45 protein-coding genes and 1 rRNA gene (1 of these 46 running past the window's edge) are annotated in these 45791 nt (G+C 70.8%); 15 read left to right on the forward strand and 31 right to left on the reverse strand.

The genetic code is table 11. The features are described from left to right. From LUZ64_RS21325 to LUZ64_RS21340, 4 genes are all read right to left on the reverse strand, one after another. A protein-coding gene (locus LUZ64_RS21325; protein ID WP_095581176.1) for a dicarboxylate/amino acid:cation symporter crosses the window boundary here: on the reverse strand, window positions 1-1063 show its 5' portion. It extends 251 nt beyond the left edge of the window; 1063 of the gene's 1314 nt are visible here — the first part of the coding sequence; its start codon is at window positions 1061-1063; the stop codon falls past the left edge of the window. A 397-nt stretch (window positions 1064-1460) separates the two neighbouring features. Then, window positions 1461-1748: a DUF4229 domain-containing protein gene (locus tag LUZ64_RS21330; protein WP_095581177.1), complete on the reverse strand. Its 288-nt coding sequence runs from the start codon at window positions 1746-1748 to the stop codon at window positions 1461-1463. Between the two features lie 69 nt (window positions 1749-1817). Beyond that, on the reverse strand, window positions 1818-2981 hold the full coding sequence (gene mqnE / locus LUZ64_RS21335; RefSeq protein ID WP_087927491.1) for an aminofutalosine synthase MqnE: 1164 nt from the start codon (window positions 2979-2981) through the stop codon (window positions 1818-1820). 90 nt (window positions 2982-3071) lie between these two features. Further along, the gene (locus LUZ64_RS21340) at window positions 3072-3527 is read right to left on the reverse strand and encodes an Lrp/AsnC family transcriptional regulator (RefSeq protein ID WP_087927490.1); all 456 of its coding nucleotides are present in this window, start codon (window positions 3525-3527) and stop codon (window positions 3072-3074) included. A 122-nt stretch (window positions 3528-3649) separates the two neighbouring features. Between LUZ64_RS21340 and LUZ64_RS21345 the strand changes: the two genes are divergently transcribed. Continuing rightward, complete coding sequence (locus LUZ64_RS21345; protein ID WP_170116734.1) at window positions 3650-3805, forward strand: hypothetical protein; 156 nt, start codon at window positions 3650-3652, stop codon at window positions 3803-3805. A gap of 3 nt (window positions 3806-3808) precedes the next feature. On the opposite strand, the gene LUZ64_RS21350 is transcribed toward LUZ64_RS21345, so the two are convergent. Beyond that, a complete protein-coding gene (locus LUZ64_RS21350) occupies window positions 3809-4513 on the reverse strand; it encodes a UbiX family flavin prenyltransferase (RefSeq protein WP_504953719.1) in 705 nt (234 codons plus the stop codon). Window positions 4514-4703: 190 nt separating this feature from the next. Between LUZ64_RS21350 and LUZ64_RS21355 the strand changes: the two genes are divergently transcribed. Then, the gene (locus tag LUZ64_RS21355; RefSeq protein ID WP_095581179.1) at window positions 4704-5768 is read left to right on the forward strand and encodes a hypothetical protein; all 1065 of its coding nucleotides are present in this window, start codon (window positions 4704-4706) and stop codon (window positions 5766-5768) included. Window positions 5769-5852: 84 nt separating this feature from the next. Here LUZ64_RS21355 and mqnP read toward each other — a convergent pair whose 3' ends face one another. Together mqnP and LUZ64_RS21365 are read right to left on the reverse strand one after the other, a co-directional pair. Continuing rightward, complete coding sequence (gene mqnP / locus LUZ64_RS21360) at window positions 5853-6773, reverse strand: menaquinone biosynthesis prenyltransferase MqnP (protein ID WP_095581180.1); 921 nt, start codon at window positions 6771-6773, stop codon at window positions 5853-5855. 76 nt (window positions 6774-6849) lie between these two features. After that, entirely contained in the window at window positions 6850-8307 is a 1458-nt protein-coding gene (locus tag LUZ64_RS21365; RefSeq protein ID WP_095581181.1) for a menaquinone biosynthesis decarboxylase, read from the reverse strand. A gap of 86 nt (window positions 8308-8393) precedes the next feature. Between LUZ64_RS21365 and LUZ64_RS21370 the strand changes: the two genes are divergently transcribed. Both LUZ64_RS21370 and LUZ64_RS21375 read left to right on the forward strand, forming a co-directional pair. Then, window positions 8394-8717: a PLD nuclease N-terminal domain-containing protein gene (locus LUZ64_RS21370; RefSeq protein WP_095581182.1), complete on the forward strand. Its 324-nt coding sequence runs from the start codon at window positions 8394-8396 to the stop codon at window positions 8715-8717. Window positions 8718-9215: 498 nt separating this feature from the next. After that, complete coding sequence (locus tag LUZ64_RS21375) at window positions 9216-10643, forward strand: alkaline phosphatase family protein (RefSeq protein ID WP_095579508.1); 1428 nt, start codon at window positions 9216-9218, stop codon at window positions 10641-10643. Between the two features lie 41 nt (window positions 10644-10684). Here the strand turns inward: LUZ64_RS21375 and LUZ64_RS21380 are convergent, their stop codons facing one another. From LUZ64_RS21380 to hemL, 8 genes are all read right to left on the reverse strand, one after another. Continuing rightward, complete coding sequence (locus LUZ64_RS21380; RefSeq protein WP_095579507.1) at window positions 10685-11209, reverse strand: SRPBCC domain-containing protein; 525 nt, start codon at window positions 11207-11209, stop codon at window positions 10685-10687. 85 nt (window positions 11210-11294) lie between these two features. Continuing rightward, window positions 11295-12449, reverse strand: a complete 1155-nt coding sequence (gene ccsB, locus LUZ64_RS21385; RefSeq protein WP_095579512.1) for a c-type cytochrome biogenesis protein CcsB — start codon at window positions 12447-12449, stop codon at window positions 11295-11297. Continuing rightward, window positions 12449-14191, reverse strand: a complete 1743-nt coding sequence (resB, locus tag LUZ64_RS21390) for a cytochrome c biogenesis protein ResB (protein ID WP_095579506.1) — start codon at window positions 14189-14191, stop codon at window positions 12449-12451. The genes ccsB and resB overlap by 1 nt, the downstream gene beginning before the upstream one ends. A gap of 5 nt (window positions 14192-14196) precedes the next feature. Further along, window positions 14197-14934: a cytochrome c biogenesis CcdA family protein gene (locus LUZ64_RS21395; RefSeq protein WP_095579511.1), complete on the reverse strand. Its 738-nt coding sequence runs from the start codon at window positions 14932-14934 to the stop codon at window positions 14197-14199. Between the two features lie 44 nt (window positions 14935-14978). Continuing rightward, window positions 14979-15602 (reverse strand): TlpA family protein disulfide reductase, encoded by a 624-nt coding sequence (locus tag LUZ64_RS21400; protein ID WP_095579505.1) that lies wholly within the window; start codon window positions 15600-15602, stop codon window positions 14979-14981. Window positions 15603-15739: 137 nt separating this feature from the next. After that, window positions 15740-16939 (reverse strand): polysaccharide deacetylase family protein, encoded by a 1200-nt coding sequence (locus LUZ64_RS21405; protein ID WP_095579504.1) that lies wholly within the window; start codon window positions 16937-16939, stop codon window positions 15740-15742. Window positions 16940-17109: 170 nt separating this feature from the next. Then, a complete protein-coding gene (locus LUZ64_RS21410; RefSeq protein WP_095579510.1) occupies window positions 17110-17820 on the reverse strand; it encodes a histidine phosphatase family protein in 711 nt (236 codons plus the stop codon). An 8-nt stretch (window positions 17821-17828) separates the two neighbouring features. Further along, window positions 17829-19145: a glutamate-1-semialdehyde 2,1-aminomutase gene (gene hemL, locus LUZ64_RS21415; RefSeq protein WP_095579503.1), complete on the reverse strand. Its 1317-nt coding sequence runs from the start codon at window positions 19143-19145 to the stop codon at window positions 17829-17831. 127 nt (window positions 19146-19272) lie between these two features. Here hemL and LUZ64_RS21420 point away from each other — a divergent pair, with 127 nt between their 5' ends. The 4 genes from LUZ64_RS21420 (at window position 19273) to LUZ64_RS21435 (ending at window position 21759) form a co-directional block, all read left to right on the forward strand. Next, window positions 19273-19860, forward strand: a complete 588-nt coding sequence (locus tag LUZ64_RS21420; protein WP_095579502.1) for a hypothetical protein — start codon at window positions 19273-19275, stop codon at window positions 19858-19860. Window positions 19861-19901: 41 nt separating this feature from the next. Next, on the forward strand, window positions 19902-20237 hold the full coding sequence (locus tag LUZ64_RS21425) for a YnfA family protein (RefSeq protein ID WP_095579501.1): 336 nt from the start codon (window positions 19902-19904) through the stop codon (window positions 20235-20237). A 248-nt stretch (window positions 20238-20485) separates the two neighbouring features. Beyond that, on the forward strand, window positions 20486-21253 hold the full coding sequence (locus LUZ64_RS21430) for an SDR family oxidoreductase (protein ID WP_095579500.1): 768 nt from the start codon (window positions 20486-20488) through the stop codon (window positions 21251-21253). 125 nt (window positions 21254-21378) lie between these two features. After that, window positions 21379-21759, forward strand: a complete 381-nt coding sequence (locus LUZ64_RS21435; protein WP_095579499.1) for a VOC family protein — start codon at window positions 21379-21381, stop codon at window positions 21757-21759. 94 nt (window positions 21760-21853) lie between these two features. Here the strand turns inward: LUZ64_RS21435 and LUZ64_RS21440 are convergent, their stop codons facing one another. After that, a complete protein-coding gene (locus LUZ64_RS21440) occupies window positions 21854-23047 on the reverse strand; it encodes an RtcB family protein (protein WP_095579498.1) in 1194 nt (397 codons plus the stop codon). 164 nt (window positions 23048-23211) lie between these two features. Here LUZ64_RS21440 and LUZ64_RS21445 point away from each other — a divergent pair, with 164 nt between their 5' ends. Together LUZ64_RS21445 and LUZ64_RS21450 are read left to right on the forward strand one after the other, a co-directional pair. Next, entirely contained in the window at window positions 23212-24069 is an 858-nt protein-coding gene (locus LUZ64_RS21445; RefSeq protein WP_232390541.1) for a hypothetical protein, read from the forward strand. Window positions 24070-24180: 111 nt separating this feature from the next. Further along, window positions 24181-24897: a DUF3558 domain-containing protein gene (locus LUZ64_RS21450; protein ID WP_095585272.1), complete on the forward strand. Its 717-nt coding sequence runs from the start codon at window positions 24181-24183 to the stop codon at window positions 24895-24897. Between the two features lie 91 nt (window positions 24898-24988). On the opposite strand, the gene lysS is transcribed toward LUZ64_RS21450, so the two are convergent. Further along, window positions 24989-26749 (reverse strand): lysine--tRNA ligase, encoded by a 1761-nt coding sequence (gene lysS / locus LUZ64_RS21455; RefSeq protein WP_372472076.1) that lies wholly within the window; start codon window positions 26747-26749, stop codon window positions 24989-24991. A 144-nt stretch (window positions 26750-26893) separates the two neighbouring features. Between lysS and argS the strand changes: the two genes are divergently transcribed. Beyond that, window positions 26894-28648 carry an arginine--tRNA ligase gene (gene argS, locus LUZ64_RS21460; protein WP_095585274.1) on the forward strand — a complete coding sequence of 585 codons (1755 nt, stop codon included), beginning with the start codon at window positions 26894-26896 and terminating at the stop codon, window positions 28646-28648. A gap of 25 nt (window positions 28649-28673) precedes the next feature. On the opposite strand, the gene LUZ64_RS37560 is transcribed toward argS, so the two are convergent. The 6 genes from LUZ64_RS37560 to LUZ64_RS21490 form a co-directional block, all read right to left on the reverse strand. Beyond that, window positions 28674-29234: an ATP-binding protein gene (locus tag LUZ64_RS37560; RefSeq protein ID WP_095585275.1), complete on the reverse strand. Its 561-nt coding sequence runs from the start codon at window positions 29232-29234 to the stop codon at window positions 28674-28676. Between the two features lie 163 nt (window positions 29235-29397). Next, window positions 29398-30390: a porphobilinogen synthase gene (gene hemB, locus LUZ64_RS21470; RefSeq protein WP_095585276.1), complete on the reverse strand. Its 993-nt coding sequence runs from the start codon at window positions 30388-30390 to the stop codon at window positions 29398-29400. Next, the gene (locus tag LUZ64_RS21475) at window positions 30387-32048 is read right to left on the reverse strand and encodes a bifunctional uroporphyrinogen-III C-methyltransferase/uroporphyrinogen-III synthase (RefSeq protein WP_095585277.1); all 1662 of its coding nucleotides are present in this window, start codon (window positions 32046-32048) and stop codon (window positions 30387-30389) included. Before LUZ64_RS21475 ends, hemB begins: the two co-directional genes overlap by 4 nt. Continuing rightward, complete coding sequence (gene hemC / locus LUZ64_RS21480; RefSeq protein ID WP_095585278.1) at window positions 32045-33013, reverse strand: hydroxymethylbilane synthase; 969 nt, start codon at window positions 33011-33013, stop codon at window positions 32045-32047. The genes LUZ64_RS21475 and hemC overlap by 4 nt, the downstream gene beginning before the upstream one ends. Continuing rightward, window positions 33010-34446 carry a glutamyl-tRNA reductase gene (locus LUZ64_RS21485; RefSeq protein WP_095585279.1) on the reverse strand — a complete coding sequence of 479 codons (1437 nt, stop codon included), beginning with the start codon at window positions 34444-34446 and terminating at the stop codon, window positions 33010-33012. Before LUZ64_RS21485 ends, hemC begins: the two co-directional genes overlap by 4 nt. Continuing rightward, complete coding sequence (locus LUZ64_RS21490) at window positions 34443-35219, reverse strand: redox-sensing transcriptional repressor Rex (protein ID WP_095585280.1); 777 nt, start codon at window positions 35217-35219, stop codon at window positions 34443-34445. The genes LUZ64_RS21485 and LUZ64_RS21490 overlap by 4 nt, the downstream gene beginning before the upstream one ends. Before the next feature lie 351 nt (window positions 35220-35570). Here LUZ64_RS21490 and LUZ64_RS21495 point away from each other — a divergent pair, with 351 nt between their 5' ends. From LUZ64_RS21495 to LUZ64_RS21510, 4 genes are all read left to right on the forward strand, one after another. Next, window positions 35571-35849 (forward strand): glutaredoxin family protein, encoded by a 279-nt coding sequence (locus LUZ64_RS21495; RefSeq protein WP_095585289.1) that lies wholly within the window; start codon window positions 35571-35573, stop codon window positions 35847-35849. A 92-nt stretch (window positions 35850-35941) separates the two neighbouring features. Then, the gene (locus LUZ64_RS21500; protein ID WP_095585281.1) at window positions 35942-36898 is read left to right on the forward strand and encodes an HAD family hydrolase; all 957 of its coding nucleotides are present in this window, start codon (window positions 35942-35944) and stop codon (window positions 36896-36898) included. Between the two features lie 454 nt (window positions 36899-37352). Next, a complete protein-coding gene (locus tag LUZ64_RS21505; RefSeq protein WP_095585282.1) occupies window positions 37353-38159 on the forward strand; it encodes an ECF subfamily RNA polymerase sigma factor, BldN family in 807 nt (268 codons plus the stop codon). A 204-nt stretch (window positions 38160-38363) separates the two neighbouring features. Then, entirely contained in the window at window positions 38364-39569 is a 1206-nt protein-coding gene (locus tag LUZ64_RS21510) for a DUF5667 domain-containing protein (RefSeq protein WP_095585283.1), read from the forward strand. Window positions 39570-39678: 109 nt separating this feature from the next. Here LUZ64_RS21510 and LUZ64_RS21515 read toward each other — a convergent pair whose 3' ends face one another. From LUZ64_RS21515 to rrf, 8 genes are all read right to left on the reverse strand, one after another. Further along, the gene (locus tag LUZ64_RS21515) at window positions 39679-40740 is read right to left on the reverse strand and encodes a lysophospholipid acyltransferase family protein (protein ID WP_095585284.1); all 1062 of its coding nucleotides are present in this window, start codon (window positions 40738-40740) and stop codon (window positions 39679-39681) included. A 13-nt stretch (window positions 40741-40753) separates the two neighbouring features. Continuing rightward, entirely contained in the window at window positions 40754-41800 is a 1047-nt protein-coding gene (locus LUZ64_RS21520; protein WP_095585285.1) for an NAD-dependent epimerase/dehydratase family protein, read from the reverse strand. 241 nt (window positions 41801-42041) lie between these two features. Further along, entirely contained in the window at window positions 42042-42140 is a 99-nt protein-coding gene (locus LUZ64_RS21525) for a 30S ribosomal protein bS22 (protein WP_003948845.1), read from the reverse strand. A gap of 110 nt (window positions 42141-42250) precedes the next feature. Beyond that, complete coding sequence (locus tag LUZ64_RS21530) at window positions 42251-42460, reverse strand: helix-turn-helix domain-containing protein (RefSeq protein WP_067299677.1); 210 nt, start codon at window positions 42458-42460, stop codon at window positions 42251-42253. Window positions 42461-42588: 128 nt separating this feature from the next. After that, the gene (locus LUZ64_RS21535) at window positions 42589-43404 is read right to left on the reverse strand and encodes a phosphatase (RefSeq protein WP_095585286.1); all 816 of its coding nucleotides are present in this window, start codon (window positions 43402-43404) and stop codon (window positions 42589-42591) included. Window positions 43405-43773: 369 nt separating this feature from the next. Beyond that, window positions 43774-44946, reverse strand: coding sequence for an acetoin utilization protein AcuC (locus LUZ64_RS21540; protein WP_095585287.1), 1173 nt, complete (start codon window positions 44944-44946; stop codon window positions 43774-43776). Between the two features lie 61 nt (window positions 44947-45007). Further along, window positions 45008-45652: an HAD family hydrolase gene (locus tag LUZ64_RS21545; RefSeq protein WP_095585288.1), complete on the reverse strand. Its 645-nt coding sequence runs from the start codon at window positions 45650-45652 to the stop codon at window positions 45008-45010. Window positions 45653-45719: 67 nt separating this feature from the next. Next, window positions 45720-45791: ribosomal RNA gene (rrf, locus tag LUZ64_RS38095) — 5S ribosomal RNA — on the reverse strand; the annotation flags it as partial.

The raw sequence follows: 45791 nt of genomic DNA on the forward strand, positions 1-45791 counted from the left end.
CGGTGGCGGCGGAGCCGATGACCGAGACGAAGGCGATCAGGACGTAGTCCCGGATCTCCAGGTTCACGTCGAAGACCTGCGCGACGAAGATCGCGGCGATCGCGGGGTAGATCGAGGCGCAGCCGTCCATCTTGGTCGTGGAGCCGAAGGGCACCGCGAAGGACGCGTACTCCTTCGGGACGCCGAGGCGCTCGGTGACCTTCTGCGTCAGCGGCATCGTGCCGACGGAGGAGCGGGAGACGAAGGCCAGCTGAATGGCGGGCCAGGCGCCCTTGAAGAACTGGAGCGGGTTCACCTTGGCGACCGTGGACAGCAGCAGCGGGTAGACGCCGAACATCACGATGGCGCAGCCGACGTAGATGTCCGCGGTGAAGGTCGCGTACTTGCCGATCAGGTCCCAGCCGTAGGTGGCGATGGCCGTGCCGACCAGGCCCAGGCTGCCCAGCGGGGCGAGCCGGATGACCCACCACAGGACCTTCTGGAGCAGCTCCAGGGCGGCCTGGCTGAGGTCGAGGACGGGCTTGGCCTTGTCGCCGACCTGGAGGATGGCGATGCCGGCGGCGGCGGCCATGAAGACGATCTGGAGGACGTTCAGCTCGGTGAACGGCGTGATGACGTCGGTGGGGACGATCCCGGTCAGGAAGTCCAGCCACGAGCCGTGCTTCTTGGGCTCCTTGCCGTCGGCCGCGGTGAGGCCGGTGCCCGAACCCGGGTCGGTGAGCAGGCCGATGGCGAGACCGATGACCACCGCGATCAGCGAGGTGATCATGAACCACATCAGGGTGCGGGTGGCCAGTCGCGCGGCGTTGGAGACGTTCCGCAGGTTAGTGATCGACACCATGATGGCGAAGAAGACCAGCGGCGCGATCACGACCATCAGCAGCTGGACGAAGATGCTGCCGATCTTGTCGAGGGTGACCTCGAGCCAGTGGACGTCACCGCTCTTGGCGACCCAGCCGAGCAGGGCGCCGAGCACGAGGCCGAGCAGGATCTGGGCCCAGAACGGGACCTTGGGTATGCGCCCGCGCAGGGACGCCGGTGAGGACGTGGGCGTAGAGGACAACGAAGACTCCTGGGGGCACCGCCCAGCGTCAGCTGGGGGATCAAGTCAGAAAAGGGGCGTAACGCGCCAGGGAGGAGGTCCGTACTCCCCCGGCTCGCGCCGGGAGGTGCCCCCAAGGTTCTGGCCGCGGGCGACATGGGTCAGCGGCGGCAACAGGCCGCGGAGACGCAGCGGCAAAGATCGACGTGCAGGCGCGCCACGAGCACGGGGCTCGTGAGGGATCGCTGCGCTGCTGCTGTCTTCATGTCCAATACGTTAACACTCGAACTTTGAGGGACTCAAAGCTCTTCTTTGGGAAGTTGTGGACTCCTGGGGTCCGGTAAGCCCCGGGAAACGCCAACGCCCCGCCGTGGAGCGGGAGCTCCACGGCGGGGCGGGCAAAGCGGTGTGACGAGGGTTACACCCCGTCCTCCTGACCGGCGTTGGTGGCCATCCGGGCCTTCGCGCGGTCGACGCGCTCCACGATCTGCTCGGACATCGCGTCACGCTGCTTGCGCAGCAGGACCCAGCTGAGCGGCGCGGAGAGGATCAGCGCGAGCAGCACCATCCAGACGAGGTTCGAGCCGTTGGCGCCGAACGGGATGACGTGCCAGTAGCAGAGCACCCACACGACGGCGAAGCACGCGACGAGCAGGCCGACACGCGAGGCGGTGTAGCGGAGCGAGGCGAACTTCTGGCTACTCACGGACAGGACCTTCTTCTCAACGGCAACCGAAAGGGTCGCTTCCAGTCAAGCACGACCCGAGGGCACGGGTCACACCCGCATCGCCTGCGGCGATTCGCGCAGCGAGGCGTCCGGGCCCGGGTACTCGCGGATGATCTCGTAGCGGGTGTTGCGCTCGACCGGCCGGAAGCCCGCGTCGCGGATGAGTTCCAGCAGGTCGTCGCGGGTCAGCTTGTTGGGCGTGCCGTAGTTGTCCGCGTCGTGCGTGATCTTGTACTCGACGACCGAGCCGTCCATGTCGTCCGCGCCGTGCTGGAGGGCGAGCTGGGCGGTCTGCACACCGTGCATCACCCAGAAGACCTTGACGTGCGGGACGTTGTCGAAGAGCAGCCGGGAGACCGCGAAGGTCTTCAGCGCCTCGGCGCCGGTGGCCATGGAGGTCCGCGCCTGGAGGCGGTTGCGGACCTTGCCGTCCTTCATGTCCACGAAGTCGTGCTGGTAGCGCAGCGGGATGAAGACGTGGAAGCCACCGGTCTCGTCCTGGAGCTCGCGCAGGCGCAGCACGTGGTCCACGCGGTGGCGCGGCTCCTCGATGTGCCCGTAGAGCATGGTGCAGGGGCCCTTGAGGCCCTTGCTGTGCGCGAGGCGGTGGATGCGCGACCAGTCCTCCCAGTGGGTGTCGTGGTCGACGATGTGCTGCCGGACCTCCCAGTCGAAGATCTCCGCGCCGCCGCCGGTCAGGGACTCCAGACCGGCGTCGATCAGCTCGTCGAGGATCTCGTCGGCGGGCAGCCCGGAGATCTTCTCGAAGTGCTGGATCTCGGTGGCCGTGAACGCCTTCAGGGAGACGTTCGGCAGCGCCTCCTTGAGGGCCTTCAGCGAGCGCGGGTAGTAGCGCCACGGCAGGGTCGGGTGCAGGCCGTTGACGATGTGCAGCTCGGTGAGGTTCTCGTTCTCCATCGCCTTGGCGAGGCGGACGGCCTCCTCGATGCGCATCGTGTACGCGTCCTTCTCGCCCGGCTTGCGCTGGAACGAGCAGTAGGCGCACGACGCGGTGCACACGTTCGTCATGTTGAGGTGACGGTTGACGTTGAAGTGGACGACGTCACCGTTTTTCCGCGTGCGGACGTGGTGCGCGAGACCGCCCAGCCACGCCAGGTCGTCGGACTCGTAGAGGGCGATGCCGTCCTCACGGGTCAGCCGTTCCCCGGCGAAGACCTTGTCCTCCAGCTCACGCTTGAGCCCAGCGTCCATTGCGTCCGCCTCTCCCATACATCCGCTTCTGCAACCCTGTCGAGCCTACGCCTTGCCGCCCGGCCCGCCCCGCCAGGCCCCCCGTCCCGGTCAGACCTCCTCGGGCAGCTCCCCGACCCGGTTCTCCCACTTGGTCGACAGCACGATCGTCGTACGGGTCCGGCTCACGCCCTTGGTCCCCGACAGCCGGCGGATCGTCCGCTCCAGGCCGTCCACGTCACCGACGCGCACCTTGAGCATGTACGAGTCGTCGCCCGCGATGAACCAGCAGTCCTCGATCTCCTCGAGGTCGCGCAGCCGCCGCGCCACGTCCTCGTGGTCGGCCGCGTCGGAGAGCTGGATGCCGATGAGCGCCGTGACGCCGAGGCCGAGCGAGGCGGCGTTGACGGTCGCGCGGTAGCCGGTGATGACCCCGGCCGCCTCCAGGCGGTTGATCCGGTCCGTGACGCTCGGCCCGGAGAGGCCCACGAGCCGGCCCAGCTCCGCGTAGGAGGCCCGGCCGTTCTCCCGCAGGGCCTGGATGAGCTGCCTGTCCACCGCGTCCATAACCTGGCACCTTTCAAATAATCAGCGAACTCGCCGCTTTACATGTAGAATCTAAGGCATGCAGGGGTTCACGACCTGTGAATCTCTCTTCAGATCCCTAGATCAACGACGATCCTTCAGGAGTGATCTTCCCCGTGTACACGATCGAGATGGCCTACGCCCGTATGCGCGAGCTGCAGGACCTGGCCAACCGCTCGGGTGCCCACCAGCCCGCCACCGCCGAGCGCCAGGCCCCGAAGACCAAGGCGGACCGCACCGTCCGCGGCCGCAAGCGCTGACCCTCACCCCGGGGAGCGAGCTTCACCCAGCTCCCCTCTCCACCGGCGGTAGAGCTGGTGCGGCACACCCGCCGCGTCCAGCACCCGCCCGGCGACGAAGTCCACGAGGTCCTGGATGTGCGTCGCACCCGCGTAGAACGCCGGAGAGGCGGGCAGCACCACGGCGCCCGCCTCGTCCAGCGCCACCAGCTGCTTGAGCGTCTGGCCGCTCAGCGGGGTCTCCCGCACCGCGACCACCAGGGGGCGGCGCTCCTTGAGCGTCACGCTCGCCACCCGCTGGAGCAGGTCCTTCGACAGTCCCAGCGCCACCCCGGCCACACAGGCCGTGCTCGCCGGGACGATCAGCATCCCCTTGGCGGGGTACGAACCGGACGACGGGCCGGCCGCGAAATCGCCGGCCGCCCAGTACCGCACGTCCGCGAGGGCCGGGTCCGCCACCTCCGTTTCGAAGGTGTGCGGCTTGCCGTCGGCGCCCCGCTCCAGCCAGCTCCGCAGGTCGTCGCGCCAGTGGGCGTCCCGGAAGGAGATCCCGGTCTCGTCCAGCAGCGTGAGCCGCGAGGCCCGGCTGACCACCAGGTCCACGGCCTCGCCGGCGGCCAGCAGCCCCCGCACCACGGCCGCCGCGTAGGGCGTCCCGGACGCGCCGGAGACACCGACCACCCAAGGCCGGCGTTCCTGACGTTGCGTTACGTGTTCGTACGGCTCCACGGCTCCGAGCCTAGCCGCAGGTGCCGGGCGGTCCCCGCCGCAGTCCTGGGCCGGGAACCCGGCGGGAAAGTCCTTTGACATGATTAATCGGACTGGATTCAGTTGGTTTATCGGCCGCCCCACCGGGCGGCCCTCACACGGGGAGCTCATCATCAGCAGGAAGCGCAAGGTTCTCGCCGCAGTCGGCTGCGTGGCCGTTCTCACCGCCGGCACGGCGGCCTGCGACGGAGGCGACGCGAACCTCACCCCGGACGCCAAGGTCAAGCAGGCGTTCGACAAGCTCGGCCGGCAGAAGTCGCTGAGCGCGGAGATAGGTTTCAACGCGAGCGCCGACCAGATCTTCGCCGCGATGAAGGACCAGAAGGACTTCAAGCGCGAGCACGCCGACATGCTGGCGGACCTGCGCCTCACCTACTCCCTCAGCTACGACAAGCCGATCAAGGACGTCGACGCCGAGGACGAGAACGGCGAGGGGTCCTTCGCGCTGGGCGGCAAGGACGGCAAGCAGATGGTCGAGGTCCGTGCCTTCGGCGCGGACAAGGTCTACCTCCGCGCCGACCTCAAGCGGATCGGCGACCTGGCGGCCAAGGTCGACAAGAAGGGCCCGGGCAAGTCCTCCGACCGCCCGGACTTCGACGAGCTCGCCAAGAAGGCCGACACGCTCCCCTCCTCGATGGACTCCGTCAAGGGCGCCCTGAAGGGCGAGTGGGTCGCGATGGACATGAAGTCCTTCGAGGCCTTCAGCAAGGCCAACGGCGGGTCCGACGACAAGGGCAAGCTCGACCCGAAGGACCAGAAGCAGCTCTTCGACGCGCTGCAGAAGTCCCTCGACGGCAACGCGACCTACAAGGACGCGGGCAAGAAGAACGGCGCCGACCACGTCAAGGTCACCGTGCCGGCGAAGAAGTTCGCCGAGGACCTCAACAAGAGCCTCAAGCCGCTCCAGGACAAGCTGGGCAGCAAGGGCAAGTCCGACAAGGTCGACGGCGACCTGGACAAGCTCAAGAACAAGGACGTGACCCTCGACGTCGCCGTCCGCGACGGCATGGTCTCCGCCCTGACCGTCGACCTCGGGCAGCTCGACGACGAGGTCAAGGGCGAGCTGCCGCTGACGCTCGGCATCAAGGGCGGCGCGGGCAAGGTCCAGGCCCCCACGGGCGCCAAGGAGCTCAAGCCGCAGGACCTGATCGGCGCGGGCATGCTGCTCTTCAGCGACAAGATGGGCGGCGGCAAGGACTCGGACATGGGGATCTGATCCCCACCCGATCTCCTGTGACATACGCCGAAGGGCGGCCCACCTCGGAGGTGGGCCGCCCTTCGGCGTACATACGGCCGGGCGTCAGACCGTCAGGCCCCGCACCAGCAGGTCCAGCAGCGCGCACACGAAAAGGGCAATTCCGATGAAGCCGTTGACGCTGAAGAATGCCCGGTTCAGGCGGGACAGGTCGTGCGGCTTGACGATCGTGTGCTCGTAGACGAACGCCACCGCGACCACCGCCAGGCCCGCCCAGAAGAACACCCCGGCGTCCGTGGCCAGCGCGTACCAGACCAGCAGGGCCGTGGTGACGGCGTGGCAGGCGCGGGCGCCGTACAGGGCGGCCGGGACGCCGAAGCGGGCCGGCGTGGACTTCACCCCGTGCGCCCGGTCGGCCATCACGTCCTGGCAGGCGAAGATCAGGTCGAAGCCGCCGATCCACACGCCCACGGCGAGGCCCAGGATGACCGCGTCCCACGACCACGTGCCCGTGATCGCCAGCCACGCGCCGACCGGGCCCATCGCCTGGGCCAGGCCGAGGATCGCGTGCGGGAAGTTGGTGAACCGTTTCCCGTAGGGGTAGACGACCATCGGCACGACGGCGATCGGGGCCAGCGCCAGGCACAGCGGGTTCAGCAGCGCGGCCGCGCCCAGGAAGATCACGACGGCGATCAGCGCGCCGGTCCAGGCCGAGCGCACCGACACGGCGCCGGTGACCAGCTCGCGGCCTGCCGTCCGCGGGTTACGGGCGTCGATCTCCCGGTCGATGATGCGGTTGCAGGCCATCGCGAACGTCCGCAGGCCCACCATGGCCACGGTCACCAGGAGCAGCCGCAGCCAGTGTATGTCGCCGTACTCCTGGAACATCGCCGTGAACGAGGCGATGTAGGCGAAGGGCAGCGCGAAGATCGAGTGCTCGATCAGCACGAGGCGCAGGAAGGCGCGCACCCTGCCCCCGGCCGGCGCGGGCCCGGGTCCGACGACCCCTTCGGCGGCAGAGGTCACAGCCCGCACCCCGGTTCGCTCGGGCGGCTCCGGGGGAACCCCGGGGCCGCGCCCTCCACAGTCATCGGCCCACGGGTCACAGCCCGTACTCCTTCCAGCGCTTCGTCACCCGATCGGCGACTTCCGGATCCGACTCGACCATCCGCGGCCAGCCGCCGTCCCGGGTGTAGCCCTCCTCGGGCCACTTCGCCGTCGCGTCGATGCCCGCCTTGCCGCCCCAGAACTGCTGGTACGACGCGTGGTCGAGGTGGTCGACCGGACCCTCCACGACCGTGAGGTCGCGGGCGTAGTCCGTGTTGCCGAGGGCGCGCCAGGAGACCTCGTGCAGGTCGTGGACGTCGCAGTCGCTGTCCACCACGATGATCAGCTTGGTCAGCGACATCATGTGGGCGCCCCAGATGGCGTGCATGACCTTCTGGGCGTGCTTGGGGTACTTCTTGTCGATCGACACGATCGCGCAGTTGTGGAAGCCGCCGGACTCCGGCAGGTGGTAGTCCACGATGTCCGGCACGATGATCTTCAGCAGGGGCAGGAAGAAACGCTCCGTCGCCCGCCCGAGCGGCCCGTCCTCCGTCGGCGGCCGGCCGACCACGATCGACTGGAGCAGCGGGCGCCGCCGCATCGTCACACAGTCGATGCGCAGGGCCGGGAAGGGCTCCTGCGGGGTGTAGAAGCCCGTGTGGTCGCCGAAGGGACCCTCCGGGAGCATCTCGCCGGGCTCCAGCCAGCCCTCCAGGACGACCTCCGCGTTGGCGGGGACCTGGAGCGGCACCGTCTTGCAGTCGACCATCTCGATCCGCTTGCCGGAGACGAAGCCCGCGAAGAGGTACTCGTCGATGTCGCCGGGGAGCGGGGCGGTCGAGGCGTAGGTGACGGCCGGGGGGCAGCCGAAGGCGATCGCGACGGGCAGCTTCTCACCGCGCTTGGCGGCCACCTGGTAGTGGTTGCGGCTGTCCTTGTGGATCTGCCAGTGCATCCCGATGGTGCGCTTGTCGTGCCGCTGGAGGCGGTAGAGGCCGAGGTTGCGGACGCCGGTCTCGGGGTGCTTGGTGTGGGTGAGGCCGAGGTTGAAGAAGGAGCCGCCGTCCTCGGGCCAGGTGAAGAGCGCGGGCAGCTGGTCGAGGTCGACGTCGTCGCCGGTGAGGACCACGTCCTGGACCGGGGCGCTGTCGGACTTCACCTTCTTCGGCGGTACGTGCGCCACCGAGCCCAGCTTGCCGAAGGCCTCGCGGATGCCGACGAAGCCCTGCGGCAGCTCGGGCTTGAGCAGTCCGCCGATCTTCTCGCTGATCTCGTCGTAGGACTTCAGGCCGAGCGCCTTGAGCAGCCGGCGGTCGGTGCCGAAGACGTTCATGGCGAGCGGCATGGCCGCGCCCTTGACGTTCTCGAAGAGCAGCGCGGGGCCACCCGCTTTGTTCACTCTGTCGACGATCTCCCCGATTTCCAGGTACGGGTCGACTTCGGCCTTGATGCGCTTGAGGTCGCCGTCGCGTTCCAGCGCCCGGAGGAACGAGCGGAGATCGTCGTAAGCCATGCGTTCCAGTATCAAGCACGCACTACCCTGGACCGGTATCGGGGCCGCCCAGCGGCCCGTACCGCCGCACCGGGGAGTCCGCCACCATGCTCAGGTATCTGCCGTTCCTGCTGATCCTGGCGTTGTGGATCTATGCCTTCATCGACTGTCTGAACACCCCGGAGAAGGAGGTCCGCGGCCTGCCGAAGATCGCTTGGGTGTTTGTGATCCTGCTCTTCGGCGAGGTGCTGATCGGGCCGGTCGCCTGGCTGGTCGCGGGGCGGCCGCGGGCCGCGGCGGGCGGCCGGGGCGCGGCCGGCGGGCAGCGGTGGGTCGCGCCCGACGACAACCCCGAGTTCCTCCGGTCCCTCAAGCGGGACCAGGACGGCGACACGGGCGGCCCGCGGGGCGAGACCCCGCCGACCGTCTGAGCCCGGACCCCGGCGCGGCCTTGCCCCACGGCCCGACCCACGGCCCGGCGCGCGGCCCGGCACGCGGCAGGACGGCGGCGGAAGGGGGCGGGGCGGGGAGGGCTCCGGAGAGGGCGTAAAGCGTGATTTGCGGCGACTTTCGGGGTTCATCACTCCTGTGACAGGGGCCGTAAATCATGCAGCCCCGGAGGACCCTCCCCGCCCCGCCCCCGACCCCACCCCGTACCCCCCCCCCCTTGAGAACGGGCACGACCACCATCCGCCTGCCCACCGTCCGGGGGACGGCACCCGCGCCCGACCGGCCGTCCGGAGTAGCCGTGCATCGCCCGATCGGGTAGCTCCACGGCGGACACCGGGCGCACCCGCCCGTCAACTCCCCCGCCTCCACAGCCATTTGGTGCATCGTTCACGCATCTCCTCCTGTCCCGTGCACGGGCGTGACGGAAGAGTCCTGCGGGCAAGACTGAGGCCCACGCGACTCCAGGGAGAGGGGCACGCATGCCCGACATGACCCGACGCAGACTCCTCGGCACGGCGGCGGGCGCGGTCGGCGGCGCCGCGGCACTGTCGCTGCTGCCGCCGAGCGTGCGGCGGGCCGTCGCCGCGGGCCCGGCCCGCAGCGGCTCGCTGAACGACATCGAACACGTGGTCCTGCTGATGCAGGAGAACCGCTCCTTCGACCACTACTTCGGCACCCTCAAGGGCGTCCGGGGCTTCTCCGACCCGGACGCCCTGACCCTGCCGGACGGCCGCTCCGTCTTCCACCAGCCGGACGAGGCGAACCCGACGGGCTATCTGCTCCCGTTCCACCTCGACACCCGCCGCACCAGCGCCCAGGCCATCCCGTCCACCAGCCACGCCTGGTCGGTGCAGCACGAGGCGTGGAACGGCGGCCGGATGGACCGCTGGCTGCCCGCGCACCGCAAGGCCGACGGCGCGAACGGCCCGTACGTGATGGGCTACCACACCCGCGAGGACATCCCCTTCCAGTTCGCCCTCGCCGAGGCGTTCACCCTCTGCGACAACTACTTCTGCTCGGTCTTCGGCCCCACCTGGCCCAACCGGCTCTACTGGATGACCGGCACCATCGACCCCGGCGGCACCCGGGGCGGCCCCGTCGTCGACAACCTCGCCCCCAAGCCGTACCGCTGGACCACCTACGCCGAACGGCTCCAGGCCAAGGGCGTCAGCTGGCGCGTCTACCAGCAGCAGGACAACTACGGCTGCAACATGCTGGAGCAGTTCCAGGCCTTCAGGGAGGCCCGGCCGGGCGACCCGCTGTACGAGCGGGGCATGCGCCGGCTGCCCGAGGGCACCTTCGAGGACGACGCCCGGAACGACCGGCTCCCGGCCGTCTCCTGGATCATCCCGACCGCGGCCGAGTCCGAGCACCCGAGGCACCTGCCGGCGGCGGGAGCCGCGTTCGTCGCGAAGAAGATCGAGGCCATCGCCGACAACCCCGACGTCTGGCGGAAGACCGTCTTCATCCTGAACTACGACGAGAACGACGGCCTCTTCGACCACGTGCCACCGCCGGTGCCCCCGGCGGGCACGGCGAACGAGTTCGTCAAGGGGCTGCCGATCGGCGGCGGCTACCGGGTGCCCTGCCTGATCGTCTCGCCGTGGACGGTCGGCGGCTGGGCGGCCGGCGACCCCTTCGACCACACCTCCGTGCTCCGCTTCCTGGAGCGCTGGACCGGCGTCGAGGAGCCCAACATCAGCGACTGGCGGCGCTCCGCCTTCGGCGACCTGACCTCGGCCTTCGGCTTCTCCGGCACCCGGGCGGCGCCGCCGGCGCTGCCCCGGGACACGGGCCCCCGGCTGGAGCAGGCGCGGCGGGACGTCGCGAGCCTGCCCAAGCCGAAGCTGCCGGGGGCGGCGCAGGAGTTCCCCGTCCAGGAGGCCGGGACGCGCCCGAGGCGCTGAGACCGGCCGCCCGGGCCCGTAGGGAGCGGTTCCGCGACGGCCTACGAGCCCCTCAGCTCGTACTCCGCCCGCAGCTTGCGCCACCGCTCCAGCGTCCACCCCGACCAGTCCGCGGGCCGGCCCGCCAGCGCCTCCAGCAGGTACTCGAAGTGGTGGTGCCAGCCCGCGAGGCAGTCCAGGCGGACGCTCTCGGAGCAGGCCAGCTCGTTGGTGAAGTGCAGCAGCGTCCCGCCGACGCTCGACGGTGCGGGCTCCAGCTCGAAGCGGATCCGGCCGTGGATGTCGACGGTGTACTCGGCGACCCGCTCGGGCTGCCAGGCGGTCACCCGGCCGGGCGCGACCGTGGCGTGCCCCTCGGGGTCGGTGTTGAGCCAGCGCAGCGTGATGGCGCCGCCCTCGCGCTGCTCGAAGGGGTCGGCGGCGGCCAGCCAGGTGGGCAGGCCCTCGGGGGTCGCGACGGCGTGCCAGACCTCCGCCACGGGGAAGGGCGCCGACAGCTCGTAGCGGAGCAGGTGGTCGTCGACGCCCCGCTTCTCGGACCGGCCGTACAGGGAGGGGATCTCCATGGGTCCAGCTCTACCACCGAGGCCCGCCCCCCGCACGGCGGGGGACGGGCCTCGGTGGGCGCGGCGCGAGGGCCGTAAGGGTGGCTCAGACGCCGGCGTAGGAGTGCTTGCCGGTGACGAAGATGTTCACGCCGTAGTAGTTGAAGATGTACGTGGCGAAGGCGAACAGCGCGATGTAGGCGGCCTTGCGGCCCTTCCAGCCGGCGGTGGCCCGGGCGTGCAGGTAGGTGGCGTAGGCGACCCAGGTGATGAAGGACCAGACCTCCTTGGGGTCCCAGCCCCAGTAGCGGCCCCAGGCGGCCTCGGCCCAGATCGCGCCCGCGATGATCGTGAACGTCCACAGCGGGAAGACGGTCGCGTTGATGCGGTAGGCGAACTTGTCGAGGGTGGCCGCCGACGGCAGGCGCATCACGAAGGAGTCCGTGCCCTTGGCGAGCTTCGTCTTGAAGCGGACGTATCCGCGGCCCTTGGCCGGGAGCTCTGCCAGCAGGCGGTTCAGGCCGTCGGTGCCGACGTGGCCCCGCTCCAGGCGCTCCTCGTAGCCGTTGCGGAAGAGGTAGAAGAGCGTGGCGGCCGCGCCCACCCACAGGGACGCGCCCGAGATGATGGCGCAGGAGACGTGGATCCACAGCCAGTACGAGTGGAGGGCCGGCACCAGCTGGTCGCTGTCGGTGTAGAGCACCGAGACGGCCAGGCCCAGGTCGAGCAGGATGGTGGTGACCAGCGGCAGGCCGAGCCAGCGCACGTTCTTCTTGGCGACCAGCAGACCGAGGTAGACGGCGACCACGACCATGCCGAAGGTCGTGGAGAACTCGTACATGTTGCCCCACGGCGCCCGCTCCACGGAGAGCGCGCGGGTGAGCACGCCGCCCGCGTGGAGCAGGAAGCCGAGGACGGTCAGCGAGACCGCGATCCGGCCGTAGACGTCGCCCTTCTCGCTGGTGCCCGCGGCGCCCGGCCCGTCCGGGACGTCCCGGCCGCCGGCGACGGCGCGGGTGACGACCTTGGGGCGTTCCAGCACGGCGGTGCCGCCGCTCCCCTGGGCGCCCTGGGCGGCCGCGGAGGCGGCCTTCGCCTCGGTGGTGATCGCGGCGGCGGTCCGGGCGACCGCGCTGCGGCTGCCGAACACCCACTCCGCGATGTGCGCGAGGAAGGCCAGGGTGTAGACGGCCATGGCGGAGTACACCAGCACATTGCTGAGGTTCGCCATGTTCTCGTTGGCTGCGGCAGCGATGGGGATCACGCGCGCGCTCCTTCGGAGGGATCAGCGGAATCTGCGGGGTCGGGCGTGGTGACGGGCGGCGCGTCGGGGTACAGGGCGACGGCGAGGTCGGCGAGCTCCTCGGGGAGCCGCGCGGACTCGCTGCGGCCGAGCCCGGCGACCTCGACGACCGTCTGCCCGTCCTTGCCGGCCACGGCCCGCACCCAGACCCGGCGGCGCTGGATGAACAGCGAGCCGGCCACACCGACGAGCGCGGCGACGGCGCCGCCGAGCGCGGCTCCGTTGCCCGGCTGCTGGGAGACCTGGAAGGTGGCCCACGGCTTGATGCCGTCGAACTCCAGGGTGCCCGCGCCGTCCGGCAGGGTCATCTTGTCGCCGACCTTGAGGGCCTGCGCGAAGGGGCGGCCGTCCTTGGTCTTGAACTGCTTCATCTTGGCCACGTCGAGGCGGTAGACGCTCTGCGGCAGGCCCGAGTCCAGGCCGAGGCTGCCGCGGTAGGCGGTCAGCACCAGGTGCGGGTTGTCCAGGGCGGGGAACTGCGAGTTCATCGACTTGGTCGACAGGTCGAGGGTGGGCACGAAGGAGCCCTGGAAGCCCAGGTCGTCCGGCTTGCCGTCCTTGTCCCGGTAGTCCGGGACCTTGATGACCGTGGTCTCGGTGATGTTGCCGTCGAGCGGCAGCGAGGGCACCGCGCCCCGGAAGGCGATGTCGCCCTGGCCGTCCCTGACGGTGACGACCGGCGCGTAGCCGTGGCCGATGAGGAAGACCTTGGAGCCGGCCACCTCCAGCGGCTCGTTCACCTTGATCGTCTTCTTCCGCAGCGGGCCGCCCGGGGTCTCCCGGTAGCTGACGTGCGCCTCGTAGGTCCGGGGCGTGCCGCGCTGGGGGCCGGTGCGCTCGTACGTCGCCTCGAAGCCGTCCATCCAGAAGCTGAAGGGCTCCAGGTCGTCCGAGTCGAACAGCGAGCCGGACTTGAAGTCGTCGTACTGCGCCAGATTGTTCGAGAAGCCCTTGCCCTCGACGATCAGCGACTGGCCCTCGGACTTCCACAGCTGGCCGGAGGCGAAGGCCACCAGCATCACGATCAGGGAGATGTGGAAGAGGAGGTTGCCGGCCTCGCGCAGATAGCCCTTCTCGGAGCCGACCGCGTCACCGGCGCGCTGGACGCGGAAGCGCCGCCGCTTGAGCAGCTTCTCCGCGGCCGTGAGCACCTGCTCGGGATCGGCCTCGGTGCGCCAGGTGGTGTACGCGGGCAGCCGGGTCAGCCGGCGCGGCGCGCCCGGCGGGCGGCCGCGGAGCTGGCCGACGAACTGCCAGGTGCGCGGGACGATGCAGCCGATCAGGGAGGTGAACAGCAGGATGTAGATCGCCGAGAACCACACCGAGCTGTAGACGTGGAACAGCCCGAGCTTGTCGTAGACCGGCGCGAGGGTCTCGTGGGCCTTCCGCCAGTTCTCCGCCTTGACCGCGTCGATGCTGGTCTGCGGGATGAGCGAGCCGGGGATGGTGGCCAGCGACAGCAGGAAGAGCAGGATCAGCGCGACCCGCATCGAGGTCAGCTGCCGCCAGATCCAGCGCACCCAGCCGACGGCCTCGCGGCCCGACCAGGCGAGCCATCCCAGCGCGCCGGGCTTGCGGACGCCGCCGAAGGAGCCCGGCACCGCCTGCCCGGCCTCCTCGGCCGGGGCCGTGGACAGCTGGGAGCCCGCGGCGCCGACGTCCTTGTCCTCGGCGGGGGGCGTTGTCTCTGTCTTGGCCATGGTGATCAGACCTCGGGGACGAAGGAGTTGGACCACACCTGCATCTGGCCGATGATGTGGTCCCAGGCACCGGTGAGGAGCAGCACACCGACGGCGACGAGCATGACACCGCCGGCCCGCATGACCCACGCATAGTGCCGCTTGACCCAGCCGAAAGCGCCGAGAGCGCGCCGGAAGGCCACCGCGGCGAGTATGAACGGCACGCCGAGGCCGAGGCAGTAGGCGAACATCAGCAGCGCGCCGCGCCCGGCGCTGCCCTGGTTCATCGCCAGGAGGTTCACGGAGGCGAGCGTCGGTCCCACGCAGGGCGCCCAGCCGACGCCGAACATGGCGCCCAGCAGCGGTGCCCCGGCCAGGCCCATGGCGGGCTTGCGGTGGAAGCGGAACTCCCGCTGGCCGAAGCGGGAGAGCAGCCCCATGAAGGCGAGGCCCATCACGATGGTGAGCACGCCGAGGATCTTGCTGATGGTGTCCTGGTAGCGCTGGAGGTCGTTGCCGAAGTTGCCGAAGAGGGCACCGCCGGAGACGAAGACCGCACTGAAGCCGAGGACGAAGAGGGAGGCGCCGGCGACCATCCGGCCGCGCTTGGCCTCGGCGATGTCGGTGCCGCTGACACCGGTGACGTAGGAGAGGTAGCCGGGGACGAGCGGCAGGACGCACGGGGAGAAGAAGGAGACCAGCCCGCCCAGCACGGCGACCGGCAGGGCGAGCAGCAGCGCCCCGGTGAGGACGGTCTGGTTCATGTCCCCGGCGTTGGCCGCCAGCGTCGTCGCGAGGGGGGTCAAGGTCACTTCTCCGCGACCAGCGGGTCGAGCGTCTTGCGCAGCTCGTCCTCGCTCAGCGCCTTGACGGCACGCGCCGCGATCTTGCCGTCGCGGTCGATGAAGACGGTCGAGGGGATGAACTGCGGGTTGAGGCTGCCCTTGGGGAAGCGCAGCAGCAGCTCGCCCGCGGAGTCGTAGAAGCTCGGGTACGGGACCTCGAACTCCTTCTCGAACTTGATCGCCGGGGCGGGGTCGGTGTCACGGGTGTTGAGCCCGACGAACTCCACGCCCTTGCTCTTGTAGTCCTTGGCGACCGTGACGAGGTTCTTGGCCTCGGCCCGGCAGGGCGAGCACCACGAGCCCCAGACGTTAAGGACGACGATCTTGCCCTTGTATTCCTTGCCGACGTCGAGCGCCTTGCCGTCCAGCGTCTTGCCGTCGAGGTCGGGGGCGTCCTGACGGGTGCTCGCGTCCTTGACGACGCTGACGCCGCCCGCGCCCTGCACGAACTGCGTCTGCCCCCCGCTCTTGGGGTTGTCGCCCGAGCCACAGGCGGTCAGGGCCATGGCCGCGACAGCGGCGAAGACGGCCGGCAGGGTGGTACGCCGGCGTGGGACAGGGCGTCGAAGGGCGCGGCAGGCACTCATGTGAAAAGTTTCGCATGGTCCGTTTAGGGATCTTCCGCACCCCCCTCCGGGTCCCCTCGAACGGGTCGGGGGCCGTCGCGCGACGGCTCGTCCGCCCTTCCCGCCCGCCTTTCACCGGGGTCCGCCCCGCCGGCGCCTCAGTCGGTACGGGCCCGCCACTTCTGCCCGACGTCGAGCTTGCGGAGCCCGCTGAGGACCTTGGGGTCCTGGGCGTCCAGCCAGTCGACGAACTGCCGGAAGGAGACCACCCGGACGTCCTTCCGCTTGTCGTCGGCCATGTATTTGAACGCCTCTTCGACGGCATCCATATAGATACCGCCGTTCCATTCCTCGAAATGGTTGCCGACGAAGAAGGGCGCCCGGTTCGTCTCGTACGCGCGATCGAAACCGGCGATGTACGATTCCGTCGCCTGCTGCCGCCACGCCGGATAGTTGGAGCGGGGGCCCCGGGTGGTGTTCCGGGACTGATTGGCCAGGATGTTGTAGTCCATCGAGAGGACTTCGAACGAATGGCCGGGGAAGGGTATCTGCTGCAACGGCAGATCCCAGAGACCCTGCCTTTTCTTCGGCCACATCTGAAGGCCGCCCGGCGAACTCGCGTCGTACCGCCAGCCCAGCTTCTTCGCCGTCGGCAGCAGATTGTCCTGCCCCAGCAGACACGGCGTACGGGCGCCGACGAGTTCCTTGCGGTAATCGAACGGGAGCGGCTCCAGGTCCTTGAACCCGGTGTTGGTCCGCCACTCGGTGACGAACGAGACGGCCTGCTCGACCTCCGACTCCCAGTCCTCCGCCGTCCAGTTCCCGACCGAGCCGGAGCCCGAACAGAAGTGCCCGTTGAAGTGGGTGCCGACCTCGTGGCCCTCCAGCCACGCCTGGCGCAGGTTCTCCAGCGTCGACTTGATGTGCGCGTCGGTCAGATAGCCGATGTCCGATGCGCCGACCGGGTTGTTGGGCGGCTTATAGAGATTCTTCTTCGACTCGGGGAGGCAGTAGACCCCGGACAGGAAGAACGTCATCCGAGCCCCGTGGTCCCGGGCCAGCTTCCGGAACCGCGGGAAGAGACCGTTGCCGACCTCGCCCGCGCCGTCCCAGGAGAAGATCACGAACTGCGGGGGCCGCTGGCCCGGCTCCAGCCGCTCCGGCTCGGGCGGCTGGTTGGGCTGCGGTCCGGCGTCGGCGGTGGAACCGTCACCGATCGGGCTGGCCTTGGCCCGCTGACTCGCCTTCGCCGAAGGATTGTCGACGTCGGCCGGAGAATGGGAACACCCGGCGACGCCTATCGCGGTGGCCGCTCCCACACCCATGCCGAGGAGACCTCGTCGGCTGATGTCGCGCATATCGTCTCCGTTCCTGCTCGACGTGCCCCCTACGCATCTTGTCGTCCATATAAAACGACATCGCGTGAGAGGGCGCGCCGAGCAGAGCGGTTGCGCGCTTTTGCCGGTCTTTACGGAGACTTACCGGACTTTATGCTTCAGGCCGCGAATCCAAGGCCCACGCCTTACTCTCAGGCGCCGAACGCCTTGGCCCCGCCCTTTACCGGCTTCGCGCCCGCGAGAAGGTGCGCGGGAACCAGATCCCGGGCCGGCTCGCTGTAGCCGACCGACACGATTTTGTCCCCCCTGAAGGTGAACGTCGTCAGGCTCGCCAGCGTGCACTGACGTTTACGCGGGTCATGCCAGAGCCGGCGCCGCTCGGCGAAACTCCGCACGATCCAGATCGGCAGCTGATGGCTCACACAGACGGCCTCGTGGCCCCGCGCGGCATCCCGCGCCGCGCCCAGCGCGCCCATCATCCGCACGACCTGCTCGACGTACGGCTCGCCCCACGAAGGACGGAAAGGATTCGTCAGGTACTTCCAGTTGGCCGGCTTCTTCAGCGCGCCGTCACCGACACCGAACGTCTTGCCCTCGAAGACGTTCTCCGCCTCGATGAGCCGCTCGTCCGTCGCCAGGTCCAGCGCGTGCGCCTTGGCGATCGGCAGCGCCGTCTCCTGCGCGCGCTCCAGCGGCGAGGCCACCACATGGGTGATGTCCCGCCCCGCCAGGTGCTCCGCCACCCGGTCCGCCATCCGCAGGCCGAGCTCCGACAGGTGGTACCCGGGCTTGCGCCCGTAGAGCACGCCCTCCGGGTTGTGCACCTCACCGTGCCGCATCAGATGGACGACGGTCAGCTCGTCGCCCCCGGCCCTCCGGGCCCCGTTCACATCGCTGGTCATACCGTCCATCATTCCGTCGCCTCGGCAGCCGCCCGCGCCGCGGCCGGCAGCGCCGCCGCGATCCGCTCGATCGCGGCGCCGTCGTGCGCCGTCGACACGAACCAGGACTCGAACGCGGAGGGCGGCAGATACACGCCCTGCGCCAGCATCGAGTGGAAGAACGCGTTGAAGCGGAACGCCTGCTGCGTCTTCGCCTGCTCGTAGTCCCGCACCTCGCGGTCGGTGAAGAACACCGAGAACATATTGGACGCCACCTGGAGGCGGTGCGCCACGCCCTCCTTGGTCAGGGCCTCGGTCACCAGCCCCCGGACCTCCGCGGAGACCGCGTCCACCTTCTCGTACGCCGCGTCGTCCAGCAGCCGCAGCTGGGCCAGGCCCGCCGCCGTCGCCACCGGGTTGCCCGAGAGCGTGCCCGCCTGGTAGACCGGGCCCGCCGGGGCCAGGTGGCCCATCACATCGGCCCGGCCACCGAACGCCGCCGCCGGGAAGCCGCCGCCCATGACCTTGCCGAAGGTCATCAGGTCCGGCTTCACCCCGTCCACGCCGTACCAGCCGGCCTTGCTGGTGCGGAAGCCCGTCATCACCTCGTCGGAGATGAACAGCGCGCCGTTCTTGGCGCACGCGTCCTTCAGCCCCTGGTTGAAGCCCGGCACCGGCGGCACCACGCCCATGTTGCCCGGCGACGCCTCCGTGATCACACAGGCGATCTCGCCCGGGTACGCGTGGAAGGCCTCGTGCACGGCCTCCAGGTCGTTGTACGGCAGGACGATCGTGTCGGCGGCGGAGGCGCCCGTGACACCGGGCGTGTCCGGCAGCCCGAACGTCGCCACACCGGAGCCGGCCGCGGCCAGCAGCGCGTCCACGTGGCCGTGGTAGCAGCCGGCGAACTTGATCACCTTGGCCCGGCCGGTGAATCCCCGCGCGAGACGGATCGCCGACATGGTCGCCTCGGTGCCCGAGGACACCAGGCGCACCTGCTCCACCGGCTCGACCCGGGCGACGATCTCCTCGGCCAGCGCGACCTCGCCCTCGCCGGGCGTACCGAAGGACGTACCGCGGGCCACGGCCTCCTGGACGGCCGCGATCACCTCGGGGCGCGCGTGCCCCAGGATCATCGGACCCCAGGAGCACACGAGGTCCACATACTCCCGGCCGTCGGCGTCCGTGAGGTACGGACCCGTACCGGACACCATGAACCGGGGCGTACCGCCCACGGCACGGAACGCGCGCACCGGAGAGTTCACGCCACCGGGCGTCACGGCAGACGCGCGGTCGAAGAGGTTCTGCGAGACTGGGGCGTCATATGGGTAGCTCACGCTAGCCATGGTCTCAGAGGCTGCCGGGGACTCGCCCTCGGGCGTTTCGCGCGCTCTTCACGGGGGAGGTCTCTGAGACGATGATCGGGTTGCGCGGCGGGGGCTGCCCTGCGTAAAAAAGCGGTCGGGTGGAGATATGCATCGCGGTGGCGGACTGGGCGAGGGCACCGATGACCTGGGCCCCGAGCGAGCCCAGAGGTCCCGCAGGGGGCGCCACAGGGGCCGGCGCGAAGAAGACGGCACGCCCGGCGTGGACGGCACGGAGATCAGCGGGAGTGGTGGCCGGGTGGGGGTGACCTACAAATACTTCGGGGCACCCAGCAGTGCGGCCGCGGCCAGCGTCCCGATCTCCATGCGCCCCGAGGAGCTCGGCGGTGACGAGCTCGGCATGGGCGGCATGTTCACCAAAATCAAGCCGGAAACGGTCGCCGCCATGGTGCTCACCGGCATCGAGGGCATACCCCTGCACAAAGTCCCCCCGCTCGAGCTGGTCGTCCTCCATCCCGACTACGCGGTCGTCAAGCTCCCCATGACCGTGGTCGACCCGCTGCGCGGGGTCGGCGAGGAAGCGGTGGGCGCCGCGGCGTTCATCTGGTCCACGGTCCCCGACCGCGGCGGCCCGCGCGACGCGTTCACCGTCTACCAGCTCCTGCGCGAGTGGCAGGACTTCTCCCGCCGCCTCCACGAGAACGGCCACCAGCCCTACTGCCTCGTCTGGCCCTGATCCGCCCCGCCCGCCCGCCGGGCCCGCCGTAGCCTTCGCCCATGCTCACCCTGCGTTCCGTCGCCCTCTTCGTCCTCGCCGCACTGCTGGAGATCGGCGGTGCCTGGCTCGTCTGGCAGGGCGTCCGCGAGCACCGGGGCTGGGCCTGGATCGGCGCCGGGATCGTGGCCCTGGGCGCCTACGGCTTCGTCGCCACGCTCCAGCCCGACGCCGACTTCGGCCGCATCCTCGCCGCGTACGGCGGGGTCTTCGTCGCGGGCTCGCTGGCCTGGGGCATGGTCGCGGACGGCTACCGCCCGGACCGCTACGACGTCCTGGGCGCGCTCGTCTGCCTGGCCGGCGTCGCGATCATCATGTACGTCCCCCGCGACCGCTGAGGCGCGGCCGCCGACGCGTACGGCCGTCACGTTCCCCGGTGTACGGGCGCCGGGAGCACCGGGACACGGCCGCCGTCGGCGTACGGCCGTCCCGCACGCCGAGGCACGGCCGTCACCCGCGCCGGGGCACGCCGGCCACAGGCGTCCCACCCCCGGCCGGAACACCACCGGCAGCCGCCGCCCCCGCACACCCGCCGCATATCCTGCGCACGGATCTGCCACGTCGCTTGCGCCCCAGGAGGCCCCTCATGAGCACCCGCACCGCAGTCATCACCGGCGCGAGCAGCGGAATCGGCGCCGCCACCGCCCGCCGGCTGGCCGCCGAGGGCTACCGCGTCGTGCTCACCGCCCGTCGCGAGGACCGGATCGAGGCCCTCGCCGCCGAGCTCACCGCCGCGGGCCACGAGGCCGTCGCCTACGAGCTCGATGTCACCGACCGCGCCGCCGTCACGGCCTTCGGCGTCTTCCTCGACGACTTTCCGGCCGTCGACGTCCTGGTCAACAACGCCGGCGGCGCCCTCGGCACCGAAACCGTCGCGACCGCCGACCCCACCGACTGGCGGGCGATGTACGAGGTCAACGTCCTCGGCACGCTCAACGTCACCCAGGCCCTGCTCCCCCGCCTGCGCACCGCCCCCGACGGCGGCACCGTCCTGATCGTCTCCTCCACCGCCGGCCTCACCACCTACGAGGGCGGCGGCGGCTACGTCGCGGCCAAGCACGGCGCCCATGTGATGGCCGAGACCCTCCGCCTGGAGCTGTGCGGCGAGCCCGTACGCGTCGTGGAGATCGCGCCCGGCATGGTGAAGACCGAGGGGTTCGCCGTCACCCGCTTCCGCGGCGACGAGGAGAAGGCCGCCGCCGTCTACGCGGGCGTGGCCGAACCGCTGACCGCCGAGGACATCGCCGACACCATCGCCTGGGCCGTCACCCGCCCGCCGCACGTCAACGTCGACCTCCTCGTGGTCCGCCCGCGCGCCCAGGCCGCCAACCACAAGGTCCACCGCGAGAGCTGAGCCGCGGGCCCAGCGGCCCCGGGACCTCGGACGCAGGACGAAATGCGGATCGCGCTGAAGATCAACAAGGGTTACTTTCTTAGCGCGGCCGTCCTGGGGGGACGGCCCTACGAAAGGGGAATCCCATGCGCGTCACCGGCTTCGACCACCTCGTGCTCAACGTCTCCGACATCGAGCGGGCCCTGGCCTTCTACACCGGCCCGCTCGGCCTGGAGCCGGTCCGCGTGGACGAGTGGCGCGCGGGCAAGGTGCCCTTCCCCTCGGTCCGCGTCTCGCCCACGACGATCATCGACCTGTTCAAGCGCGACCGCGGCGAGTCCAACGTCGACCACATCTGCCTGGTCGTCGAGCCCCTCGACTGGCAGACCGTGATCGACTCCGGCACCTTCACGGTCACCGACGGCCCCGGCTCCCGCTTCGGCGCCCGCGGCGACGGCCAGTCGCTCTACGTCCAGGACCCGGACGGCAACACGGTCGAGCTGCGCTGGTACTCGCAGGACGCGTAGCGGACACGACGAAGGGGCCGGCACCCTGCCAGGGCGCCGGCCCCTTCCGCACGAGCCCCTTCCGCGCCGGTCGCTGCCACGCCGCCCGCTTCCGTCAGCCCTTGACGCAGACGATCTGCTTCAGCTTCGCGACGACCTCGACCAGGTCCCGCTGCTGCTCCATGACCTTCTCGATCGGCTTGTACGCGCCGGGGATCTCGTCCACCACACCGGCGTCCTTACGGCACTCCACACCCCGCGTCTGCTCCTCCAGATCCCGCGTGGTGAAGCGCTTCTTCGCGGCGTTGCGGCTCATCTTGCGGCCGGCGCCGTGCGAGGCGGAGTTGAAGGAGGCCGCGTTGCCGAGGCCCTTCACGATGTACGAGCCGGTGCCCATCGAGCCCGGGATGATGCCGAACTCACCGCTGCCGGCCCGGATCGCGCCCTTGCGGGTGACGAGCAGGTCCATGCCCTCGTAGCGCTCCTCGGCCACGTAGTTGTGGTGGCAGGAGATGACCTGCTCGAAGGTCGGCTTCGCCTTGGCGAACTCCTTGCGGACCACGTCCTTGAAGAGCGCCATCATCAGCTCGCGGTTGTGCTTGGCGTACTCCTGCGCCCAGAACAGGTCGTGCCGGTAGGCCGCCATCTGCGGGGTGTCCGCGATGAAGACCGCGAGGTCCCGGTCGATCAGGCCCTGGTTGTGCGGCAGCTTCTGGGCCTGGCCGATGTGGTACTCGGCGAGCTCCTTGCCGATGTTCCGGGAGCCGGAGTGGAGCATCAGCCAGACCGAACCCGTCTCGTCGAGACAGAACTCAATGAAGTGGTTTCCGGATCCGAGCGTTCCCATCTGCTTCGTGGCGCGCTCCTGACGGAATTTGACCGCCTCCGCGACCCCGTCGAACCGCCCCCAGAAATCGTCCCACCCCGCCGTCGCCAGCCCGTGCAGCCTGCCCGGATCCACCGCGGAATCGTGCATCCCGCGGCCCACCGGGATCGCCTGCTCGATCCGGGACCGCAGCCGCGACAGATCACCCGGCAGGTCGTTAGCCGTCAGCGACGTCCTCACCGCCGACATCCCGCAGCCGATGTCCACACCGACCGCCGCCGGGCACACCGCGCCGCGCATCGCGATCACCGAGCCGACCGTGGCGCCCTTGCCGAAGTGGACGTCGGGCATCACCGCGAGGCCCTGGATCCACGGCAGGGTCGAGACGTTGCGCAGCTGCTGCATGGCGACGCCCTCGACCGTGGCCGGGTCGGCCCACATGCGGATCGGAACCCGGGCGCCGGGCACCTCGGTGTAGGACATGATTTTCCCCATTACCCCGTAAAAGAAAGATAACGCAAAAGCCGGACAAATCGCACGATTCATGGCAGTGAACCGGCGGACGCGGCGGCACGTGCGGTAGACATACTGTCCAGCCGCCGCCGGACCGGCGGCAACACGTTTTCGGGCGAGAGGGGCCACGGACAGTGCAGCGAAGGGCGTACGCACCGGCCGCCGCGCTGGTGGCGGCCGTGCTGACGGCGGGCCTCACCTCGTGCAGCGGGGCATCCGGCACCGGCGGCGGAGGCGACGACTCCAAGCCCGGCCAGCCCGGCTCCTCGGCCCCCGCCGGCGAGCCCGGCAAGTACCGCGGCCTCCCCGAACCCTGCGGCTACGTCAACCGCGACACGCTCCGCCGCCTGCTCCCCGCGGGCGAGGACGAGAGCGAGGCGGAGATCGAGAAGGTCTACAAGGGCCAGGCCGCCATCACCTATGACACCGACCGCCGCGTCGGCTGCCGCTGGCGGCTGGAGACCCCGGAGGGCACCCGCCACCTCTCGGTCGACTTCGAGCGCGTGGTGTCCTACCAGCCGGGCGTCAGCGACGAGCAGCGCGCACAGCAGCTCTACGCCCGCGAGGCCACCGCCGCCCACATCCCCACCGCCGCCGCCTCGGCCTCCTCCGCCCCCGCCACCCCGGCCCCCTCGTCCGGCTCGCCGAGCACGAGCGCCGGCGCCCACCCGCAGGGCGGCGCCGCCTCCGGCAAGCCGAGCGCCACCGCCTCCCCCTCCCCGTCCGTCCCGCCCTCGGGCTCCCCCTCCGGCCTGGCCCCGCGCGCCCTCGACGACCTCGGCGACGAGGCGTTCGTCGACGACAAGCTGAGCACCACGGGCTCCGGGGTGCACCGCGACATCGCGATCGTCTTCCGGTCCGCCAACGTCCTGGTGAGCATCGCCTACGACCAGTGGTCGACCGACCGGCAGCACGTCCCCAGCAGCGAGGACCTCCAGGGCAGGGCGCACGGCCTGGCCCGCGAGCTCGACGCGGGGCACTTCGGCAATTAGCCCGGCGAGTAACGTCCCACTTCGACCACCGCCGTGCGTCGGCCGCGTACCGTGCCGACCAGACCCGGGCGCAGCCCGGCCCGCCCTCGAACCTGAACGAGCGAAGGACCCATGCACCGAACAGCCCCGCGACTCGCCCGACTCCTCGCCTGCGCCGCAGTACCGGTGATGCTCGTCGCCACCGGCTGCTCGGACGACGACTCCGGCGACAAGAAGAAGTCCTCGGCCACGCCCTCCGCCGCGGCGACGCCCAGCGCCTCGCCGTCCGTCAAGGAGGCGACGTTCACCAAGCTGCCCGAGGTGTGCAAGACCGTCACCGAGAAGACGATCGACTCGATCGTGCCGAAGGCGAAGAAGAAGGAGGGGGACCCGCTCCCCGCCTCCGACTCCAACGACTCGGCGAGCTGCTTCTGGAACGGCCTCGACGACGAGGACCCCAAGGACATGCAGTTCCGCACCCTGACGATCTCCCTGAAGCGCTTCACCGCCGACCCGGCCCTGGGCTCCGGCGAGAAGCGCGCCCAGGCGTTCGTCACCCAGCGGACCACCAAGGCGGCCACCGAGGACGGCGCCAAGGAGGCCAAGACGGAGAAGCTCACCGACATCGGCGACGAGGCGAACAGCGTGGCCTCGGACTACCGCAAGAGCGACGACGACTACCGCAACGCGATCGTCGTCACCCGGACCGCCAATGTCGTGATCACCGTGAAGTACAGCGGCGCGGGCTACCAGGGTGCCAAGAACCCCGACGCGGAAGGTCTGATGAAGAACGCGCAGACCGCGGCGAAGGAGGCCGTCACGGCCGTCGCCGACGCGAACAAGAAGTAGCGCGCCGGCGAGCGGCGCGGACGCGAAAGGCGGAGGGCCGCCACCCGGTGTCACCGGGTGGCGGCCCTCCGCCGTGTACGGCGCGGCGCGTTTACGCGGCCAGCAGCTTGCGCACCCGGTCCGCGCCCACGGCGAGGAGCAGCGTGGGCAGGCGCGGGCCGGTGTCCCGCCCGACCAGCAGGTGGTAGAGCAGGGCGAAGAAGGACCGCTGGGCGACCTTCAGCTCGGGCGTCGGCTTGGCGTCGGGCGTGAGCCCGGCCAGGACCTTCGGCACGCCGTAGACGAGCGTGGTGAGGCCGTCGAGCGACCAGTGCTCGTCGAGGCCGTCCAGGAGCAGTCGCAGCGAGGCGCGGGCCTCGTCGTCGAGGGCGGCGAGCGCCTCGGCGTCGGGCTCGGCCCGGACGACCGTGCGCGACTCGGCCGGGACCTGGGTGTTGATCCAGTGCTCGGCGCGGTCGAGCCGGGGGCGGGTCTCGTCCAGCGAGGTGACCGGGTTGGCCGGGTCCAGGTCGGAGAGGATCCGCAGGGTCTGCTCGTCGTGGCCGCCGGTGATGTCGACGACCGAGGCGAGCGTGCGGTACGGCAGCGGGCGCGGGGTCCGCGGCAGCTCACCGGCGGCGGTGCGGGCGGCACGGCTGTACGCGGCGGCGTCGGCGGGCAGCACCGTGCCGTCGGCGACCTTGGACTCCAGCTTGTCCCACTCGTCGTAGAGCCGCTGGATCTCCTGGTCGAAGGCGATCTTGAAGGACTGGTTGGGCTTGCGGCGGGCGTAGAGCCAGCGCAGCAGCGGCGCCTCCATGATCTTCAGCGCGTCGCCCGGCGTGGGCACGCCGCCCTTGGAGCTGGACATCTTGGCCATGCCGCTGATGCCGACGAAGGCGTACATCGGGCCGATCGGCTGCTCGCCGCCGAAGACCTTGCGGACGATCTGGCCGCCGACGACGAAGGACGAGCCCGGCGAGGAGTGGTCGACGCCGGAGGGCTCGAAGATCACGCCCTCGTAGGCCCAGCGCATCGGCCAGTCGACCTTCCAGACCAGCTTGCCGCGGTTGAACTCGCTCAGCAGCACGGTCTCGGAGTGCCCGCACACACAGGTGTACGCGAGCTCGGTGGACTCGTCGTCGTAGGCGGTGACGGTGGTGAGGTCGCGCTCGCAGACGCCGCAGTACGGCTTGTACGGGAAGTAGCCCGCGCCGGAGCCGCTGCCGTCGTCCTCGGCGGCGGCGCCGGAGCCCTCGGCGGCCTCCAGCTCGGCCTCGTCGACCGGCTTCTGCTGCTTCTGCTGCGGCTTCTTGCCGGCCGCGGCGGGGTCCTTCTTCGTCCGGTACTGGTCGAGGATGGCGTCGATGTCACCGCGGTGCTTCATCGCGTGCAGGATCTGCTCGCGGTAGACGCCCGAGGTGTACTGCTCGGTCTGGCTGATCGGGTCGTACTCGACGCCGAGCTCGGCCAGCGCCTCGACCATGGCCGCCTTGAAGTGCTCGGCCCAGTTCGGGTACGCCGAGCCGGCCGGGGCCGGGACCGAGGTCAGCGGCTTGCCGATGTGCTCGGCCCAGGACGCGTCGATGCCGGGGACGCCGTTGGGCACCTTGCGGTAGCGGTCGTAGTCGTCCCAGGAGATCAGGTGACGGACCTCGTGGCCGCGGCGGCGCATCTCGTCGGCGACCAGGTGCGGGGTCATGACCTCGCGGAGGTTGCCGAGGTGGATCGGGCCGGAGGGGGAGAGCCCGGAGGCCACGACGATCGGTTTGCCGGGGGCGCGGCGCTCCGCTTCGGCAATGACGTCGTCGGCGAAACGGGAGACCCAGTCGGCCTCGGTGCTCTGAGCCTGAGCCACGGCACTTCCTTCCATACGGTCCTGGCATGACCATTGTCCCAGACGAAAGGCGTGGCCCCGGGGTTGCCCGGGGTGCGGCGAAATCACCGAGGGGCCGTGGTACACGCATGGGATACTCGGTGGGACCTTCATGCCGCCTACCGGAATGGCACCCACCCCATGGCTTCGGTTCCCTCCCTCGCTTCCTCGCTCCACCAGCGCCTCGCGGACGCCCTCTCGGCAGCCCTGCCGGAGGTCGGCGCCGCCGACCCGCTGCTGCGACGAAGCGACCGGGCCGACTTCCAGGCCAACGGGATGCTGGCGCTCGCCAAGAAGCTGAAGGGCAACCCCCGCGAGCTGGCGACGAAGGTCGTCGAGGGTCTGCCCGCCGGTGATCTGATCAAGGACGTCGAGGTCTCGGGCCCCGGCTTCCTGAACATCACGATCACGGACGAGGCGATCGTGAGGACGCTGGCCGCGCGCGCCGCCGACGACCGCCTGGGCGTGCCGTTCGCGGAGCACCCGGGCACCACGGTCATCGACTACGCCCAGCCGAACGTGGCCAAGGAGATGCACGTCGGCCACCTGCGCAATTCGGTGATCGGTGACGCGGTGGTGCGGATCCTGGAGTTCTCCGGCGAGAAGGTCGTGCGCCGGCACCACATCGGCGACTGGGGCACCCAGTTCGGCATGCTCATCCAGTACCTGATCGAGCACCCGCACGAGCTGGACCACGAGGGCGAGGTCTCCGGCGAGGAGGCCATGTCCTCGCTGAACCGGCTCTACAAGGCGTCGCGGACGCTCTTCGACTCCGACGAGGAGTTCAAGGCCCGCGCCCGGCGCCGGGTCGTCGACCTCCAGGCCGGTGACGAGGAGACCCTCGCGCTGTGGCAGCGGTTCGTCGACGAGTCGAAGATCTACTTCTACTCCGTCTTCGACAAGCTCGACGTGGAGATCCGCGACGAGGACATCGTCGGCGAGTCCGGCTACAACGACATGCTCGCCGAGACCTGCCGCCTGCTGGAGGAGTCCGGCGTCGCCGTCCGTTCCAACGGCGCGCTGTGCGTCTTCTTCGACGACGTCAAGGGCCCGGACGGCAAGCCCTCGCCGCTGATCGTCCAGAAGTCCGACGGCGGCTTCGGCTACGCGGCCACCGACCTGTCCGCGATCCGTGACCGGGTGGGCAACCTCAAGGCCGACACCCTGCTGTACGTGGTGGACGCCCGGCAGTCCCTGCACTTCAAGATGGTCTTCGAGACCGCCCGCCGGGCCGGCTGGCTGACCGAGGACGTCAAGGCCGTCCAGCTCGGCTTCGGCACGGTCCTCGGCAAGGACGGCAAGCCGTTCAAGACCCGTGAGGGCGAGACGGTCCGCCTGGTCGACCTGCTCGACGAGGCGATCGACCGCGCGACGGCCGTCGTCCGCGAGAAGGCCCAGGACCTGACCGAGGAGCAGATCGCCGAGCGCGGCGCCCAGGTCGGCATCGGCGCGGTGAAGTACGCGGACCTGTCCACGTCCGTCTCGCGCGACTACAAGTTCGACCTGGACCAGATGGTGTCGCTCAACGGCGACACCAGCGTCTACCTCCAGTACGCCTTCGCCCGTATCCAGTCGATCCTGCGCAAGGCGGGCGAGGCCCGGCCGGCCGCCCACCCGGAGCTCGCGCTGGCTCCGGCCGAGCGCGCGCTGGGCATGCACCTGGACCAGTTCGGGGAGCTCCTGGCCGAGGTCACGGCCTCCTACGAGCCGCACAAGCTCGCCGGGTACCTCTACCAGCTGGCCTCGCTCTACACCACGTTCTACGCCGAGTGCCCGGTCCTCAAGGCCGAGACCCCGGAGCAGGTGGAGAACCGCCTCTTCCTCTGCGACCTGACGGCCCGCACCCTGCGTCAGGGCATGACCCTGCTGGGCATCCGGACGCCCGAGCAGCTCTGATCCACCGGACCGGGGGCGGGGCGGGTCAGCCCGCCCTCAGTTCGAACCACATCAGCTTGCCGACCAGCCCCTGCGGCTGGTCCCGCAGCGCGAACCCGCCCCAGCTGTCGGCGCAGGTCATCACCAGTCCCAGCCCGCGCCCCTGCTCGGCCTCGCCGTCCGGGATCGCGGCCCTGGCGGGCGCCGGGAGCTTGGGGTTGGTGTCCCAGACGCTCACCCGTACCCGCTCCCCCTCGCCCCTCACCCGCACCGAGGCGGGGCCGTCGGAGTAGCGGTAGGCGTTGGTGAGCAGTTCGGAGGTCAGCAGCTCGGCGGTGTCGGCCACGGCGGCGAAGCCGTGCTGCTGGAAGATCGTGCGGAGGGTGCGCCGTGCGATGCAGGGGGCCAGCGGGTCCCGGGGGACCTGAAGGGTGTACTCCCAGTCGTCGGCCTCTTCCGGAGCGGCCCGCTCCGAACCGGCCCGCTCCGGGCCGGTGTTCCCGGCGTCGTCCTTCCCGACGCCGTCCTTCTCAGGGCCGTCCTTCTCAGGGCCGTCCTTCTCAGGGCTGTGCTTCTCGGGGCTGTCCTTCTCGGGGTCGTCGCCCATGCCCGCGCCTCCGTGGAGTGAGTGGCGTGGCACACACCGTAGAGCATCGGCTCCCCCCGCGTGGCCGCGGGAGCCCGGGGACGCGAAGAGCCGGGAGCGACCGTACGGATACGGTCCCACCCGGCTCCCTCGGATCCGCCGGCGGTCGAAAAGCCGCCGCCGGTCAGAGCTGCCGCGCGACCTCGGTCGCCCAGTAGGTCAGGATCATGTTCGCCCCGGCCCGCTTGACGCCGGTGAGGGTCTCCATGATCGCCCGGTCGCGGTCGATCCAGCCGTTGGCCGCCGCGGCCTCGACCATCGCGTACTCGCCGGAGATCTGGTAGGCGGCGACGGGCACGTCCACCGCCTTCGCGACCTCGGCCAGGATGTCCAGGTACGGCAGGGCCGGCTTGACCATGACCATGTCCGCGCCCTCGGCGAGGTCGAGCGCGAGCTCGCGCAGCGACTCCCGGGCGTTGGCCGGGTCCTGCTGGTACGTCTTGCGGTCGCCCTGGAGCGACGAGCCGACGGCCTCCCGGAAGGGGCCGTAGAACGCGGAGGCGTACTTCGCGGTGTAGGCCAGGACCGAGACGTCCTCGTGGCCGGTCTGGTCGAGCGCGTCACGGATGACGCCGACCTGACCGTCCATCATGCCGCTGGGGCCGACCACATGGACGCCGGCGTCCGCCTGGACCTGCGCCATCTCGGCGTAGCGCTCCAGGGTGGCGTCGTTGTCCACCCGGCCCTCGGAGTCGAGGACCCCGCAGTGGCCGTGGTCGGTGTACTCGTCCAGGCACAGGTCGGACATGATGACGAGGTCGTCGCCGACCTCGGCCTTCACATCCCGGATGGCGACCTGGAGGATGCCGTCGGGGTCGGTGCCGGCGGTGCCGACCGCGTCCTTCTTGGCGTCCTCGGGCACCCCGAAGAGCATGATCCCGGAGACCCCGGCCGCCAGCGCCTCGACGGCCGCCTTCCGCAGGGTGTCACGGGTGTGCTGGACGACCCCGGGCATGGCGGAGATCGGCACCGGCTCCCGGGCGCCCTCCCGCACGAAGGCGGGAAGGATCAGGTCGGCCGGGTGCAGGCGGGTCTCCGCGACCATGCGGCGCATGGCGGGGGTGGTGCGCAGGCGCCGGGGGCGGGCCCCCGGGAACGTGCCGTACGTGGTGCTCAACTCCGTGCCCTTCTACGCGATCCGGGCCGCCGCTCGCTCGGGCGCGTGACCGGGTCGCCGGCCTCCAGGGCCGCGTCGCGCCGGGCCGCGCCGAAGTCCGCGAGCGCCTCGGCGAGCTTGTGCACCGAGGGCTCGGGCGACAGCACGTCCACCCGCAGGCCGTGTTCCTCCGCGGTCTTCGCGGTGGCCGGGCCGATGCAGGCGATGACGGTGACATTGTGCGGCTTGCCGGCGATGCCGACCAGGTTCCGCACCGTGCTGGACGAGGTGAACAGGACCGCGTCGAAGCCACCGCCCTTGATCGCCTCACGGGTCTCGGCCGGCGGCGGCGAGGCCCGGACGGTCCGGTAGGCGGTGACGTCGTCGACCTCCCAGCCCAGCTCGATCAGACCCGCGACCAGGGTCTCGGTGGCGATGTCGGCGCGCGGCAGGAAGACGCGGTCGATCGGGTCGAAGACCGGGTCGTAGGGCGGCCAGTCCTCCAGCAGGCCGGCGGCCGACTGCTCGCCGGACGGCACGAGATCGGGCTTCACACCGAACTCGATCAGCGACCTGGCGGTCTGCTCGCCGACGGCCGCGACCTTGATGCCGGCGAAGGCGCGCGCGTCGAGCCCGTACTCCTCGAACTTCTCGCGCACCGCCTTGACGGCGTTGACGGAGGTGAAGGCGATCCACTCGTAGCGGCCGGTGACCAGGCCCTTGACCGCGCGCTCCATCTGCTGCGGGGTGCGCGGCGGCTCGACCGCGATGGTCGGGACCTCGCTGGGCACGGCGCCGTACGAACGGAGCTGGTCGGAGAGCGAGGCGGCCTGCTCCTTGGTGCGCGGCACGAGGACGTTCCAGCCGAACAGCGGCTTGGACTCGAACCACGAGAGCTGGTCGCGCTGCGCGGCCGCGCTGCGCTCGCCGACCACGGCTATGACGGGCTGGCCGCCGTCCGGGGAGGGCAGGACCTTCGCCGCCTTGAGGACCTGGGCGAGGCTGCCCAGGGTGGCGGTCCAGGTGCGCTGGCGGGTGGTGGTGCCGGCGACGGTGACGGTCATCGGGGTGTCGGGCTTCCGCCCGGCGGAGACCAGCTCGGCGGCGGCCGCGACGACCGAGTCGAGGGTGGTCGAGACGACTGCCGTGACCTCGCTCGCGCCGACCTCGGCCCAGCAGGTGGCCGAGGCGGTGCGGGCGTCCACGAAGCGGACGTCCGCGCGGCCCTTGCCGTCCCGCAGCGGCACACCGGCGTAGGCGGGCACGCCGACGGCCGTGGCGACGCCCGGCACCACCTCGAAGGTGATGCCCTCGGTGGCGCAGGCCAGCATCTCGTCGGCGGCGTTGCCGTCGAGGCCCGGGTCGCCGAGGACGGCACGGACGACCCGCCTGCCACCGCGCGCGGCCGTCATGACAAGATTGGCGGTGTCCCGAAGGACAGGTACTTCCGGAGTACCGACGGTTTTTGATGACTCGTCAGTAACCGTCTGCGCAGGCATGTCCACATGGGCGCGCGCGTGCGCGCGCACCACGTCGAGCACCTGCGGATCGGCGATCAGGACGTCCGCTGCCGCGAGTGCCTCCACGGCGCGCAGCGTCAGCAGTCCCGGGTCTCCGGGGCCGGCACCGAGAAAGGTGACGTGCCCGTGCACGGGGTGGTTCGGGGCGGTGGGGTTCAAAGTGCTCGCTCCCCCATAAGACCGGCCGCACCCTTGTCGAGCATCGCTGCGGCGAGCTCGCGGCCCAGGGCCACGGCTTCCTCGCTGGACGACGGCACGGGGCCGGTGGTGGACAGCTGCACCAGCGTCTTGCCGTCGGTCGAGCCGACGACGCCGCGCAGGCGCATTTCGGTGACAACCTGCCCGTCAACCAACAGGTCGGCCAACGCACCCACGGGTGCGGAGCAGCCGGCCTCCAGGGCGGCGAGCAGGGATCGCTCGGCGGTCACGGCGACCCGGGTGTACGGGTCGTCGAGCTCGGCGAGCCGGGCGACGAGCTGCGCGTTGGTCGCTGCGCACTCGACTGCCAGGGCCCCCTGGCCGGGGGCGGGCAGAACTGCGTCGGGCTCGAGGAACTGGGTGACGTCCTCGGTCCGGCCGATTCGGGCGAGACCGGCGGCGGCCAGCACGACGGCGTCGAGCTCCCCACCGGTGACGAAGCCGATGCGGGTGTCGATGTTGCCGCGGATCGGCACGGTCTCGATCTCGAGGCCGAGCGACCGCGCCCAGGCGTTGAGCTGCGCCGTGCGGCGCGGCGAACCGGTGCCGATCCGGGCGCCCTTCGGCAGCTGCTCGAAGGTCAGCCCGTCCCGGGCGATCAGCACGTCGCGCGGGTCCTCACGGACCGGGATCGCCGCCAGGACGAGGTCGTCCGGCTGCGCGGTCGGCAGGTCCTTCAGCGAGTGCACGGCGAGGTCGATCTCGTCCGCGAGCAGCGCGTCGCGCAGCGCGGAGACGAAGACCCCGGTGCCGCCGATCTGCGCGAGGGACTCGCGCGAGACGTCGCCGTAGGTGGTGATCTCGACCAGCTCCACCGGGCGGCCGGTCAGCTGCCGCACGGTCTCCGCCACCTGCCCGGACTGGGCCATGGCGAGCTTGCTCCGGCGGGTGCCGAGGCGCAGCGGGCGCGTAGAGGTGTCGGTCATGCTGGCTCCCGTGCTGTGGTGTGCGTGTCGGCGCGCGAGTCGGCCCGGCTGACCGCGGCCACCGCCTGCGGGTCCAGGTCGAACAGCTCGCGCAGCGCGTCGGCGTAGCCGGCGCCGCCGGGGGTGGCGGCCAGCTCCTTGATGCGCACGGTCGGCGCGTGCAGGAGCTTGTCGACGACACGGCGCACGGTCTGCGTGATCTCCGCGCGCTGCTTGTCGTCCAGGTCGGGCAGGCGGCCGTCGAGCCGGGCGATCTCGCTCGCGACGACGTCCGCGGCCATGGTGCGCAGGGCGACCACGGTGGGGGTGATGTGCGCGGCCCGCTGGGCGGCGCCGAAGGCGGCGACCTCGTCGGAGACGATGCCGCGCACCTGGTCGACGTCGGCGGCCATGGGCGCGTCGGCGGACGCCTCGGCCAGCGACTCGATGTCGACGAGCCGGGTGCCCTCGATGCGGTGGGCGGCGGCGTCGATGTCGCGGGGCATGGCGAGGTCGAGCAGCGCGAGGGTCACGGCGCCCGGGGCCGCGGGGGCCGCGGCCGACGCGTCGCCGCTCTGCCGGGGCACGGCGGCGCCCCCGGGCGTACGGGCCGCGAGGGCGCCCCGTATGGCCTCGGCGGTCAGGACCAGGCCGGTCGCGCCCGTGCAGGACACCACGACATCGGCGCGCGAGAGCTCCTCGGCGACGGCCGTCATCTCCACGGCCTCGGCCGTGAACCCGGCGGCCCCGGGGCCGCCCGGCTCGGTGAGGATCGCGGCCAGGCGCCGGGCCCGCTCGGCGGTGCGGTTGGCGACGGCCACGTGCGCCACGCCCGCGCGCGCGAGCGTGGCCGCCGCGAGGGAGGACATCGAGCCCGCGCCGATGACGAGGGCGCGCTTGCCCAGGGCCCACTCGGGCACGGCGGCGCCGGCCGCGAGCTGCTCCAGGCCGAAGGTGACCAGGGACTGGCCGGCCCGGTCGATGCCCGTCTCGCTGTGGGCGCGCTTGCCGACCCGCAGGGCCTGCTGGAAGAGGTCGTTCAGCAGCCGGCCCGCGGTGTGCAGCTCCTGGCCGAGCGCGAGGGCGTCCTTGATCTGGCCGAGGATCTGGCCCTCGCCGACGACCATGGAGTCCAGCCCGCAGGCCACCGAGAACAGGTGGTGGACGGCCCGGTCCTCGTAGTGCACATAGAGATACGGAGTGAGCTCGTCCAGTCCGACGCCCGTGTGCTGGGCGAGCAGCGTGGACAGCTCGGCGACGCCCGCGTGGAACTTGTCCACGTCGGCGTAGAGCTCGATGCGGTTGCAGGTGCCCAGGACCGTCGCCTCGGTGGCGGGCTCCGCCGCGAGGGTGTCCTGGACGAGCTTGGCCTGCGCGTCACGCGTGAGGGCGGCGCGCTCCAGCACGCTCACCGGCGCGCTGCGGTGGCTCAGCCCGACGACGAGAAGGCTCATGCCGGCATCACGGCGGGGACATCCCCGTCCGGGCCCTTCCGGCTCGCCGAGGAGCGCACGCCCGCACCCGAGCGGGCGGCCGCCGCGGGCGCGGCGGGGGACGGGCTGTCCTCGCCGGCCTTGCGCTGCTCGTGGAAGGCGAGGATCTGGAGCTCGATGGAGAGGTCGACCTTACGGACGTCCACACCCTCCGGAACGGAGAGCACGGTGGGCGCGAAGTTGAGGATCGAGGTGACCCCGGCGGCGACGAGACGGTCGCAGACCTGCTGGGCGGCACCGGCGGGCGTGGCGATGACGCCGATGGACACACCGTTGTCGCTGATGATCGCTTCGAGCTCGTCGGTGTGCCGCACGGGCAGCCCGGCGACCGGCTTGCCGGCCATGGCCGGGTCCGCGTCGATCAGGGCGGCGACGCGGAAGCCACGGGACGCGAAGCCGCCGTAGTTGGCGAGCGCGGCGCCGAGGTTGCCGATGCCGACGATGACGACCGGCCAGTCCTGGGTCAGGCCGAGCTCACGGGAGATCTGGTAGACGAGGTACTCGACGTCGTAGCCGACACCGCGGGTGCCGTACGAGCCGAGGTAGCTGAAGTCCTTGCGGAGCTTGGCGGAATTGACGCCCGCCGCGGTCGCGAGTTCCTCGGAGGAGACCGTGGGCACCGAGCGCTCGGAGAGCGCCGTCAGTGCGCGCAGATACAGCGGTAGCCGGGCGACGGTGGCCTCGGGAATCCCTCGGCTTCGGGTCGCCGGTCGGTGAGTTCGGCCAGTTGCCACGGTGCTCCTGCGGGTAGAGCGGGGCTGCGGGCGGCGCCTCGTCCCAGGACCGCCCCGTCGAACGCAGGCTATGCCTTTGTGAACGCGTGCACAAAGATGGTGTCCGCTTTGTCCGGGCAAAGTGACCGGCGTCACGCCCGGTTTCGGCCCGATCCGGGAACCATCGGCCGCACCGCCGCGACCGCCGTACGAGTGGGCGTCACCCCAAGGGTGCACCGACGGGAACACGCGCCCACACTCCCCGTCTCCCTGACCCCGCTCACCGACAAATCGACACATGATGGTAGTCGACTCAGGCACCCATTCGGGACGTTTCGATCCCCGGCGGACGGGCGCGGCACAATGGCCGCCATGACTCCGCTGCTGGGCCGACGCGCCCGTAAGAACCCCGCCGACAGCACGGTCACCCTGATCGGCAAGCCCGGTTGTCATCTCTGCGACGCCGCCGAGGCCGTCATCACCGAGGTCTGCGGCGAGCTGGGCGCCCGCTGGGAGAAGAAGGACATCACCCAGGACGAGGAACTGCACCGCAAGTACTGGGAGCAGATCCCGGTGGTCCTGGTGGACGGCGCGCAGCACGACTTCTGGCGGGTGGACCCGGTACGGCTGCGGCGCGCGCTCGGCGGATGACGCGCGGGGAGTAACCGGACCGTCGCAGGATGTTCACACCGTCGCATCGTCCCGACTCCGGTTACCCCGAACACACTGGCTATGCTCCCCATATGGCCGCACTGGGATGGATCACTCCGCGCAGGCGCTCCGCCACGGCACGCAGCGTGCTCGCCGGCGAGGCCGCGGCGGAGGCAGCCCGCAAGTCCGCGCAGGAGAACGAGGAGGCCGCGGAGGCCGCCGCGCGTGCCGCGGACGAGTCCGCCGCCCCCGCCGAGCCCGAGTTCCCCGTCGTCGGCGACGTCCGGGCGGCCGCGTTCTTCGACCTCGACAACACCGTCATGCAGGGCGCCGCGCTCTTCCACTTCGGCCGGGGCCTCTACAAGCGGCAGTTCTTCCGCAAGCGCGAGCTGGCGCGCTTCGCGTGGCAGCAGACCTGGTTCCGGCTCGCGGGCGTCGAGGACCCCGAGCACATGCAGGACGCGCGGGACAGCGCCCTGTCGATCGTCCAGGGCCACCGGGTCTCCGAGCTGATGTCCATCGGCGAGGAGATCTACGACGAGTACATGGCCGAGCGCATCTGGCCGGGCACCCGGGCGCTCGCCCAGGCCCACCTGGACGCCGGCCAGAAGGTCTGGCTGGTCACCGCCGCGCCCATCGAGACCGCGACGATCATCGCCCGCCGGCTGGGGCTGACCGGCGCGCTGGGCACGGTCGCCGAGTCCATCGGCGGCGTCTACACCGGCAAGCTCGTGGGCGAGCCGCTGCACGGGCCCGCGAAGGCCGAGGCCGTCCGGGCGCTGGCCGCGGCCGAGGGCCTGGAGCTGGCCCGCTGCGCGGCCTACAGCGACTCCGCCAACGACATCCCGATGCTGTCGCTCGTCGGCTACCCCTACGCCGTCAACCCCGACGGCCGGCTGCGCAAGCACGCGCGCGAGCACGGCTGGCGGCTGCGCGACTACCGGACGGGCCGCAAGGCGGCCAAGGTCGGCATCCCGGCCGCGGCCGGCGTCGGCGCGCTCGCGGGCGGGGCCGCGGCGGCGATCGCCCTGCACCGCCGCCGGCGCTGACCCGGGCCCGGGCCCGGTGGCGCTGACCCCGGCCCGGCGGACGGCCCCGGCGGGCACCGCCGGGCGTCAACGCGGAGCACTCACATCGCGCCACCGGAGAGCGACGGCCACCCGGCCCAGCGACCACGGTGCGTAATCACCCGTCACTCTCAGGCAATCCTGTCTTCATACCCTCACACAGCCCCCCTCAGTCATCCCCTGCCCGGATTGCCACAACACGCTGCCCATTCGGCCACACCCTCGCCAAATTCGGTCAACCTCCTTTCACAGTTCGATATTTGATCGGTCACCAAGAGGTAAGAGATCGAACGGAAACGGTGATTTGAGCAACTCGGTGTAGTGCTGCCTGTACGAAGCGTTATTCTCCTCAGACGCAAACCGGTACCCCCTTGTCCCTACGACGAGTGAACGGTTCCGTACTGCACGTGATGGAAGCTCTGCCTCTGGGAGTCCCGTGTACCCACACGTCGGGGTTGACGCCTCGGGCCTGGCTACGCTGCGCGCAACGGTCCTCGACCGTCTGCGCGGCTTCGTCCCCACCGCGTACGCCGTCCCTGCCTTCGCCACACCCGTCCCCGCCGGTCCCTGCCACACCGGTCCCTGCTACGCCCTCGCCGAGAGCGGTGCCGCGGTCGGGAGACGCGCCCGCCGGGGCGCCGGTTCCGGTACGTCCACGGCGCCCACGACCACGCGCCGCCCGAGCGCCGACAGCGACAGCGCCCGCATGCTCGACCTGGTCGAGCGCGCCCAGGCCGGCGAGGCCGAGGCCTTCGGCCGGCTCTACGACCAGTACGCCGACACGGTCTACCGCTACATCTACTACCGCGTGGGCGGCCGGGCCACGGCCGAGGACCTCACGAGTGAGACGTTCCTGCGCGCCCTGCGCCGCATCGGCACCTTCACCTGGCAGGGCCGCGACTTCGGCGCCTGGCTGGTGACGATCGCCCGCAATCTGGTCGCCGACCACTTCAAGTCGTCGAGATTCCGGCTCGAGGTGACCACCGGCGAGATGCTCGACGCCAACGAGGTCGAGCGCAGCCCCGAGGACTCCGTCCTGGAATCCCTGTCCAACGCCGCACTCCTGGAAGCGGTGCGCAAGCTCAACCCCCAGCAGCAGGAGTGCGTCACCCTGCGCTTCCTCCAGGGCCTCTCGGTCGCCGAGACCGCCCGCGTCATGGGGAAGAACGAAGGCGCCATCAAGACCCTCCAGTACCGCGCGGTGCGCACCCTGGCCCGCCTCCTCCCGGACGACGCGCGCTGACCCGGTGCGTCCGTTCACTCACCGGCGGTCACATCTCCCAGGGCGCGTAACCCGGCCGCCGCGCCGCTCGTTGTGCGGGATGCAGACTCCCTGCGGTCACGCCATGCCCGCAGCCACTCACTCGAAGGAGTGGATGCGCTCATGGCGTGCAACCCTCCAGGTTTTCAGGGGAGTCGACCGTCATGACGAGAGGAGGTGCCGCCTGTGATCGCGAACGTTTCGGCGCACCGGCGGGCGAACGCCTTCGCCCAGGCCCTGGAGGACCAGGAACTCCAGGGCGCGGCGGCCACACAGCCCGGCCCATCGGTGGACGACACCGAGAAGGGCAAGCTGCTGGCGCTGGTGGGCGAGCTCGGCGGCCTGCCCGCGCCCGAGCTCGACCCCGAGACGAGAACCGTCCAGCGGGCGCGGCTGATCGCCGCCATGGAGACACAGTTCGCCGAGGGGTCCGCCGGGATCCCCGAGCCCCGCTCGGGCCGCTCGTCGAAGCGCGGCGCGCACCGCGCGCTCAACCGCCTCAAGCCGCGCTCCCGCTGGTCCAAGGGGCTCGCGGCCGGCGGCCTCACGGTCGGTGTGGCGGCGGGCGCGTTCGGCGGCGTCGCCGCCGCGAGCTCCAGCGCCCTGCCGGGCGATCACCTCTATCCGCTCAAGCGCGGCATGGAGGACTTCCGCCTCGGCCTCGCCGACGACGACTCCGACCGCGGCGGGATGCTGCTCGACCAGGCGGCCACCCGCCTCCAGGAGGCACGCCGCCTCCTGGAGCGCGGCCGCTCGGGCCCCCTCGACCACGAGGACCTGGGCGAGATCCGCAAGACCCTTTCCGGCATGCGCCACGACGTCTCGGAAGGCCACCGCCTGCTCCACCAGGCGTACAAGCGGGACCGCTCCCTCGGCCCCATCCAACGCCTCTCGTCCTTCACGGCGCTGCACCGCGAGGGCTGGAGCCAGCTGCGCGACAAGCTCCCCGTCCAGCTGCACGACGTCGGCGACGACGTCACCTCGCTGATGGCGGCCATAGACCATGAGGTCGGCCCGCTGCGGTCGCTGCTGCCCACCTCCTCGGGCAAGCACGGCTCCGAGCCCCACCCCGGTGTGTCCTCCCACGGCGCCCCGGGCCGGCCCGGCCACTCCGCCCCGCCGCCCCCGGCCTCCGCGGAGGCCGACGGCAAGCACCCCGGCGGTCACGGTCAGCGGCGCTCCACGGCCCCCGGCGGCCATGAGGACCACCAGGGCCTCATCGGCGGTACGGGGCTGCTCCAGCCCCCGCCCAGCCCGGGTGGCTCCACCCCCGCCGGGCCGACGCACGGCGGCAAGGACGGCAAGCAGTCCAAGCAGCCGGACATCACCATCCCGCCGCTCCTCCCGGAGATCCTTCCGGGCCTCGGCATCCAGGGCGACGAAGAGAAATAGGGCCGCGGCACCGCCGCCGCCCCGGCGGTCGGTGTTCTTCCCTCGGACTCCGGGAGAACACCGGCCGCCGCGACCGGTTCGGGCTTGACCGCTTGAGAACCTGACCGCTCTAGAAGAAAACCGACCGCCGTTGTACAAGCAGCTTGTACAACGTGTGCTGAATCGTTTCTCGTACCTGATCGGTGAGGTTGAACATCAGCATCGGATCGTCCGCCGCCTCCGGCGGATACCCGTCCGTGGGGATCGGCTCGCCGAACTGGATCGTCCACTTCGTCGGCAGCGGCACCACGCCCAGCGGCCCCAGCCAGGGGAAGGTGGGCGTCAGCGGGAAGTAGGGGATCCCGAGCAGCCGGGCGAGGGTCCTGGAGTTGCCCACCATCGGGAAGATCTCCTCGGCTCCCACGATCGAGCACGGCACGATCGGCGCCCCGGCACGCAGTGCCGTCTGGACGAAGCCGCCCCGCCCGAAGCGCTGGAGCTTGTACCGCTCCGAGAACGGCTTCCCGATCCCCTTGAACCCCTCCGGCATCACCCCGACCACCTCGCCGCGCTCCAGCAGCTCCTGCGCGTCCTCCGCGCAGGCCAGGGTGTGCCCGAGCTTGCGGGCGATCTCGTTGACGACCGGCAGGACGAAGACCAGGTCCGCCGCCAGCATCCGGATGTGCCGTCCCGCCGGGTGGTGGTCGTGCACCGCGACCTGGAGCATCAGCCCGTCGACGGGCAGCGTGCCGGAGTGGTTGGCGACGATCAGCGCGGCGCCCTTGTCCGGGATGTTCTCGACGCCCTTCACCTCGACCCGGAAGTACTTCTCGTACAGCGGGCGGAGCGCGGACATCACGACCTGGTCGGTGAGCTCCTGGTCGTAGCCGAAGTCGTCCACCTCGTACTCACCGGTGATCCGCCGGCGCAGGAAGTTCAGCCCGTGGGCCAGCTTCCGGTCCCAGCCGCCGTCACCCTCCGGCGTCCCGGCCCCGCCCCGGCCACTCTCCGCCGGGCCCGCCTGCGCGGGGACGGCGGGCGCCTCGGCGTCCTCCTCGGGCGCGGCCTGCGTCAGGACCCTCCCGACGGGCGCGAGGGCCGATGTGCGGTCCGTCCGGGCCCGGCCCACCCGCTTGCCCTTCCGCTTGGCCCGCGGCTCCTCACCGAACGGGATGACCTTCGCGTCCGCCATCGTGGTGCGCTCCTCAGTTCTGGCCACGGCCGGCAGGCAGGGCCGCGGCGATCCGGTCGACGGTACGGGCGAGGGTGGCGGGTGGCAGCAGCCCCGGGCCCCGGCTGCGCGCGTAGTCCTCGAAGGCTCCCGCGGTGGTGTAGCGGGGTTCGAAGCCCAGTGTCTCGCGCATCTGGGTGGTCCGGACGACACGGCCATGGGTGAGGAGCCGGATCTGCTCGGGCGAGAAGTCCGTCATGCCGGCCGAACGCAGTGCGGAGCCGACCCAGGTGACGGTCGGCAGGAAGAACGGCAGGGTGGGCCGTCCGAGGCGCCGGGCGGCCTGGGAGAGCAGCAGCACCCCGTCGCCCGCGATGTTGAAGGTGCCGCTGTTGAGCGTGGCCCGGCGCGGCTCGCCGGCGGCTATCCGCAGCACCTCGATGACGTCGTCCTCGTGGACGAACTGCAGCCGCGGGTCGAAGCCGAGCACGGTGGGCAGCGCGGGCAGGGCGAAGTACTGGGCGAGCGGGGAGTCGGCGCGCGGGCCGAGGATGTTGGCGAAGCGCAGCACGCACACGGCCACGTCGGGCCGGCGGCGCGCGAAGCCGCGCACATAGCCCTCCACCTCGACGGCGTCCTTGGCGAAGCCACCGCTGGGCAGGGACTTGGGCGGCGTGGTCTCGGTGAAGATCGCGGGGTCGCGGGGCGCGGACCCGTAGACGTTGGTGCTCGACTTCACCACGAGCCGCTTCACGGAGGGGGTCTTCTGGCAGGCGCCCAGCAGCTGCATGGTGCCGATGACGTTGGTCTCCTTGACCGTGGCCCGGCTGCCGCGCTTGCTCAGGGGGGTGCCGTTCACATCCATGTGGACGACGGTGTCGACACGGTGTTCGGCCAGAAGCCTGCCGATCGTGGGATGGCGGATGTCCGCCCGTAGGAAATCGGCCCCACCGAGATGGTGCCCGGGTGGCACCGCGTCCACCCCGATGACCCGGTCCACGTCGGGCTCGCGCTGGATGCGGCGGACGAAGCGGCCCCCCAGCTGCCGTGCGACTCCGGTGACGAGCACGACCTTGCCCAAGATCAGCGCCTTCCTTCCCCGCCCATGCCCCGGCTTGCTCGGATCGACTCGGGCCCGTCGCGTCGCGCCACGAGTGGTGCTGCCGCGGCCACCGTAGCGGGTCGTTGTTGCGCTGTGATGACCGGCCGCTGCACGGAGCTACATTTCAAGCCGTAGCGAAAGCTTCACACACCGCAACGCACCGCAGCCCTCCCACCGCCTGAGCGGTGGGAGGGCTGCGGGTCGAGCACAGCGGCGCTGCTTACTTCTTGTTGCGACGCTGAACACGCGTGCGCTTGAGCAGCTTGCGGTGCTTCTTCTTGGCCATCCGCTTGCGCCGCTTCTTGATAACAGAGCCCACGACTACCCTCGCTTACATCGATTCACTCGGTGCGGGGCGTCCGAGCCCACACGACCTACATCGGGCCAGCCTACCCGGCACCGGGCGAACAGCGTAATCCGAGGTCCACGTCAGGCTGTTTCCACCCCCACGTAGGACTCCCGGAGGTACTCGTGCACCGCTTGCTCTGGGACCCGGAACGACCTTCCCACCCGGATCGCCGGCAGATGACCACTGTGCACCAAGCGGTACACGGTCATCTTGGACACTCGCATCACCGCGGCGACTTCCGCCACGGTCAGGAACACGACCTCGTTGAGAGGCCTCTCGCCAGCAGCCATGACACACCTGAACCTTCCGCACATGACGCGCACCGGCTTCCCCTCCGGTGACTCCTCGTCGCTGCGCGCTCACTCCCCAGGTTAGGGGCGCGTGATGCGAGTGGGGAAGAGGAGCAGCCATCGGCCGCCTACTGTGACAGACACGCTCGATTGAGTACATAGCGAGTAAGCGGTCGGTAGTAATCAGACCGCACAGTGTCATCAAGCGGAACCACGACGGACACCCGCCCCTCGGCCTCTCCGACGAACGGCGCGGGGTCGTCCGAGTCCGCCAGCCCAATGGCCTCAATGCCCAGCTGACCTGCCCCGCAGACCCATCCGTGGTCCCCCACGACCAGGGCCGGCAGCGGCCCGTCCCCGTCCATCGCGGCAGCCAGCGCCGTACGAAGCGGGAGCGGTGAATGCGTATGTGCGCCCGGCTCACTTCCCGCTCCCCGCGCGCCGGGTTCACGCACCAGCGCGACGCCTCGGACGTAGTCAAGGTTGTAAGTGCGTACCCCGAACCGGGTCGTTATGTCGACACTTCGACCCTGCGCCGGGGTGAGGACAGTGCATCCCTTCGCCGAGAGCCCGGCGGCCAACCCGGCGTAGAAACCCAGGAGTCGGTGGGGGTGGCCGGTGCCGAGCAACACCGGTGCGCCTGCGGCTGCCACCGTCGCGAGCCGGTCCGCGAAGGCATCGAGTGCCGCGATCGTACGATCGGGGTCGATCACATCCTGCCCCGAAGCATGGTCCGGGTCGGCCGAAACCCCACACCTTCGGCCCATCAGCTGTAACAAATCACCCAGGAGCCAGTCCCGTTCGGGCTCCAGCCCGATCAGCACCCGGGGATCCCGGGCCACGAACATCCGGTACCGGCCGAGGCTCCGCTCCCGCGTGGTCGCCACGGGACCGGCCAGTCGGGCGGCCAGCAGATGGGCACGCAAGGTGCCGGGGCTCAACACAGGTCCGATGCTGGCGGACCCCCGGCCACCGCGTCGAAGTTCACCCGGGAGTTCCCACGCGTGGCCTAACGTACCGGCAAGTAAGCAAGCCTCAGACGCCACTCCGGAGGCGCCGGCACCACTGGGCGTACGCCCATCCGCGTTGCACACCCGCCACGGGCGTACAACGCGCCCCAGGGCTTCCGTTGGCCCTCCGGCCACGGTTTCCGACGGCACTTCGTCGACCTCTCGCCGACCCCTGGTCGACCCCTCGCCGGCAGGGTTCCGCCGGCCCTTGGCACACGGCGTCCGACGCCCCTCGCCACCGATCCCGGGTACTCCCCGGGCCCTTGACCGTGGACGGCTACGAGGCCGCGGGGCCCGGCCGGTTCAGGGCAACAGCCCGTGGGCGGGGAACACGGCCCGCCGCGCCGCCAGTATCGCCTGGTCGAGCCGGTCCGCCGGGTCGTACCCGTGGTCGTCGAAGTCCCGCCACTCCGGCGTCCGGCCGTCCGTCATCCGCAGCGGGCCCAACTGCCGGGTACGACGGAACACTTCGGCCCGCCACTCCTCCGGCATCTCCGCGCCGGGCGACACCGGCCGCCCGGCCGCGACGGCCACGAGATGCGTCCAGGAGCGCGGCACGACGTCCACCACGGCGTAACCCCCGCCGCCCAGGGCCACCCACCGGCCGTCCGTGTGCTCGTGGGCCAGCGCGTGGCACGCCTCGGCGACCAGCCGCTGGGCGTCCACGGAAACCGCCAGATGGGCCAGCGGGTCCTCGAAGTGGGTGTCGGCGCCGTGCTGGGTGACCAGCACCTGCGGCCGGAAGGCGGCGACCAGCTCGGGCACCACCGCGTGGAACGCCCGCAGCCATCCGGTGTCACCCGTCCCGGCCGGCAACGCCACGTTCACGGCACTGCCCTCGGCCCCCGGGGCGCCCGTCTCCTCGGGCCACCCGGTGTGCGGGAAGAGCGTGCGGGGGTGCTCGTGCAGGGAGATCGTGAGCACCCGCGGGTCCTCCCAGAAAGCGGCCTGGACCCCGTCGCCGTGGTGCACGTCCACGTCCAGGTAGACCACCCGTTCGGCTCCCAGTTCCAGCAGCCGGGCCACGGCCAGGGCCGCGTCGTTGTAGACGCAGAAGCCCGACGCGCCTCCGGGCATCGCGTGGTGCAGCCCGCCCGTGAAGTTGACGGCGTGCAGCGCCTCGCCGCGCCACACGGCCTCCGCGGCGCCCACGGACTGGCCGGCGATCAGCGCGGCCGCGTCGTGCATCCCGGCGAACGCCGGCACGTCGGCCGTGCCGATCCCGTACGAACCGTCGGCCGCCTCCGGGTGCGCCGAGGCCTCGCGCACGGCGGCGATGTAGTCCGCGCGGTGGACGAGCCGGAGCGTCGACTCCCCGGCCGGCCGGGCCGCGGTGACCCGAAGGGCGCGGTCGAGCTCGAACGCCTCGACCAGCCTCATGGTCAGCGCGAGGCGCACCGGGTCCATCGGGTGTCCCGGGCCGAAGTCGTAGCCCGTTACCGCCTCGTCCCACATCAGCTGTGCACGGCCGCTCATGCCCGACACCGTAGCGGGCGGTTCCGGGCCCGCGGACGGGGGTGTACGACCGGGCCGGGGCTCAGGCCAGGAGCCGCGGCAGTTCCGTCATCTCTCCGAAGTACGCGGTGGCACCGGGCATCCGGTCCCGCGGGGTCATGGAGGTGAACGCGAAGACGTCCATCCCGGCGGCCACGGCGGCCTCGACGCCTCGTGCGCTGTCCTCCACGACGGCACAGCGGCGGGGGTCCACGCCCATGGACCGCGCGGCGTAAAGGAAGAGGTCGGGCGCCGGCTTGCCCTGGCCGACGTCATCGGCGCTGAAGATCCATTCCTCTTCGAACCACTCGTCCATCCCGGTGCGCCGGTGACCGACCCGGATCCGCTCATGGGTGCCGGAGGAGGCCACGCAGTAGGAGACGCCCTCGGCGACGAGGAGCTCCAGGACCTCGGTGACACCCTTTATCGGCTGAAGGCGCTCTTCGAACGCGGCGAAGGTCCGCGAGTGCAGGGTGTGGTCGAAATCCGCCGGCAGCTCCTGGCCGGTCCGCTCGAGTACGAGGTCGTGGACGCGGTGCACCGCGGCGCCCATGTAGTCGTGGAGGGAGTCCTCGTAGGTGGTGGGGTGACCCAGCTCCGTGAGGTATGCGGCCAGGATCGTGTTCGCGATCGGTTCGCTGTCGACGAGCACACCGTCGTTGTCGAAGATGACGAGGTCATAGCGCATGACGTCACCCTAAACGCAAAAATGCCTCAGGCCCCGAGTGAAAACTCGGGGCCTGAGGCTAAAAATTGTTCGGCGGCGTCCTACTCTCCCACACGGTCCCCCATGCAGTACCATCGGCGCTGAAAGGCTTAGCTTCCGG

Origin of the sequence: Streptomyces albireticuli (genome assembly GCF_021228125.1) — a bacterium.
GTDB classification, from domain to species: Bacteria; Actinomycetota; Actinomycetes; order Streptomycetales; family Streptomycetaceae; genus Streptomyces; species Streptomyces albireticuli.

What these genes read in the sequence shown, in the direction of transcription:
- mqnE (WP_087927491.1), bottom strand. Translation starts at nt 2,981, where the DNA reads ATGGACGCTGGGCTCAAGCGTGAGCTGGAGGACAAGGTCTTCGCCGGG.
- LUZ64_RS21340 (WP_087927490.1), bottom strand. Translation starts at nt 3,527, where the DNA reads ATGGACGCGGTGGACAGGCAGCTCATCCAGGCCCTGCGGGAGAACGGC.
- LUZ64_RS21365 (WP_095581181.1), bottom strand. Translation starts at nt 8,307, where the DNA reads ATGGCTTACGACGATCTCCGCTCGTTCCTCCGGGCGCTGGAACGCGAC.
- LUZ64_RS21370 (WP_095581182.1), top strand. Translation starts at nt 8,394, where the DNA reads ATGCTCAGGTATCTGCCGTTCCTGCTGATCCTGGCGTTGTGGATCTAT.
- LUZ64_RS21375 (WP_095579508.1), top strand. Translation starts at nt 9,216, where the DNA reads ATGCCCGACATGACCCGACGCAGACTCCTCGGCACGGCGGCGGGCGCG.
- LUZ64_RS21380 (WP_095579507.1), bottom strand. Translation starts at nt 11,209, where the DNA reads ATGGAGATCCCCTCCCTGTACGGCCGGTCCGAGAAGCGGGGCGTCGAC.
- resB (WP_095579506.1), bottom strand. Translation starts at nt 14,191, where the DNA reads ATGGCCAAGACAGAGACAACGCCCCCCGCCGAGGACAAGGACGTCGGC.
- LUZ64_RS21395 (WP_095579511.1), bottom strand. Translation starts at nt 14,934, where the DNA reads ATGAACCAGACCGTCCTCACCGGGGCGCTGCTGCTCGCCCTGCCGGTC.
- LUZ64_RS21400 (WP_095579505.1), bottom strand. Translation starts at nt 15,602, where the DNA reads ATGAGTGCCTGCCGCGCCCTTCGACGCCCTGTCCCACGCCGGCGTACC.
- LUZ64_RS21405 (WP_095579504.1), bottom strand. Translation starts at nt 16,939, where the DNA reads ATGCGCGACATCAGCCGACGAGGTCTCCTCGGCATGGGTGTGGGAGCG.
- LUZ64_RS21410 (WP_095579510.1), bottom strand. Translation starts at nt 17,820, where the DNA reads ATGACCAGCGATGTGAACGGGGCCCGGAGGGCCGGGGGCGACGAGCTG.
- hemL (WP_095579503.1), bottom strand. Translation starts at nt 19,145, where the DNA reads ATGGCTAGCGTGAGCTACCCATATGACGCCCCAGTCTCGCAGAACCTC.
- LUZ64_RS21420 (WP_095579502.1), top strand. Translation starts at nt 19,273, where the DNA reads ATGCATCGCGGTGGCGGACTGGGCGAGGGCACCGATGACCTGGGCCCC.
- LUZ64_RS21425 (WP_095579501.1), top strand. Translation starts at nt 19,902, where the DNA reads ATGCTCACCCTGCGTTCCGTCGCCCTCTTCGTCCTCGCCGCACTGCTG.
- LUZ64_RS21430 (WP_095579500.1), top strand. Translation starts at nt 20,486, where the DNA reads ATGAGCACCCGCACCGCAGTCATCACCGGCGCGAGCAGCGGAATCGGC.
- LUZ64_RS21435 (WP_095579499.1), top strand. Translation starts at nt 21,379, where the DNA reads ATGCGCGTCACCGGCTTCGACCACCTCGTGCTCAACGTCTCCGACATC.
- LUZ64_RS21440 (WP_095579498.1), bottom strand. Translation starts at nt 23,047, where the DNA reads ATGTCCTACACCGAGGTGCCCGGCGCCCGGGTTCCGATCCGCATGTGG.
- LUZ64_RS21450 (WP_095585272.1), top strand. Translation starts at nt 24,181, where the DNA reads ATGCACCGAACAGCCCCGCGACTCGCCCGACTCCTCGCCTGCGCCGCA.
- lysS (WP_372472076.1), bottom strand. Translation starts at nt 26,749, where the DNA reads ATGGAAGGAAGTGCCGTGGCTCAGGCTCAGAGCACCGAGGCCGACTGG.
- argS (WP_095585274.1), top strand. Translation starts at nt 26,894, where the DNA reads ATGGCTTCGGTTCCCTCCCTCGCTTCCTCGCTCCACCAGCGCCTCGCG.
- LUZ64_RS37560 (WP_095585275.1), bottom strand. Translation starts at nt 29,234, where the DNA reads ATGGGCGACGACCCCGAGAAGGACAGCCCCGAGAAGCACAGCCCTGAG.
- hemC (WP_095585278.1), bottom strand. Translation starts at nt 33,013, where the DNA reads ATGACCGACACCTCTACGCGCCCGCTGCGCCTCGGCACCCGCCGGAGC.
- LUZ64_RS21485 (WP_095585279.1), bottom strand. Translation starts at nt 34,446, where the DNA reads ATGAGCCTTCTCGTCGTCGGGCTGAGCCACCGCAGCGCGCCGGTGAGC.
- LUZ64_RS21495 (WP_095585289.1), top strand. Translation starts at nt 35,571, where the DNA reads ATGACTCCGCTGCTGGGCCGACGCGCCCGTAAGAACCCCGCCGACAGC.
- LUZ64_RS21500 (WP_095585281.1), top strand. Translation starts at nt 35,942, where the DNA reads ATGGCCGCACTGGGATGGATCACTCCGCGCAGGCGCTCCGCCACGGCA.
- LUZ64_RS21515 (WP_095585284.1), bottom strand. Translation starts at nt 40,740, where the DNA reads ATGGCGGACGCGAAGGTCATCCCGTTCGGTGAGGAGCCGCGGGCCAAG.
- LUZ64_RS21530 (WP_067299677.1), bottom strand. Translation starts at nt 42,460, where the DNA reads ATGGCTGCTGGCGAGAGGCCTCTCAACGAGGTCGTGTTCCTGACCGTG.
- LUZ64_RS21540 (WP_095585287.1), bottom strand. Translation starts at nt 44,946, where the DNA reads ATGAGCGGCCGTGCACAGCTGATGTGGGACGAGGCGGTAACGGGCTAC.
- LUZ64_RS21545 (WP_095585288.1), bottom strand. Translation starts at nt 45,652, where the DNA reads ATGCGCTATGACCTCGTCATCTTCGACAACGACGGTGTGCTCGTCGAC.